Below are 57,671 nucleotides of genomic sequence, written 5' to 3'. Positions count from 1 at the left end.
GGCTTGCGCGGTGTATCAGATACGCCGCCATCGCTGGCAAGCCAGCTCCTACAGGTTCGGTGGTGTGTCAGGTGAATACAGATCCTTGTAGGAGCCGGCTTGCTGGCGATTCAGGCGACGTGGTGTGTCAGCTCAGCGGGTGTTACCACTGATACGTCGCGCTCGCCTGAACGGTGCGCTGTGCGCCATACCAGCACCACGAGTAGGAATAGCACGACGCCACGTACTCTTTGTTGGCCAGGTTGCTGGCGTTCACCGCCAGGCGCAGGTTGTCCTTGAGGCTGTTGATGTGCGGGATGTCGTAGTGCACCGCCGCATCCAGCAGCGTGTAACCCGGGACCTTCAGTGTGTTGGCAGTGTCGCCCCAGGAGGAACCGACGTAACGCGCCCCGCCGCCGACACCGAAGCCTTTGGCGACGCCGTCGTGGAAGGTGTAATCCGCCCAGACCGAGGCCGTATGACGCGGCACGCCATAGTTGGTGGTGCCTTTCGCCGACACTGCCGGGCCGACGGCGATGTCGGTCAGCGGCGCGTAGCTCACGGTGCTGTTGGACTTGGTGATGCGGTTGTCCAGATAAGCGTACGCGGCGGTGATGTCCAGGTTGTCATTCAGGCTGGCCTTGCCTTCGAGTTCGAAACCACGGGAACGCACTTCACCGCTCTGTTCCTGGCAACGCCCGGTGCCGCACAGGTGCGTCGGATCCGGATCAAGCGTCGGCACGTTGCTTTGGCGCAGGTCGAAGACCGACGCGGTGATAAAGCTGTTGCTGCCCGGTGGCTGGTACTTGATCCCCACTTCGTATTGCTGGCCCTCGGTCGGTTTGAACACCGAACCACCATAGCCGGTGCCCGACTGCGGTTCGAAGGATTCGGCGTAGCTGATGTACGGCGACAGGCCGTTATCGAACAGATAGACCAGCCCCACGCGACCGGTGAACGCCTCGCTGTCCAGAGAGGTTTTGGTCTTGACGTTGTTGCGCAAAGTCATCGAGCTGTTGTTGTTGGTCGCCCAGTCGTAGCGCCCCCCCATCAGCAACACCCACTTGTCCCATTTGATCTGGTCTTGCAGGTACAAGCCCTTCTGCTGGTTACGCTGCGTCGCGTCGGTGGTGAACGCCGGTGTGACGACCGGAACACCGTAGACCGGGTCAAAGATATCCAGCGTCGGCCCCGTGCCGAAACCGGACTTGGTATCCGTGCTGGTGTTCTGATAATCGCCACCCAACAGCACCGTGTGTTGCACCGGTCCGGTGTCGAATCTGGCCTGCACCTGGTTATCCAGGGTGTAGGCATCCAGGTCGACGTCTGTGGCAATGGTCGACCGGTTGGAGGTGCGGTAATCGGCGCGCAGGTTGCTGTTGTAGAGGCTGCGATAAACGCCTTCGCTGCGCAGGTAACGCGCGTTCTGACGTATGGTCCAGACGTCGTTGAGGTGATGTTCGAACAAATAACCGATGGAGAAATACTCGCGGTCACTCTTCTCGAAATCCTTGTCGCCGTCATAGAAATCGACATCGATGTCACGCCCGGTCGGGCTGTGCAACACCGAGCCCCACGCCGGCGTCGAGCCGTACGAAGCCGCCTTCGGGTCTTTCTGGAAATGCCCCAGCAACGTCAGCGACGTGTCATCGCTCGGGCTCCAGGTGAACGCCGACGAAATGGACTGACGCTGGGTTTCGGTGTGTTCCAGTTGACCATCGGCCTCGTCGTACAGACCGGCCAGGCGATAGGAGTAAACGCCCTGGTCGTCGAGCGGGCCGCTCAAATCGAAGGTCGTGCGTTTCTTGTCGAAGGTGCCGTACTCGACGCCGATTTCATGGAACGGCGTATCCAGCGGCCGCTTGCTGACCATGTTCACCACACCGCTGGGGCTGGCTTGCCCGTACAGCACCGACGACGGCCCGCGCAAAACGTCCACGCGCTCCAGATCAAACGAGTCTTTTTGCGGCGAGGCATCGCGACTGCCCGGCATGCGCAAGCCGTCCAGATACACGGCCGGGGAAAAACCACGGATGGTCATCTGATCCAGTCGCGAGGCGGTAGAGCCACGGGTTTCGGGAATCACACCGGCGGTGTAACGCAAGATCTGGTTGAGATTCTCCGCGCCCTGGGCCCGCATCTGGTCCTTGGTGACCACGGAAATCGACTGCGGTGTTTCGTTCAGCGCCGTATCGGTCTTGGTCGCCGACAGCGCGCGCGTCGCGACATAACCCGCCACCGGGCCGGTCGGACTTTCGCTCGCATACGCGCCGTTGATATTGGTGGCCTGCAACTCCAGAGAACCTTCGACCGCCTCGGGCGCAGGTTCGATGCGATAGCGCGTGGCCGACAGCGCGATGGCGTTGAGACCGCTGCCCTGAAGCAATTGGGCAAGTGCGTCGCCGGTGCTGAATGGTCCGCTCAGGCCATTGCTGCGTTTACCGCGCGTCAAGGCAGGGTCGAAGGCCAACACCAGATCCGCCTGCTCGGCCAGGCTGTTCAGCGCCTGACTCAAATCCCCGGCCGGGATCGAAAAACTGCGGACAGCACTGGTGTGTGAACCCGCGACCGGCAATTCGGCAGCCAGCAGCGGCGCCGCGACAAAAGCCATCGCCACTGAAAGCGCCAGTGGGTGCAACGGACGAGCAAAGCGAGACATGAGAAATCCTGCGAAATGGAAGGCGTTACTAACCATGACGGCCATGTCGGAAAAACAGACAATGAATGCGAGCGATTTGCATTAATATTTTTTAGAACCCCCGAAACCCTGTAGGAGCGAGCCTGCTCGCGATGGCGGTGGGTCAGGCAGACCGTGTCGTCTGATTCGCCAGCAAGCCGGCTCCTACAGGTTGGGGTGAAACGGTATTGATGCCTTCCTCAACCTTGCCAGCGATGGCGGTGGGTCAGGCAGACCGTGTTGCCGGGATCGCCAGCAAGCCGGCTCCTACAGGTTGGGGTGTCAGAGGGGTTTGATCACCACCAGCAGATTGGTGAAGTGCTCGACCTGGATCGGCAGGTTGTCCGCCAATGTCGCGAGTGCAGCATCGGTGTCGTCGAGGCGGAACACGCCGGAGACGCGCAGCCCTTGCAGCGCCCGTTCGTCGTAGCGCACCAGGCCCCGTCGGTAACCGGCGAGGGCCTGAAGCACTTCGCTCAAGGGGCGGTCATCGACTTTGAGCAAGCCCCGGGTCCACGCATCCGGGTGGGCGTTGCCGATGGGTTGCGGTGCTTGCTCCCGGCCCTCTCTGAGGGTGGTTTGCTCGCCCGCCGCGACGTTCACCGCCTCGGCGCCGTTGGCTTTGGCGGCAACGACAGACTCCAGCACACTGACCACGGTCGAACCATCGGCTGCGCGTTTCACCAGATAGCGCGTGCCCAGTGCCGTCGCCGTCCCCTGATCAGTGCGCACCACAAACGGACGCCGGGCGTCCTTGGCCACCTCGACCCACATCTCCCCTTCCAACAACTCGATGACGCGCTGCTGGCCGTCGAACTTCACGTCCAGCGCCGAATGACTGTTGAGCTGAATATGGCTGCCGTCCGAAAGCACCACCTCGCGCCGCTCGCCCACGCCGGTACGTTGATCGGCGAGCCATACCGGCATGTTGTCCAGGCCGATCCAGCCACAGACCAACACACCCAGCAGCGCAATCGCCTGGGCGCCACGGCCCAACACTCTCGGGCCCGGCCGGGCAAAGGCATGTTTGAGGGCAACGCGTGCGGGGGCGGCAGGCAGCTCGTCAAAACCGCCCCACAAAGCCCGCATGCGCTCCAGGGCGAGCGCGTGGCGCGGGTCGGCTTCGCACCAGACATCGAAAGCCACGCGTTCGGCGTCGGTAGCCAAATCGTCGTGCAACAACGTCAGCCAGTAAGCCGCCTCAAGGATCATCTGCTCGGAGGGTGGTTGGATGTTCGTCACGACGGCTGTTCCGCCCCGTACAAAGTGTTGTAGCAATGGACGAGCGCACCAGCGACGTAGTTCTTGACCGTGCTGGCGGACACTTTCAGTTCAATCGCGATCTCGCTGTAGGTAAGGCCGTCGAGCCGGCTGAGCAGGAACGCCTCACGGTTCTTGTCTGGCAACCCGGCGAGCATCACGGCGATTTTTTCCAGCGCTTCAAGCGCCACATGGATCGCTTCGGGGTCGGGCATGCCGGCGTCATGCGCCTGGATCGCCAGCGCCTCGAGGTACGCCTGCTCGATCCGCCGGCGTCGGGCGCCATCGATCAACAAGCGCCCCGCCATGGTCGCCAGAAACGCCCGCGGCTCTTTGATGGTGTGAGGCTCGGCGAGGGTGAGCACGCGAATGAACGCGTCATGGGCCAAATCGGCCGCACGTTGCGAACAGCCGAGTTTTTTCCGTAGCCAGCCATGCAACCAGGAATGGTGATCGCTATAGAGGTCGGTGAAGGTCCGCCGACGACGGGCAACGTCGTCATCAGCCACGGAAAAATCGCGCATACGCAAAAATTTCTCAAATAAGAAAGATTACCAGTAGCGCGAACGATGACAGTAAAACCATGGCAGAGCAAGCGACGAAAAGTCGCTGTGATTCAGAACACTGCGCAGCACGCTGAACAGCTATTGCTCCGGCGCAACCATCCGGAACCTGATGTTGATATCGTCGGAAACCACCGTATCCCCCCACTCGCCTTCACCGATTTTGAAGTCGCTGCGCTTGAGCGTCAGCTGGCCATCGAATATGCCGATGGCTTTCTGGGACTTCAGCAAGACCGGCACTTGCACCGTGCGCGTTATTTTCTTGAGGGTGAGATTGCCGGTGATCAAGTAACGGTTGTTGCTCAACGCTTTTACAGCAGTCGATTCAAATGTCGCCTTCGGATAAGTGGCCGTGTCGAACCACGCGGGCTTTTTCAGCTCTTCGTTGGCGTCACTGCTTCCGGCATCGATGCTGTCGAGTTCGATCGTGAGCACGGCGTGGGCTGCCGAGGGGTTCGCCGTGTCGAAATCCAGCGTGCCTTCGAACTTGCCGAACGTGCCGTAGACCCGTGAGCTGAACTGCTTGTAGGTGAAAGAGATCGTGCTGGCGGTCTCATTCACCTGCTTGTATTCGATGGCATTGGCGCACGGCAACACGCCGAGCGTGAGCGCGACAAGCACGGCGGCGGAACGCGGGAAACGAAGGTTCATGGGATTCTCCGGCAGGACGCCCTGGTGCAGTGAAGTGCTGCACACAGAGGCCAGCCACAGGTGGACTAAAGCAAAAAATCGCCGTTTGCGCCATGGGTGCACCGGCGGCCCGACCACCTGTCGCGCAACTTCGTTACCCGCCGGATGCCTGAGTCATGCAGGTGTTTAATGAGTGTTCCATTCACCGCAACGGGAGACGCGTCATGAAAATCGTCGTCATCGGAGGGACTGGACTGATCGGCAGTCAACTGTGCAAAAACCTGCGGGCACTGGGGCATGAAGCGCTGGCAGCGTCACCGAGTACCGGCGTCAACGTCATCAGTGGCGAAGGACTGAAGGAAGCCTTGAAAGGCGCAGACGTGGTGGTGGACGTGGCGAACTCGCCCTCATTCGAGGATCACGCGGCGTTGCACTTTTTCGAAACGGCCGGGAAAAACCTGTTCGCGGCGGAGAAAGCCGACGGCGTCAAACACCATGTTGCGCTGTCAGTGGTCGGCACTGAGCGCATGCTCGAAAGTGGTTACTTCCGGGCGAAAATGGCTCAGGAAAAACTCATCAAACACTCGGGCATTCCTTACACGATCCTGCGCGCCACGCAGTTCTTCGAGTTCATCGGTGCCATTGCCTACTCGGGTCGCGAAGACGGCAACACCATCCACCTGACCCCTGCCGCGCTGCAACCGATTGCCTCGCTCGATGTCGCCACGGCGCTGACCGATATCGCCTTGAAAGCGCCAGACAACCAGACCCTGGAAGTCGCCGGACCGGATCGCAGGCCAATCGTTGAATTCGTGAACCAATACCTGCGGCACATCAAAGATCCGCGCGAGGTCGTCGCGGATGACACGGTTCCTTACTTCGGTGCGCCCATCAACGATCAGTCACTGACGCCTGGGGCGAATCCGATCATGGGTGCGACACGTTTTGAACATTGGCTGAAGAGCAGATTGGCGCCCAATTGACGTTTATCGATGTTGCCCGGGCCGGCGGCCGGTTCGACTCGCCTGGCGAAGTCGAACCGGTCGTGCGGTGCATCACTCGGTGATGACGTTCAACGTCACGTCGATGTTGCCGCGGGTGGCTTTGGAGTACGGGCAGATCTCGTGGGCGCCATGCGCCAGTTTCGTTGCGACCTCGTTCGACAGGCCCGGTACGCGCAAGGTCAATCGCCCCTGGATGAAGTACGCCTGGCCGGTCTGGCCCAAATCAACTTCGATGTCTACCGCCGTGTCGGCCGGCAGTGTCACGTTCAGCTCCTTGGCCACCAGGCCGACGGCGGCGCTATAGCAGGCCGACCAGGCACCGGAGAACAATTGCTCGGCGGTCGGGTGCGGCAGAATGTTCGAAAACTGGTGCGCCGGTTTTGCGCTGCCGGGCGAGGACAGCACGATGTCGAGGTTGCCGTTGTGGCCGCGCGACGTGTTGCCGGCTGCGCTAGGGGTGGTGTGGGTTTTGCCGGTGGCCAGGACTTTTTCGATCTTGCTCATGATGAATGCTCTCAATTGGGGATTTGTTTTTCGCGTGCGCTTTTATCGCACGCGATGCTTTGACAATAATTAAACGGTGAGGACGTTCAGTGCCACATCAATATTGCCGCGTGTTGCTTTCGAGTATGGGCAGATCTGATCAGCGGTGTGCGCCAGCGTGGTGGCGATGTCGTGTGGCAGGCCAGGTACGCGCAGGGTCAAACGAGCCTGAAGGAAGTAGGCCGGGCCGGTTTGCCCCAGATCGACTTCGATGTCGACGGAGAAGTCCGCTGGCAGCACCACGTTCAAATCATTAGCCACCAGACCGACGGCAGCGGTGTAGCACGCCGACCATGCACCGGCGAACAGTTGCTCGGCAGCCGGGTGCGGCTGGGTGCCGGCAAACACATGAGCAGGTTTGGCGCTGCCGGGTGTCGACAGGGTGATGTCGAGGCTGCCGTTGTGGCCGCCGGATGTATTGCCGGCAGTGCTGGCGGTGGTGTGGGTTTTGCCGGTGGCCAGGACTTTTTCGATCTTGCTCATGGGGTGAATCCTCGATATTGCGATAGGTTTGATTTAGTGTCGCATTCGATTGTGTCGCATGCGATTAATGAATATTCACGCAGATGCCGGTGGGTGTCAATAGGTGGTTAGCGAGTTCTGCGACGAGCGGTGTAAACCGTGAGGCCGCCATCGCCAGCAAGCCGGCTCCTACAAGGATCGGGTTTACACGCGGACATTGTAGGAGCCGGCTTGCTGGCGATGGCGGCCTCAAGATCAACGCAACTTCCAGCCAAAAAAATTGGGCCACCCCGTAACGGATGACCCATCTCTCAAACCCCAAATGTTTACGTCGCCCCACTCCCCTACCGCTGCCACGCCCGCGCCAACAACCTGATGACCTCGGCATCCGCAGTCTGGGAAAAATCCACGTACCAATGCCCAATCGACATGAACCAATCAGCAGTGATCGGGCACACCAACTCGTCCACCTCACCGCGTAGCGCCTCCGCCGTTTCAACCGGCGCCACCGGCACCGCGACGACAATGCGCGCCGGCGCCTGTGCGCGCACCGCGTGAATCGCCGCCCTCATCGAAGCGCCCGTCGCCAGGCCATCGTCAATCAGAATCACCACCTGATCCTTGAGCTGCACCGGCGCACGCGTTCCGCGATACACCTGTTCACGCCGCAGCAGTTCGCGGGTTTCCCGTGCGACCACGGCCTCGAACGTTGCCTGATCAATCGGGTGTGCCCGCAGCGTATGCTCATTGAGGATTTGAATACCGCCGCTGGCAATCGCGCCCATCGCCAGCTCCTGATGGGTCGGAACGCCCAGTTTGCGCACCAGCATCAGGTCGAGGCGAACGTCCAGCGCGGTCGCCACTTCATACGCCACCGGCACACCGCCACGGGGCAAGGCGAGGACGATGACATCGGGACGATGCGCGTACTTGAGCAACGGCGCCACCAATCGCCGACCGGCATCGGCGCGGTCTTGCAGAATGGTTGTCGATGAAGGACTCATGTGGAAAACCTCCCCAGGCGACCACGCCTGTCGGTTTGCATCACCGTCACTCTGGATTGTCAGTCCGAAGGTGGACGACAGCAAGCCCGCCGGCCTACAACCACCACTCGACTTTCTGGAGCAACTTTTGACGCAAAAAAAAGAGCCACCCTGTTACGGGTGGCCCTCTTTTTAAAACCGGAGGTGTCCGGGAAGTTCAGCGAACGTTACAACTTAGCAAGCACTCGCAACAGCCCGCTGCGGCACCACATCGTCGTTCTGTTTTATCACTCGTTGAGTCAATGCCAGCATTGCCAGGAAACCCAGTGCAATCAACAGCGGATACGCCATCAACAGTTCAGAGAGTGAATACTTCCAGGCCAACGGGCGTCCGACGCCCAGCAGGGCCGCATACATCCAGGACACCGCCGACAGCGAGCCGCAGAACAGCGCCAGCATCCGAGCGCTAAACTCGAGCTTGAGCAGCGATCCGGCCTTTTGCATGGCTGGCAACACCAGGCGATGCAGCAAGATACCGTTGTACGTCAGCAACATGACAATGATCACTTTGGCTTGAAGTTTCGGGTTCATGAAGTACTCGACTCCCTTCTCCAGATAATCAATACCCACAATTGCAATACCGGTAACCCACAACGCAATCAATGCAACAACGACAGACGTCTGGAGACTTTCCAGATGCGCATTATCGTGTTCCGAAAACACCTTGCCCTTCAACAAGTTCTTAACCATGGCTATATCACTGGTCAACACCAAACCAATGGCAACACAACAGGCGACCAAGTGAGCATAAACAACACCCAACCGCACAAATTCCATACACTCTTTGTTTTCGACCAGACTCATAATTGTATTTATAGACACGGTACTTCTCCAACTGATTATACAGTGCGAATCATTAGTTCAGCGGGGCTCTAATCACGTGACAAGCCCTACGAGATCCGACTGATAAAAGACAAGCCAAATCAGTGATTTGGCGCGGCTGAACCGATTAATTTGCCCGGCAAATCAAGTTCGGTTATTTGTTGGCTCCTGAATTTCAGGTAAAAAAATCCTCATTTGCATTCAATGCATATGAGGTTCGGGATCCACTTCTCTTTCTGCAGCTGCAGGGGCGGGTCATGGCGACGCGCTGAAGTATCAGAGGGCATTAAAGCAAAAATGTTCATTTTTTGTGCAAACCACCGACAAACGGTTAGTTCAGAAGAAACAACTCACCTCGATGGATAATACCCAACTTCCCTGAAAGCCACGTGATAACTGGCCTGGTAAATTACTTGAAGCCTTAGATTCGTCTATTGGATCCATTAGTTGTTACCTCACTAACGATATCTGCAATAGAGACCAACTCGCATTCAGCACCACTCCAACTAAAACAGTCATACTTATTAGGGTCAAGATTGAAATAAAGGATCCAATCTACACCAGGCGTTCAATCTTCTGATGTTGCCACACTAGTTTGTAATACAGCGTTTGCAACATCAGCATCCCCAAATACGCCACCGGAAACGCCATCCACACACCCTGCAACCCGAACTGCCCGTCCAGCACATACGCCATCGGCAACTGCACGCCAAGCACGCACACAATCGAAATCGCCATCGGCACCAACACCGTGCCGCTGGCCCGCATGATCCCGCCGACAATCGCCTGAAAGCCAAACACCAACAGGCTCCAGAGCATGATGTGCAACAAGTGCTCGGCCTTCGCCCGAGTCAAATCGTCCGTCAGAAACAACCCCAGCAACCAGTGCGACAACAGGTAACCCAACACCACCAACCCACCGGTCAGGCACACATTGATCAACAACCCCGTGCGCAAAATCGGCCCCATCCGCTCGATGCGCCCTGCCCCAATCGCCTGCGCCCCAAGAATCGACGCCGTGATCGCAATCGACAACGCCGGAAACTGCACATAATTGACGATCTGCGTCACCGCCCCATACGCCGCCGTCGCCTGCGACCCGTGCTGATTCACCAACGCCAGAATCACCAACTCCGACACCGACAACACCACCATCTGCAACCCGGTCGGCAAACCGATGCGCAACACCTTGCCAAGAATCACCCGATCCAGGCGCATCGCCGCAAACATCTCCCGATCCGGCGCCAACGGATGCCCCCGCCGAATCAACCGCCACGCCAGCCACCCCATCGCCGACAAATTCCCCACCAACCCCGCATACGCCGCACTCTGAATCCCCAACATCGGCAACCCGAACCAACCGCGAATCAATGCGGGCGTCAGCGCCAGTCCGATACACGTCGACACCACCAATGCGATCAGCGGCGACACCGTATCGCTCACCCCGCGTAGCAGTTGGGTGAAGAGTACGTAGACCAACAGCGACGGCATGATCCACATCATCACGTGGGCGTAGGACACGGCGTCGTCCAATACGTCGGCTGGAGTGCCCAAGCCTTGCAAGGCTGGTCTTGCGAATACGCTGCCCAGCACCGCCGCTGTCAGGCCGATGATTGCGCCCAACAGCAACGTGGTAGCGGCGATGGTTTTCACCAGATGCGGTTCCCGTGCGCCCCAGGCTTGGCCGATCAGCACGCTCGCACCCGCACCGAGGCCAATGACCAGGGCGATGAAGAAGAAGACGATGGGGAACATGCCGGAGACGGCGGCCAGGGCTTGGGTGCCGAGCATTTGGCCGATGTAGATGCTGTTGACGGTGCCCGACATGGATTGGAGGAAGTTGGAGAGGACCATGGGGGTGAGGAAAAGGAGGTAGGTTTTCCAGAGGGGGTTTTGGGTGGTGGGGGTTTGCATTGGGTGGAGGTCCGTCTCGACTGCGGAGTTGGGATTCTAGAGGATAGCGTTAGCGGGGATGAACAATGTTGAATGAATGTTTTGGCGTTATTTTTTTTCGATCCATTCAGCAACGCTGATTATTGCGTCCTAGGACGGCATAAAAATTCCTACACAAACCTCGGAATGCGTCACCTTCCCCGCTGTTCTGATGAAGCATATAGTCGGTCCCGTCGCCAAAATGGCGACTCGGGTTTGGCGACCTGATCGATCGAGATTCTAAAGTGCTTTTGCTTTAACTTTGCCTTGATCGGAGTTTTACCTATGGAAAGATACATGCCCCTCACCGGAATCGACCTGGTCCCGGCTTCTCTACTCATCGATACCCAAGCCCCGCTCGACGTCCTGCAAGCAGCAGCTGACTACCGCATCCGCGCAGTTACTCAGGTGTTGGAAAACATCGCCTTTCGCGCCGAGATTGGTTGCGACACGGTGGTGTTGTCGGACTTCTCCAAACTGCTGGCCATCCCGTTGCGCGATGGCTGTGATTTGATGGATGTGATCGGTCGGCGATTGCGAGCGCAGACGAAGGCGTGAATGAAAACGGACGCTATCCGCGTCCGTTTTTTTCAGACTACAACCGTCCTTACTTAAATAAATAGCAGGTATCAAATCAAACTTTCTGAATACTCAAAGCACAACTTCCCTTATCATATTCCGCCTCCACAAAAGAAACCTTGACATTTAAATATTCTTTATCAAGCATCGAATTAGGCTGAAGCTCTTTGCGATGAAAAAATAAAGTTTTATTTTCCGAATTATAAATAAAACCATAAGAAACTCCCGATCCAGAATTTACAACCCTAACCACTGTCCCTTCAACACGTTCACCCGAAATTGTCTTTTTCGGAGGAGTGATACGCTGCAACAACTCATCAACCTTATATGCATTTTCAGTTTCGCAAACAGCCTTGTACTTCTCGAGACCAGCTTTTAATGTTTGTATTGACCTAGCTGCAAACTTGCTAAAATTCGAATCAATAGTACTAAGTATATTTATCGAAATACTCGCATCGCGAGTTTTTATGTAGTAAACCTCAGAATCCATTAACGCCAAACAAAGCTTATTAACGGTTCCGTAATCAAAGTCACTATCTTCAATTGCCCTAGTTAATATTTCAATCGTCCTACTCATGCTCACTTTAGCCGCATTAAAATCACCATCACGAAAGGACTGCGCTGTCATTCTCTTATAGCAGTTTGACGCCTGATCGTACGTACTAATCCTAAATTTTCTGTGTCTTGTACTTTGTTGAGGAATAAGCTCTTCATAAAGAATAGCTGCGCTTTTATAATCCCCATTCAGTGTCAAAATCCATGCCTTACATGTTTTAAGAGCGACATCATTTGGATCAATTGATAACGCACTATCAATTTGCGTTTCAGCCCGTTCAAAATCCTCCTCATGAATTAAAAACAACGCATATGCGTACCGAGCAATTGCTGAAGCGGGATCAAACTCGACCGCTTTCTCAAGCTCTGCCTCAGCCTTGAAAGGTGAGCTATCTTTTAATATATACCCATGAATTCGATAACATTCGGAGAATTCCGGCATTATACTTTTGGCAGTTTTTATGTGCGCTTCAGCGGTTGGATAGTTTCCGCTTTTTGCTTCTGCAAGAGCTTTTTTTAGATAAATAGCACAAATTTTCTAGTCTCTATTAGACCAAGAAACCGCATTTAAATCATAATTGTAATGATGCTGCATGACATTAGACTCATCCAGAATTCGCAACAGCTCCTTACGTTTTTTCTTTACGAGCTGATATATATCATCGGGAACGGGTCTCACGCTATTTATATACTCTTCCGCCACGCCAGTAAGGCAATAAAGCCTGCTTTCCTGGTCACTCGCATCTAAAGTCGACTCCAACATACTTGAATTGTATAGTTGGTTTAGCGCCTCCTCAATTGACACTTCAGAGGCGTCTTCCAGAAAAAACCTAAGTTCTACTGCAGAAACTGGTTTCCGCAAACATGCGATTATTGAAATAGCCCTAGCTTCTATTGGGCCTAACTTATCATAGAGATTCTCAAAACAGAATCGAAGTGCATCCTTGAAATTTACACTTTCTTTATTTATTAGATCTGCCGGGCTATTACCAGCAGCGACAGCAAGAACATACCATTTTATCAACAACGGATTATTATATAATCTGGTACACAACTGCTTGAGGGCTTCATTTTTCTTATTAGCAAGCATATCAAGATTCAACAGTCTTGACATGTTTCGCATTAACTCAATCGAAGGCTTATCGTCTAACTTGTCGAGTTTGTATCTATACTCGATTTCCCCCAACCCCATTCGTGTTGTGATCAGCACCCTAGAATTGTTGGGTATATTTGCTAGAAAATCTCTAACCTCAGACGAGGAAATTGTTTCAAGATTATCAATACAAAGCAAAGTCTTAAATTCGGACATATACTCCGAAATTTCACTCAACGATGATTCCAGACTTTCTGGAACACCCCCTAAAGCTTTTGAAATGTTCTGAAAAAGCCCTGAACTAGAACCAATAGCATTATGTATTTGTTCGACACCACTAGTCGTTAGTCTATTGGTTTTTAATGTCACCCAAACAATAATATCATACAATGGCTGACTTGAACTTTCATCCTCACACAACTCAAGAATATCATAAAGACAACGTTGCGCCAGGGCAGTCTTCCCTATACCGCCCTCACCGACAATAGAAATAACTTTTGTGTTTGACACCAAGAGCTTGTTTAGTGACTTCCTATCTTTATCCCGCCCCATGAACCCCGTCTCGTCAAATTCGGGCAAAGGCAAATTATTATAAATAGATTTTTTTGACGACTTCCAGAAATCCGGAATATTTAATGACAAAGCAAATGACGGATTATCGAGGTTTTTTCGTGCTTCATTTATGTTTTTCCAATCAAGCCGATCACCTTTACCTAACAACTCCTGCGTAAAATCTAAAAGATCGATAAAGTCATTTGGTTCTAATGGCCGAGAATGACAGACTCTATTTCTACACTTCGACAGTTTCTCAAGCTCACTAGTAATTAATTTCAAATCACTCTTTGAAAATGCTGTCTGAGAATCAGAAATCTTATTTAAAATTTTGCTCAGATCGTAAAAATCTATAAAATCAAGAAGTTCTGAAAGGTCTATATCCTTGGGAGTAATTTCTTTTTTGTGCTCCGAATATCTCGCACGAGCTGAAGCTTCAACATCTTCCGGAAGGACACCACTAAAATCCTTCGTGCTTTGGGAGGCTATAATATTTCGCAAATCAGTTTCAATAGAAGAAATTAATGAAAAGCAAGACATTCGTGTAGCGTAGTTCCGACTAGCCATCTCAACATTCCTGTTTCTATCCAACAGCTAGTAAATTGGACTGGACCACTCCAATTTCCCGTTTAATAAGCAAATACGCATGCTCTCTGGTTTAAACCAGCAAACTTTACAGTGGCACACTGAGCTCATATCGCCACCAGGGTGGCAATATGCCATAAAATCATACTGTGTGCTGATTGATCGGATACAAAAGTGCTGCGCTTCGTATGCGCGAAGCTGTCTTTGACAGATGTGCGAGGGACACCTTCGGGTCTGCCGGTGTTCTCTTTGAAGGTTCGCCAACCTGCCCACAGCTACCACCCAATCGTTTGACGACGACTGGCTGACGGCTTTTGAGCCAATCAAACAGAGATCTTCAAATGAATCGATACATGCCCCTCACCGGAATCGACCTGGTCCCGGCCTCCCTGCTCTTCGACACAGAAGCTCCCCTCGACGTATTGCAAGCCGCCGCTGACTACCGAATTCGCGCAGTTACTCAGGTGTTGGAGAACATCGCCTTTCGCGCCGAGATTGGTTGCGACACGGTGGTGTTGTCGGACTTCTCCAAACTGCTGGCCATTCCGTTGCGCGATGGTTGTGACTTGATGGATGTGATTGGCCGACGATTACGCGCCCAGGCAAAGGAGTAAACAAAAACGGGCGCCTTGTCGGCGCCCGTTCTTCTGCGAGGTGTAACGCGAGTCGGTCCCAACCTCAATGCGATTCGGCCGACTCAAAACTTGCGGTTAATTGATATTGAGTCCAAACCGCCGCGTCAGTAGCTTTTCCTTCCACTCCCCTTCTCTGGCGATGATCTCCGTCTCTCCCGCAGCGGATGAAGACACCTCAAGTATTGCGACTTGAAAATCGTGTTCTTCCAGCGCCTTCAGCCCAATATTTCCGCCATGGCCGGTCGCAAAATATTCCTGCCACCGCCCCCAGAAACCGTCCGCGCCGTAAGCAGAGCCCACATAAAGTCGGCCAGTTTTAAGACACGTCAACGCATACACACCCCGAACCACTGACAGCGCTGTGCGCCAAGAGGTTGGGATCGAACTCAGTTCTCGAACAGGCCACCGAAACGAGCCAAATCCGGGGAATTGCGGCTCGATCGCGACTCGGCGCATTTCCAACACTTTTTTATCCTGGTTATCAGCCCGCTGCACCCAACTGCGCAATCCAGGTCCCCATTCAATCACCAGTCGCCCTGTGTAGTCGCAAAGACTGTCATCGGGTTGCAGGTCATACAGGTGCAATCCGCTGACATCTTCGCCAGTCACTGGATCCTTCGTTCCCAAAGGGACGGTGGATTGACCGACAACCCGGTAAAGACCCACGAACAGCGTTTCGTTAAGCGTTGTAGCGACAAACGCTGCCACCCAGTCAGCATTGCTGAAGACGTCTCTTGCTTGGATGGATTGGTACTCGTCAAATCGCCCATCACCCGCAACCCAGAGATCGTAAGGTGTCTTTCCGCGCGATGCGCGCTGGTCCTGATGCCGTACAAGACGGCCCCTTGATAAATCCAAACCTACGCTGTTCAAAAAAAAGTTGAATGTGACCACGCTAGCTCTCTTTTTATGTGCGATTGGGGTCGATAGGTAATGTTGGCCAAACAGCGCTTTCAACTGTAAAGGAGACAGATTGATTTCTCATCAAAATCAAAATGTAGACGCACGAGCAATATCAGACATCCAAAAAGGTTCGGACCGCAAACGGTGAGCAAACTGCCGTTATTGCCGGTGCTTGTACGCCCGTCGCCCCCACAGAGCCTCCCATAGCATACCGAGCCCTACTACGACGGATAAAAAGAAAAACAAGGCTTTTTGCAGCAGATAGAAAACGAAGCGCTCTGGTTGTTCGTCGAATACAAGGTGTTCGTTAATCGTGTTTCGACGAGGCCCTGTCAATGCGTCTAGTTGCCAAGTGGTCAGAGCGTTATATAGATCCAGAGCCCACACAAAAGCAACGAACAGGAATAACAGTGCACCGATGAAACGGTAAATGCGGGTGCGATATCCCGGGATCACAGAAGCTCCATCTTTCTAATCAGCTGATAACGTGTCGGCGGTTCATAGTGGTACCTGAGGGCGGCCATACGACAGGCCAGATATTCCCAAGGACAAAAAACAATCAAGAAGTAGACGTGACGCTGCTCGCGAGACGCCAAAGAAGGCAGTCTATTCAACCGTGAACTGGTCCAGCAACAGCATAGTCCCCATGACTGGCACTACCCATCCCGCCGCACAGGTCGACTCAGCTGCCGGGGCTTGCTCGCGATGGTCTTGAACGTAGCCGCGGGGTTCCTGGAGTAACGCGGGGTTCTTTGGTCCGTCGCGAGCTAGCTCGCTCCTACAGTTTGTGCTCCCGCCTGATATGGCTGCGAATGCGCACCCGTTTTTCGGCAGTTGCAATCTACGCGTCAGCACGGCGAAGGATCCATTTGTGAGCCAGTCGGCCGAAGCGACCCCCACAAAAAATATGTGAAATAAAATGTGAAGATAATTTTCGCTAAAGCTCCAAGAAAACCTCTACAGCCCAATAAATTAGCGCTTGTTCATCAAGTCAGTATGTGAAATAAAATGTGAAGACTTTGATACGGTAAAAACCGCTATGTCCCTGATCACATCAAAAACCTGGCTCGACCCCATTCTCCCTGACACGTTGCCTCAGTCGATCATTGCGCTCGCGGATGCGCTGCCTAGAAAGACACAATTTCTAGCGGGCCGCTTGCCGTCCGAAACCGCTGCACGCCTCGGCCGTCTCCTGCAAATCACCAATACGTACTATTCGAACCTGATCGAAGGGCAATACACCGAGCCTGCCGAGATGCAGAGAGCGCAAGCGGCGCCGGTCAAAGACCGCAAGCAGCTCAAAAACCTCGCGGTTGAACAGATGGCGGTGCAAGCGTTGCTCGAACGGGCGTTGCGCCAGCGTGCACCGTTCGACTGGGGTGACATGTTTGCGCCCGAGCTTGTGAGCACGACACACAAACGGCTTTTTCGCGGCGCCAGTGACGCGGAGCGCACGTTGTCAGATGGCTCGGTCATGCAGCCCGGCATCCTGCGATCGATCACAGGTCAGAACGTTGTCGTTGGCAATCATGATGCTCCGGACGCTCGCGCTGTAGACGGAATGTTGCAGCACCTTCAGGCCGGATTCGGGCGGCAGACAGATTCCCGTCGCCAGCTGATTGCTGCGCTTGCCTACCACCATCGCCTTGCCTGGATTCATCCCTTCGCGGACGGGAATGGTCGCGTTGCCCGGTTGGTCACTCATCTTCAATTGGTGAGCCTGGGACTGAAACCAACTCTGTGGTCGCTGTCTCGGGGCCTTGCAAGGCAACACCAGAATTACTACGCAGCCCTGACCATGGCCGACCGCCCAAGAGAGGGTGATCTGGACGGACGCGGTCAGTTGTCTCAGCGACGCTATTTCGAATTCATCGAGTTCATGCTGCAGGTTTGTCACGATCAGGTCGATTACATGACCGCAGCGGTAGACCCGTCCAAAATTCGGGAGCGTGTCATACGCGCATTTCACAACAACGAGAAACTTCTACAACAAGGTATTCGCCCGGAAAGTGCGCCGGCGATGATTGCGCTGATCACTCAAGGAAGCCTGCCGCGCAACGAATTCAAGACATTCACCGGCCTTACCCCACGCCCGGCAATCGATGAGCTGTCGCGGCTGATCAAAGTTGGCTTGGTGGAAAGCCAAACGCCCAAATCCCGAATCGTCACACCCGGTCTGCCTGCCTGGTTTGCCCAGGACATTTTTCCGGATTTGCATCGGCGGTTTCAGTAGTTGTACAAGGGAAAAACGCTTTCCAGTTTTGGAGACTTGGAGCATGGGTCCAATGACCGAACAATTGATCGACGTTTTGGATCAACTCGCCACCGTGCTTGAAAGCGATGGTGATACCCACTGGAGCCAGTGGATTCGCAAGGCCAGAGCACACGTGATGAACTCTGATTACTACGGCATTGAATACTTACTGTCAGGTTACGGTGGAGCGGGTTCATTCAGTGACCTGATACTTGGTCAGAGCAGCATCAACGGCGCTTTTGCCTGGAAGCCCGGGCATGTTGAGTTGAACAATAAGTTTGATGCCTTACGCGATGAGGCCGCAGCGCTCGCGGGGACAATAAAGCGTTCACAGGGCTGATTAATCGACAACAATTCTGTCCTTGCCGTCAGGTAGAAATCGGCCAAAACGAGTCGGTGAGGCCGGGCCACAAATGCGAACGTATGGCGAACGCTTCCGCCCATCTCCTTTCCTTTTTACGTCTCGCCAGATCGGTTCTCACCGTCAAACCGCACCCGCGCAGCCCGAAAACCCTCCGCATTTTCCAACAACCAAGTCCACAACGGTACCATCCGAGCCAAAAAGCTACGCCCCAGCGGAGTCAGCTCATAATCCACCCTCGGCGGCACTTCGCCGTAATCAAAACGCACAATCAATCCATCACGTTCCAGCTGCCGCAGACTGCGAGTGAGCATGCGTTGCGTGACGCCCTGCAAACGCCGGCCGATTTCGGCGTGGCGCAATTTCCCCGCGCTCCCCAGGGTATGGACGATACCCAGCGACCAGCGATTGCCCGCATGGGTCAGGACTTCGCGCTTGAGTCCGTCGTCCTCGGCGCTGAGTGCATCGCACGCGGCTTGCGACTGGCGGATCACCTCTTCTTCACTCATTTCGTTATGCGGTATCACGCGTGTGCCTTCTTCTGAACGTTCGCCAAGGGTGACAGGATAGAAAAACAATCTTTGCTGATCATTCATTGGGAGTTGTCGATGCACCCGCTCAATCCTGCAAAAACCGAAAATATTCTGGTACTAGGTGCCGGTGAGCTTGGCATGGTCGTACTGCGCGAGCTGGCCGCCCGGCTGGAGGCCCGCGTCACGGTGATGCTGCGACCGTCGGCCATCGATACCATGTCCGCGCACAAACGCCAAACGCTCGAAGAACTGGACTCGCTGGGTATCGAGGTGCTGCCGGGCGATGTGGTGAACGATTCCATAGAGCAGCTTGCCACGCGGTTTAGTGGTTTCGATACGCTGATCAGTTGCCTCGGCTTTGTCGCCGGTAGCGGGACGCAAGTCAAACTCGCCCGCGCAGCGTTGCAGTCGAACGTGAAACGTTATGTGCCGTGGCAGTTCGGTGTGGATTACGACGTGATCGGTCGGGGCAGCCCGCAAGATCTGTTTGACGAGCAACTGGATGTACGCGAATTGCTGCGCGCTCAATCGCGACTGCAATGGCTGATCATTTCGACCGGCATGTTCACCAGTTTCCTGTTCGAGCCGGCGTTCGGCGTGGTCAATCTGGCACAGAACACCGTACGCGCCCTGGGCAGTTGGAACACTGCCGTGACGGTGACCACACCGGAGGACATCGGCCGGCTGACCGCCGTTATTCTGTTCGACCCGATGCTGGTGAATCAGGTTGTCTACGTGACCGGTGACACCCTCACCTACGGGCAATTGGCCGACACCGTCGACCGCTTGCTGAACCGCTCGGTCGAGCGTGTCGAATGGACAGTGCCCGCGCTCAAGGCCGATCTGGCCGCCGCACCCGATGATCCGACGCGCAAGTACCGAGCGGTGTTTGCCGAGGGCAAAGGTGTCGCCTGGGACAAAGCGCAGAGTTACAACGCCGAACGGCAAATCAAAACCACCACCGTTGCAGAGTGGATCTACCAGCACTTGCTTTGATCGCGCTGCTTTTCTGGATACAGCGAAGGAGTAAATAAATACGGATTCTTGATGTGCGCAGTGTTGATGCAGGAGCGAGCAAGCTCGCTCCTGCAGTTTGTTCATCTGTAATTGCGGTCTGTGACGTCGGTCGTTCCCGTCACTGACCAATAGGCTTCTGACTCCCAGCGAACGGCGATGGTGTGCCAGTGCTTGACGGATTTAAGTACGTTCGCAGCCTCAATATCGTTGGCGTCTAACGGTCGCCATCCGAGCCCTCGTCGAAATCCCCCCGCAAGCCGAACAGCTATTGGGTATTTGTTTAAGAGACTCGTCTGAGCGTCAGCGAGGGAAATAGAATTTGCGCCTCCCTCTGATGTTGGATTGGCTAACTGGACGGCGTCGTCTTCCCAGCCACAAAGGGGGCAGATATCGTACAAGCCGTACTCGCATTCCAAGGTTACGAAACCGCAGCAAGGGCATGGTAGATCACGCATACGACACCACCTCATTTAATGCTCTACCGGTACCGGTCAAGTGCCATTTTACTCAGGTCGGAGATTGTAAGAGCTACTTAGCGACGGTCAAGGTCCGCTCTGGGGCCTGTTTCTTCCAAACGCTCGATATCGTCCTCGCCTAAGTAGCTGCCGGACTGTAAATCGATGACTTCGAGCGGGATGTTGCCGGGGTTGGACAGACGATGCACTGGTTTGCGGAACGGAATTGCCCGCGCAGGTGTCGTTAGTATTAGACGCCTTTGTGTCGAAATCCCGTTCAGATAAAGAGGTAGTTTTCATGAACAACATCATTTACATCGTTGGGGCCGTGGTGATCGTCCTGGTTATCCTGTCGTTTGTCGGCCTGGTTTAGCCTGCAAACAGAAACCCAATCCGGGGCGACGGTATGGCTCGATCTGAACGCTATCCGCTCGAGCGTAACGCCAAAGCCTGTATGCCCCCAAAGCATCCAGGCTTTTCGGCAAGTGAAGTTACTTCGACGCCTTACGAGGATCATCCTGGCTATCAACATACTCAAGGCCTAGCGGACCCGTTCCGTAAACTTGTGAAATGTACTCTCCTGATTTAGCCCAGTGAAAGTGTGGCGTATTGGCCGGAAGTATCACTACGCTGCCTGGGCCATAAGCCACCAGCTTGGCAGGATCGAAAACAGTACCGAACCCGATATAGAAAACGCCGGACATGACGGTATAGATACGATCCTCAGGGTGTGTATGGGGCATTAATTTTGTGCCATTCGGCACTTTTACCCTTACAACGTAGGGTGCTGGCTTGCTCGGGTCGCCGGCCAACACAGCCAGTTTCACTTCTTTCGGGAAAGCCGGAAAGCTGCGCCACTCAACGTCTTCATTATGTAAAGCACCGACCTTATCAAGTGGCAATGGTTGTGCCTGGACGAGCGGCATTGTGGCGCTGGTGACAATAAGTGCAGCCAGACAAGCAGTTTTCATAATGTTTTTAATCATGAAAGGCACCTTGATTACGCAGTAAAAAAAATTGATGTCGTCACCTGCGCCACTAGTAAATTCGGAGGGCAATTCGAGGCGAGTCGCGTGCGGCTTACTGTATTTGTCACTGGCGGTGATGAGAATGGCGTTGCCGCGCATTACAGTTGATACGCAATGTAATCAATGCGCTGTCACGTTTCGTGCTGCCGGGGCTGTACCCATCATCACACTCACCAGAGGTAGGCCGCTCGCCCTATCAATGCCGTCAATGGTCACCATCACTTCAATGAAGTTCTCTTAAAAAATCCGCGGCGTAACATCTGCTCCATACCAACCAACAACACCCCGGAGCACACGATCATGAAACGCCAAACCATTCTCAGCATCGCTTTCTCGGTTTTTGCAGTTAACGCTTTCGCCGCTACCTCGACTCACCCGGTTGTCGCTGAAGGCGGCTCGGATCGTCTGATTGAAAGTCGCGTGGCTGAAGGTGGTTCGGATCGTTTGATCGAGAATCGTGTGGCCGAAGGTGGTTCGGATCGTTTGATCGAGAATCGTGTTGCTGAAGGTGGCTTCGACCGCCTGATCGAAAACCGCGTTGCTGAAGGTGGCTCGGATCGTTTGATCGAAAACCGCGTCGCTGAAGGTGGTTCCGACCGCTTGATCGAAAACCGCGTCGCTGAAGGTGGTTCCGACCGTTTGATCGAAAACCGCGTCGCTGAAGGTGGTTCCGATCGCTTGATCGAAAGTCGCGCTGCATAAACAAATCGCGTCACCGCAATACCCCAAAAGCCCGGCCTGATCAGCCGGGCTTTTTCGTGTTCGCGCTTACAAACTGCCTTCTTTGCTTTTCAACGTGTCGATCAATGCATTAAAGAGTCAAGGTGAATGCTCGTTACCTGCCTGCAGGTCGCCACGTCGAGGCCTGAAGGAATGGCGACTGCTTGAGCATTGCAGCGTGCACGGCTTCTGCCCCTTGCAATGTATCTGTGCAGTTGACCACCGAGGAAAAGCTTCGCATGGTCAGCAGGAAGCTTTCAGAACCCAGCGATTGGCATTGCTCGATGGTGCCGATAGGTTGGCAAAACATGGGTTGCATTTGCGCGTCGTATCCCTGAGACCGGGTGAATGCCTGGAACTCAGGCATCGCGAGCCGAGCTGGTGTACCGCTGAGGGGCGGACCTTGCCAAATGTGGGTAATGAACCCCCTCGGCGGATAATCGCTCAACCCGCTGACTTGACTGGCATGGAATTGGGCAAAACAGAACGAACTGCTTGTCGTGCTATTGCTGGCCGGGGTCACATCAGGAGCGATGACAGGTGTTGTTGGCGCCGGTGCGGCGGCAACTGGAAGATGAGCAGGTGCCCCTTGTGCCGCATCCGCTGAACTGCTGATTTCAACTAGCACGTCGATGTTGGCCCGGTAACGCCACACCTTTAACGGTGCAGTGAAGCCAGGGCGAATACGATTGGTAACGGCAACCAGCTCGGCCGGGCTGTTGACCGGCGTACCCGCAATTTGCAAAATAATATCGCCGGCTAACATACCGGCCGTTTCACCGCCGGTTCCAGGCTTTGGCCCCAAGACCAATACGCCGCTGACCGTGGGCAAACCGAATTGCTTGGCCACCGTCGGAGTAACAGCGGTGACGTGTAAACCCAGGCTTCCCGTCTGATTAGCCACGGGTGAAATCGGTGCCGCGACTGAAGCAGGCGTGCTGGTAACAGTGCAATCGCGTTGTCTCGCGACCTGCTGAATCACCAGGTTGGTGGGGTCGTTCGCCATGCTGGGATATTGCTCCCACCCTCTTTTGGTCGCCAGGAAGGTTTCACAATCCATCGCGAAGTAGGTCGCCGGGTCTTTTGACTTGCGCAGGTACTCCGCCGTTTCAGCGCGCTCCGCAGCGCTGTACATAGGATTGACGCACGACGCCAGCAACGGGAGCAGAACGAGTGTTAAGGCAGAGCGTTTAGTCGACATGGTCTTCCCTGAAGCCGGGCGTTGAGACAAGTCCGAGCAAGTTAGCGTTTGGTCATCATGCTGTCCAACGTCACGCTCAGATATCTCACGCCAAGTGCAATTAGACGAGTGGCATCGGGCCACCCCCTCGCTCGATGTACAACTTAACGGCACTTTGCCATGATGCGGCACGATCCGTTAAAACTCATTACAGGGAAGCGAAATGCTTGCACATGTCTTCAAGTCAGGCACTCGCTTTGCCTTTGCATTGTCTCTCACCGGCCTCGCGGGTTGCGCCGCTGATGGTGGACTGGGCGATGCGGCATTGTTCGGCGCGATGCTGCTGCCCATGCCGGCTGGAGTGGACACCGGCCTGATGACCACTGCGGTCGGCGTCGCGGCCGGTGCCTATGTCGTTTCCTCGGTGGCCAGTGCCGATTCCGCCAGCGTATCCCCTGCGACGTCCACGGTTAACGCGCCACAAGGCATGCCACCCATTGACCTGCAAAAACTGGTCACCCGGGAAACTCCGGATCGGTATCGCTCCAAGTCGTGCGAGTACATTGAGATGGCACTCAGCGAGGTGCCGATGTACCAGGCAAGCGCTGAGCCCGTGATGAAACAGGTTGGCGCTGCTCGTCAAGCAGCGGCCAGCCCGGTATGGCTTGAGAAGCACTGCCAGTCCGCCAACCTGCCTCGCGGCAGGGTCGGCATCAGCATGGACACCATCGATCCGCAGCGGGCGATGGCCTTGTCACAGCCCCCGGCTGGTGTGGTGGTGCTGGCGACCGTTGCGGGTAGCGGCGCTCAACAGGCAGGCATATTGCCTCAGGACGTGATCGTGGCCGTCGACAATAAGCCGATCGCTGATTCAATCGATTTCAGGGTCGAACTCGCTAAAGTCGCAATCGGCTCGCGGACTAATCTGAAGGTTTGGCGAGGCAATGCGTTTAGCATCGTGCCTGTTGTCGTGGGCCCAGGCGGGACCCAAGTAGCCGTCACGCCTGTTCCAGCAAACGGCGTAAAGGCTGCGCCGTCGGCAGACGCACTGTATTGCACCGCAGTCCTGTCCACTCAACATACTTACGGTGCCAGTGTCAGCCCGGTCAAGTTGATTGCCGGGGCAGCAAACGACCTACAACCCTCGCTCAAGGGTTACATCGCCAAGGTGAAGCGTGACCAGCCCGGCGTATGGGGCGATTTCAAACTCAACCCTGACGTTTGCGCGCCAGGTGCGGTGGTTTGCATGGCCGAGGCCAAAGGGCCATCGGGCAAAACCCAGAACGCCTTCCAATTTTGCCACCCAACACAAGCCAAGGCAGATGCTGAGCTGAGCCAGATGCGTCAAGGGGATCCGCAAGCGGTCGTCATTGACTGGCCTTGAACGTTTGAGGCTGATCGATGTTTGATGGATGTGATGGGTCGGCGATTGAGCGCGCAGGCAAGGGAATAAAAAAACGGGCGCCTCAATCGGCGCCCGTTTTTCTGCAATTGCGGTATGTGCATAAACGCGGCTGACCGGGCCAACGGGACGTGGGTGACGCGCCTCCAAATCGCTACGCAAAGGGCAACCCAAAAACCACCCCACAAAACTCATGGCGAAAAATAGCTTAGCTACTACCCTTAGCCTGAGGCATTGAGGCTACCTGCTTTCACCTTCCCGACATTGATCCAGTCGTTTCAAACCTGCCTGGCCACATGGAGGCCGCGCGATGAGCATTCCGTTGTTTTTCGCGATGTCAGCCGTACTGTTTCTGAGTAGCCCTGCCCTTCTTGCGCAGCCAGTGGAGGCGGCCGCAAGCGCTGCCGAGCCGGCGCCCGTCGCGGCGGCGGTCAAAGACGCGGTATTTACCGAAGAGCAGCTGGATCAAATGTTGGCGCCCATTGCGCTTTACCCGGACCCGTTGCTGGCTCAGGTGCTGATGGCCACCACTTACCCTGGGGAAGTCACCGAGGCGGTGACCTGGTCCAAGGCGCACCCCGATGCCAAGGGTGATGATGCGGTCAAACAGGTGGCTAGCCAGCCGTGGGATCCGAGCGTGCAGGCGTTGGTGGCCTTTCCGCAGGTCCTTGCAACGCTGGGACAGGATCCCGTCTGGGTACAGCGCCTGGGTGATGCATTCCTGGCGCAGCCCGACGATGTGATGGAGGGTGTGCAACGCTTGCGTCATCAGGCGCAAGCAGCCGGCAACCTGCAGAGCAACCAATATCAGAACGTGACGGTTCAGGCAGCGGCGCCACCCGCACCCGCACCAGCCCCCTCCGCGCCAGCGCCGGCTCAGCTCCCTGCCAACAACACCACCATTATCATTGAGCCCTCCGATCCGCAGGTGGTGTACGTCCCCACCTACAACCCGACAACAACCTATGGCACTTGGGCCTACCCGGCTTCACCGCCTGTTTACTACCCTCCGCCGCCCGCCTATTACCCCGGTTCGGCATTGATGGCCGGGCTGGCATTTGGGACCGGCGTCGCGATCGTCGCTTCCTTGTGGGGTGAATGTGACTGGGGCAATAACGATGTCGACATCGACATCGACCGCTACAACAACATCAACCGTAATAACCAGATCACCAATAACAATTGGCAGCACAACTCCATTCATCGCGATGGCGTGCCCTATCGCGACAACAGGAGCCGCCAACAGTACGGCCGCCAACTGGATGGTGCCAACCAGCGTGATGCCTATCGCGGGGACAATGCCCAGCGCGCCCAGGCCCGTGAAAAAGCCCGAAGCTCCATGGACAGGCACGGTATCGAGCGACCTGCGACCAGTAACCGCGAAGCCCGTGATCGAGCGAGTGCCGCCCAGACTGCGGGCCTCAATCGCAAGCAAGCCGGTACAGACAGACCGAAGGTGGCTGACAGGAGCCAAGGCGCAGACAGACCTAAGGCAGCTGACAGGGGCCAAGGCACAGCCCGAAATACTCGCGAGAGTCAGCAGCCCAGAAGACAGACCGCCGACGCCAATCAGCGTGCCCAGACGCGCCAAACGGCGCCACAACGGGCGCCACAACGACCCGCCGCCAGTCAGGGCGGCGCCCGCAACAACGCATTCGCCGGAGCGCGCGCACCGTCCCAAACCAGCGCGCAGGTCAATCGTGGACGGGCCAGCCAGGCATCCGCGCAACGTCCCAGTGCGGCGCGATCAGCTGGCCATCAGGTCAGTCGGCCATCCAGTCCACCTGCGCGTCAAAGAGGGGGGGGCCGTCGTTGAAACACTATCCTCGAATGAATACGCTCATGGGCCTGCCCGCTCAGGCCTTGGTGATCGCTGCCGGCTTGGCATGGTCGTGCGTTGTCACGGCACAGCAGGTATTTCCCACGCCAGAAAAAGCCGCTCAAGCGTTCGTCGACGCATTGGGTACGGAACACGCCGATCAGGCACGCCTGACAGAGTTGCTGGGCACTGAATGGCGCAGTTTCATCCCGCGCGAAGGCGTGGAACGCATTGATGTGGATGCGTTCATCAAGCAATACCACGAGCAACATGCCATAGAAAAAGCCAGCGACCGCAAGGCGATCCTGTCGGTGGGCAATGACCACTGGACATTGCCGATCCCCATGACAAAAGTGGAGAAAGGTTGGCGCTTTGACATTAAGGCCGGCAGCGAAGAAATCCGTGTCCGTCGTATTGGCCGCAACGAACTGGCTGCCTTGCAATCGGCGCTGACGTACCACGACGCCCAGATGGACTATGCGTCAGAGGACCGTGACGGTGACGGCGCCCTCGAGTATGCGCAGAAATTTTTCAGCACCGCCGGCAAACACGACGGGCTCTATTGGCAGGACGACGACAGCGGTCAGATCAGCCCGTTGGGCCCCTTGTTCGGCCAACGCATTGCCGACGAAGACTGGCACGGTTATCACTTTCGCATCCTTGAAGCCCAGGGCCCTTCGGCACCGGGTGGCGCCTACAGCTACCTTATCGGTGACAAGATGAGTCGCGGTTTTGCACTGATTGCCTGGCCGACGAAATATAAAGACACCGGGGTGATGAGTTTCATGATCAGTCATGAAGGCCAAGTGTTCGAGAAAGACTTGGGACCTGACGGTTACAAACTGGCGCAATCGATGAAACGGTTTGATCCAGACGACAGTTGGAAGGAAGTGGAAGATCAGAAGCCGTAGTATTTATCCGCCCCGCCGGCCCGTTACCGGGTAGTACGTTTTGGGGCGCCCATAGAAAAACGGGACAGACGACGATTATTTTTTAATCGCAGCCTGTCCCTTTTTTTTGCTAAACCGAGCGCGGTGCTTCAACGGGAGGGGTGCCGTCGTGAAACATCGTTTTCAGTTGAGCACGCAGTTCCGGTGAATCGGTGTGTTTGTGAACACTGACCGCATGCTGTGCGGCAGCCTCGAGCAGTTCGTTTTCAGAGTCTGCGCAGAGCGCGACCGAGCATTTGGTATCGCTTGGAAACTCGCGGCAGTCGATGTATTTACGCGCCATGATCCTCTCCTCTCGATGAAGGCAGGTCGTGACCTGCGTGAACGGTCACTCGACGTAGGTCACATCGAGTGTGCTGACGTTTGAAGTATAGGCCCGCCACAAGACGCAGTTTCCTATGAAGCACTTCGAGCCCGCTGCACCCGGCGCATTACAGCCCGATAAACTTGAATAACCACACCCCTCCCATCCCGACCGCCAGTGTCAGGACTGTATTGCGAGTCTGCCAGGCGACCCAGGCCGCGATAATGGCGGCGGGTATCTGCGGGTTGTTCAACACGAACTCACTCTGCCCGTTGGGGTACACCACCGCGGGCAGCACAAGGGCCGCCAGCACACTCGCCGGTACGTAAAGCAAGGCCCGACTCAGCAATGCCGGGATGCGCAGCCGGCCATACAGTTCGACAAAGGAAAGGCGCATGGCGAAGGTCCCCAGGCCGACCGCCAGGAACATCCCCCACAAGGCTAAATCATTCATGGTGTCTCCCTCTCGACGTCATGGACCCGCGCCTCGCTCAATGGGCGCTTGCGAACCGTCTCGATCAACAATCCCGCCATGACCCCGCCGATGGAAGCGGTGACCAGCCCGAGGTTGTAGGGCATGTTGATCGCCAACACCGCGAGCATCCCTCCGACCACGGCGGCACCCAGGCTCGCCGCGTTACGTATGCCGGGCACCAGAAGCGCCAGAAAGGAAAGCGGTATGGCAAAGCTCAACGACCAGGTCTCGGGGATGCTTGCGCCCAGGTAGACGCCCGCCAATACCGACAATTGCCAGGACAGCCACATGGCCACGGCGGTGCCTGCATAGTAGTGATGTGCGAATGCCCCCAGCTCGCCCGAAGACAGCTTGAGACTGCACAGCGCGTAGGACTGGTCAGAAAGCATGTAGGACAAAGGCCACGTCCAGCGCTTGGGCAAGTGATGCATGTAAGGCGCCAGTGACGCGCTGTACATGATGAAACGCAGGTTGATGACCAGCGCAGTGACGACAATCGCCAGCGGCACAACCCCCGTATGCAGCAGTTGCAGTGCAACCATCTGCGCGGAACCCGAGTAGAACAGCAGCGTCATGCCCATGGTCGTGCCGGGTGACATGCCCATGTTGATCGCCATGACTCCCGTCAGCAGGCCGAAAGGAACGACACCGGGACTCAATGGAATGAGCGCCCGGACACCTTGCATGAACGCTTCCGTTGCTGTTCGGTACGGCATTTCGACTCCTTGGTCTGGTGTTCGCGCTGGCAGTTCGATGGACCGTGACGCCGGCCATTCCGCTGCGCGATACAGGGTAAGCTGGGGCTATTGCGCCCCATCTGCTCAGATCTTTGCCTGGCCCATGGTCCGCAGCCCATCGTGCGGTAGAGTGTGGACCCGGAGCCCGATGGGCAGAACCGACTTTTTTTTCGAGAAAACAGGTAGTTTTTGTTATGGCTAAAAGCTCACAGCCTGATCAGGCCCTGCTCTCAATGCCGTCCTTCAAGGCCATGAGATCCTTCGTGGCCGCTGCCAAATATCGGAACTTCACCCGGGCCGCCGAGGCATTGTGTGTCACCCAGGCGGCGATCAGCCGTCAGATTCGCGAGCTGGAACTCTATTTGGGCACCGAGTTGTTCACGCGCACCGGGAGGGAAGTCAGGCTGACAGCCTCGGGCACGGCGCTCTTCGACGCTGCACAGCTGTCACTGCTCAACATCTTTCAAGCAACCGAAAGAATCCGTCGGGAAAAAAGCGACAAGCGCACCCTGACACTTTGCTGCTCGCCCGCCCTATCAGCGCTTTGGTTATCCCACAGGCTCAAAAACTTCTTCAGCGCCAATCCCGATGTCGACCTGAATGTCATCACCACCCAGCATTTTCTGGTGATGGAGCCTGGAATCATTCCGGACATTTTCATCACCCAGACCAGTGACCTGCGCCCCGGCTATCTGCGAATCCCCTTGTTTCACGAAGTCGTCTATCCAGTGTGCACGCCTGGTTATCTGGAAGCGCATCCGGAACTGAGCACTTTGGAGGGCATGCGCAACAGCGTCCTGTTGGACCTCAACCCTTATGGCCGTTCCCAGTTGACGGAACAGGTCGACTGGAATGTGTGGTTCGCTTTCCAGTCCCATGACCTGAAGATCCCGGCCTCGGAAAATCCGCACTACTTCAGCAGCAACGACTACAGCCTTCTGGTGCAAATGGCGCTGGACAATCAAGGTGTCGCCCTGGGCTGGGATCATCTGGTGAGGCATCTGGTACAGCAGGGGCGCCTGGTTCGGCCGGTGACGGAAGAGCTGACGCTCAGGGAGGCGGTTCAGTATTTGATGATTAATGAGAAGAAGGCGGATGATCCTGCGTGCGGGCGTTTGAAGGATTGGCTGGTTGCTCAGTTCAAGTGAGTGATTTGCGAAGATGGCAGCTAACTAGCCGCCCCTGAAAAACACCAGACGATGAAAAGCCCGCTGAACGCTTCAGCCACCAGCGTCCATGTGGGAGACGTTCGATGATTTCTTCTCGGGAACGGTAAAACTCACTGTCGTAGCGGTGAGGATCTTGTGCGTCGGGTCGGCCACTTCCAGAAGAACCTTGTGAGCACCGGGCGTCAGTCCAACCAGGATAATCGGGCCGTCACTGGTATGCGCCCACGTACCTTTCCAGTCATCGACCGTCACGTGGAGGTGGCTGAGACGAGGTGAAACTTCACCCGCTGCCTTGCCAAATACCGGCATGATCCTGGCGTGCTCTGTTCGATACTGGATGATGACAACGCCGCGGGCCAGCGGCTCGGCAAGCGGTGGATAGGCAATGAGTTTTGGCAGCGTCTCGGATTCCAGCGGGAGTATTGCTGGTGGGTGATCGGCATCTGCTTCTCCTTCACCGAACGCGGCCATGCAAAAAAAGCCCCCCAAGGCCAGGACACACAGATTTCTGAGCGCGACGGACATGGCGTTTTACTCCCGCATGATGTTACTCAAGGCTAGTCCATTGCAGAGAACGCATTGCAGGGCTGACGGGGCGTCTTTTGCCGCTCACTTCAGGAAGGCAAATACCGCGCAACCCTCTCATCCAATAGCCTGATCAGCGCCGGCTCCATGTACTGAAAAACATCCGGTATGTCCAAACAAACGACGCGTTTGTCCGCCAGTTCCGAACCAAATCGAGCCATCAGTTTGTTGCGATGAATGGGCTCCATGACAACGATCAGATCAGCCCACTGCAGCAGTTCCAGGCTGACCGGAACATACGCATCGTTGCTGATGCCCGCCGACGCGGTTTTCACGCCGGGCCAGTCAGCAAAATGTCGTTCGGCCGTGGGGCTGCGCAGGCGGTTTTGGCTGCAGATGAAAAGTACGTTCAACATCGTATGACTCCCGACAGTTAACGCGCCTGGGACTCAGGCGAATTACCGGGTCACGGCCGCACTCCGGGTGCCCGCGAACGCACTCGTGCCAAGCCAGCGCCACAGGCTTTTCGCGTCTTGTACGGCGCCATCCACACGCAGCTCTCGCGACTGAAGAACGTCCCCCGGCGTGCGGTCGCCCGTCCACACCTCGGTCAATGCGCGCACGCTGGAATCCACGACGAGGGTCAGTTCGCGGCCAGGGTCGTCGCGGCACAGGTCGGCTACACCCTCTTCAACCACGAGCCACCATGCTTGTTCGCCTGGCCGTGCGTCGCGGAACGTGAAGTGGATGACCACCGGTCGGGGCGGGAATGTTTCGATGCGCACAAACCGACGCACGTCCCACATCAGCAAGCCCGCGTCGAGTTCATCATCGCGCAGGCGGCTGCCGATCCAGCGTGCGCCCCAATGACCCAGCGCCATGATGATGGGGCGCAACTCCTTGCCCGCCTCGGTCAGGCTGTACTCCCAGACTTTGCCCGTGGCCGTGCGGTGCACGACGCCGATTTCTTCCAGATGGCGCAGCCGCTGTGTCAGCAGGTTGGTGGACATCCGGGGCACGCCGCGGTGCAGTTCGTTGAAGCGCTTGCTGCCGCACAACAGTTCGCGCACGACCAAAGGTGTCCAGCGCTCGCACAGTGCTTCGGCACCGCGTGCGACCGTGCAGAACTGACCGTAGCTTTCGTCCATTGCCTGGGCTCCGCAATTACAACGCTTCAGATTCTGAACTAGCCCCGCCGCTTCGCCACGCGCACGCTCAAGCCTTCGAAGCCAAGAACCAAAGGTGAACGCCATGACCAAGGTTGCCATTATTCAGCGCCCGCCCGTGCTGCTCGATCGCGGCGCAACGATCGCCCGGGCCGTGCAATCGGTCGCCGAAGCTGCGGCGGCGGGAGCTTCGCTGATCGTTTTGCCCGAGTCGTTCATTCCAGGTTACCCGTCGTGGATCTGGCGGTTGGCGGCGGGAAAGGACGGGGCTGTCATGGGCCAGTTGCACACGCAACTGCTGGCCAACGCCGTTGATATTACGAACGGTGACCTGAGCCCTTTGTGCGAGGCCGCGAGGGCTCACGCCGTGACGATCGTGTGCGGCATCAATGAATGCGACCGGTGCAATGGCGGCGGCACGCTCTATAACAGCGTAGTCGTTATCGGCGCGAACGGCGCAGTGCTCAACCGACACCGCAAGCTGATGCCAACGAATCCCGAGCGCATGGTGCATGGCTTCGGTGATGCCTGCGGCCTGCGTACGGTCGAGACACCGGTCGGTCGTGTGGGGGCGCTCATCTGCTGGGAAAACTACATGCCGCTGGCACGCTATTCACTCTATGCTCAAGGAGTGGAAATCTACGTCGCCCCCACGTACGACGCGGGCGATGGCTGGATCAGCACGATGCGTCACATTGCACTCGAAGGACGCTGTTGGGTGCTCGGCAGTGGCACCGCACTGCGCGGCAGCGACATCCCCGAAGACTTCCCTGCGCGTGCGCAACTGTTTCCCGATCCGCAGGAATGGATCAACGACGGCGACTCGGTGGTGGTCAATCCGCAAGGCCGGATCGTCGCCGGTCCATTGCACCGGGAGGCCGGCATTTTGTATGCGGACATCGACGTCGCACAGGTGGCGCCAGCGCGGCGAGCGCTCGACGTCACCGGGCATTACGCGCGCCCTGACATTTTCGAATTGCAGGTGCGGCGCACACCGGCGACTGCGGTGCGCTATATCGACGGGTGAAGGCAAACCATTGATGGGAGTTATGCAATGAACAATGAACGGTCTTACAAGGGCAGTTGTTTTTGCGGCGCAGTCGAGCTCACAGTCAGTGGCGAGCCGGTCGGGATGGGTTATTGCCATTGCGAGTCGTGTCGACATTGGTCAGCAGGACCGGTCAACGCCTTCACGCTGTGGAAACCCGAGGCGGTGCAGGTGACTCGCGGGGCTGACAACATCGGCACCTACAACAAGACACCGCAGAGTTACCGCAAGTGGTGCAAGACGTGTGGCGGGCATCTCTTCACTGAACACCCGGGCATGGGGCTCGTCGACGTGTATGCCGCGATCCTTCCGGATCTCGCGTACTCGCCAGGCGTTCACGTGCACTATCAGGAGAGCGTGCTGCGCATGAAGGATGGGTTGCCCAAGCTGAAGGATGTTCCCAACGAACTGGGAGGATCGGGTATCAGCGTGGACGAATAGCGCTGACACCGGAGTAAAAAAAACGGGCGCCTTTTCGGGCGCCCGTTTTGTTCAGGGTTGCATGCTGCGAGTGAAGCTGATCAGTGCGATTTCTTTGAAATCGACGTCCCGGCTTTGCTCAACCCTTTCGCGTTGTGATCCCCGGGTGTCGAGGCCGAGATTGCGGAGGCTTTGGCCACGCCGCGCGTGTCTTTGGAATGGGCGATGCCAGACGTCGTTGTGCCATGACCGCGCTCACCATTGCGCTCACTGCCGTAGTGGTTTCCGCTTTCGCCACGGTCGCGAACAGCCCTTCCGGCATGATCGCTGCTCAGCCCATTACCATGGCCGTTGCTGTTGGCGTTGCCGTGATCGGAACCGCTGTGACCGCCACCTGTACCGCCGCCGTGGCCACCGCCATTACCGCCGCCATTACCACCACCGTTTCCGCCGCCGTTACCACCGCCGTTACCACCACCACCGCCATTACCGCCTCCGTTGCCGTCCTTCGCATAGGCGGAGTTCATGACAGAGAGGTCAGCAGGGAGTAATGGGGCGGCTGCAAGCATGAGGGCGCATGACATGACAGCAACGAAACTCTTGTTTTTTAAAAGCATGATTGCTTCCGTAAGGTGGTTGATATCGCATGCATTAGGACGCAATTGCCCGGCGACAGTTCAACTCCTGCGACGGACGGAGTGCGGTGCGCTCACCACCTGGTAAAAGCACCGCAACCGCAGGGTTCAAGTATCAGTCAAAGGCCCCGTTGAGGACTTCATAGATGATCCCGGTTGCCAGTGCGACCAGTATCAAATCGGTGCCTGCTTGCTGCCATTCGTATCCATCATAATGCGGCAACCTGCCAATCAGGCGTCCATCCAGCTTTTTCGCAATGCCGGGAGGAAGCGGCTTTCCTCGAGCGAGGTTTTTCTGAATTCCGGGTGGCAACGCAGGGCCGGGACTCCAGTAGCCCCTGTATTCGCCAACGATCTCGAGAATGCTTCCCTGATTGATACTGGGGCCATGACTCCAATCGCCGCCTCCGGCGTTTTTGCCTTTGCCGCCTTGATTGCCATGGACTTGATTGTTTTGCGCTTTTCCCTGGCCCTTTCCATTACCAGGATCAGCCAATGCGGTCGCTGAGCCGCAAACCAGCGCAAGGCATGTAATCGCGGCAACCAATGAGCGTGATCTGTGCATGAGTCGTTCCCTCAGAGTGGCGGGTTGTCTCTCTGAAATTTAGACGCTATTGATGATGAGAGTTTCAGTTCCACTTATTTATGGCCAGGCCCCACGCCCGTTTTGTCTGCGCTTGCGTGCTGCGGATTTTGGTAACTCGTAGCACACTAGCCAAGTGTCAACGCAAAGCGCCAAGTGGCCAGGCGTTTTCAGGAGGTGAACAATGAGCAAACAACCTCAACCCCGCAGCCGCTCCAACCCTCAACCCAGATCCCGCCCGGTGGTGCCCAACCTGCCCAGCAAAACCGGCAACAAGTCCGGGGACTTGCGTGGCAACTACCCGTCGAAGAAGTCGTAGTGGAAAGCGATCAACAGCGAACGTAACCTCCCGACTGACGGCATCGGTTCGGCCACGGCAAATCGAGAGTCACTTCGTCTGATTCGACGGATACAGACCGGCAAGCCGCGCTATCACAACACCCACATAAAAGACGCCTGAAAATTCTTCGACCATCACAAGTGAGCGGGCATGGTTGGTCAACGGCAGAACATCACCGTAACCGGTGGTCGTCAGCGTCGTGAGGCTAAAATAGATCAGTTTGAAGAACGTGCCGGGCTGTCCAAAGTCGAGGTGGCTTGGGCCGAATGAGCCTGCGCTGGAGATCTCGAGCAAGGCATAGACGAAGGACCAGACGAAGGCCAGCAGGATGTAACCCGCAAGCGCGCCATGCAGCCTGTCGGCCGTAATCGGCCCGCGCTGGAGAATATAGCGAAGCACTCCGATGAACGAGACTGCAAGAGATGCCGCATAAGCTATCCCGGCAAGATTAAGAATCGCGATGCTGCCAACCCACAACGCCGTCCATTGCAGGCCAACCCCAAGCAACGCCAGGCCCAGTTTGAGGATGAACCCCCACCGAGTCTGCCGGGTGGCAAAAGCGCCCACGAGCAGCACGGCTGAAAACAGAATGCCGAGCAACGTGCGGGCAAATATGCCCTCCTCAAGAAAGGGAAACAGGAGGATCAATCCAAGTAAGAGCAGCAACAGATAGGTGCAGGGCCCTCGCCCTATGACCATCTGACCTAAATCTTCGTCAGATTCGGTTTTGTTTTTCGGATCTGTCATACCGGTTTCCCATAGACCGAAACAACGTTCGAGACCTGGCGCTACAGGTTTTAAAACTGGCCTGGTTTTAGAAGTGTCGACAGTGGAATTCTAGTCGCGAATACATGTGAGAGGATTCAGCCGGACAACTATGGGTCGATTGCTACCCTGATCGGCTGACGGCAATCGGCCAAAAGTTAGCGTTCAGTCTTCTGACTAAAGACCGAGAACAGCGTTAATGATGAAAGTCGTGCGCGACGGTTCGAATGTGGGCTTTAATGTCCGTGCTTATAGGCAACCCCATGAGCTTCGACTCCGTACGGAGATAGATGCGCCTGACGGCGGGTTCCGGTTGCCATGTACTTGTCCAATCAAGGAAGAAACGACATTGAAAATAGCTTTTAGCGCCCTGTTATTGACCTGCCTGACGACTATCGCGCTCGCTGGCGAGAACCCTGTCGGCTTCCGCTCTTCCACACTGGCGGACACGCACAATGACCGCACACTGGAAATGGTCGTCTGGTACCCCAGTGCAACTACCTCAGCCACGCAATTGATTGGCGATGATGTGGTGTTCGTCGGGGCTTCTGCCGTTCGTGACGCGCCGCCCGCTGCTGGCAAGCATCCATTATTGGTGCTCTCCCACGGGTACAGAGGAAACTGGAGCAACCAGATCTGGCTTGCCAGCGCTCTGGCTCACAGGGGTTACATCGTCGCCGCAATCAATCACCCTGGCAGCACCACTCATGACCGTAGCCCAAAAGCAGCAGCGCAGTTATGGCAGCGGCCCGTTGATGTAAGCCGAGCCATTGATGGGGTCGCGGCTCAACCGGAAAAATTCGGCCTGGTCGCCAATGACCGAATTGCAGTAGTGGGCCATTCACTCGGCGGCTGGACCGCCCTGGAGATCGCCGGCGCTCGTTTCGATCCAGACCGCTTCGCTCAAGACTGCAAAGCACACCCGCAGTTATCAAGTTGCGCCGTCTATGGAAAGATGAATCCCGCCAGCACCTCAGAATCAAAGACCGCGTTGGCCGCCGATTTGCGCGATGAACGCGTCACGGCTGTGGTTACATTGGACCTGGGCCTTTCACGGGGCATGACCGATGAAAGCCTGGCCGCGCTGCCGGTACCAACGCTGGTGATCGCTGCCGGCGTACCGTCGCACGATCTTCCCGCTGAGCTGGAGTCTGCCAACCTGGCCAAGCGCCTGCCTCCGGCGTCAAGCCGTTACGTCGAAATCAGCGACGCAAGCCATTTCAGCTTCTTGTCGGTGTGCAAACCAGGCGCAGAAGCGATGCTCGAAGAAGAAGTGCCAGGCGATGGCATCATTTGCCGGGATGGCGATGGTAATGGCGCTCGCTCGCGGGATTTGATCCAACAACAGGTTGCTTCGCTGATCGCCGAGTTTCTGCCGCAGTCACCTCGCAACGAATGAGGACGATGTTGTTAACTGCCAGGTCAAAAGGGGACGGATTTATTATTCAGAAATTAATCCGCCCCTTTCTCTTATCCAACCTTACCGTTACGGAGCATTAACGATATGTCCAACATCGTTGCATGGACCCTGTTCGCCTTGGGCGTCCTCCATATTCCGTTAGGTATTTTCAAGTTCAAAACAGCATTCGCCGCCGCTGTAGACGCGGGCTTCATTGACCAGTTCAGAGCGCACGAAGATCGGCGTACCGCCCTCTGGTTTACCCTGCTGGGTCCGCTTTTTATGCTCGCAGGGCACACAGCGATTCACGCCGTAGCCGTTGGGGATCTCGCGTTACTTAAAATGGTCGGCATCTATGTGCTGATGATCTCGATCATTTGCGTCATTGCTGTTCCGAAATCAGGGTTTTGGGCAACGCTGCTGGTCTCTCCGCTGCTCATCGCGGCAGGGTATGGCTTGTACGCCTGACTAAAGCTCCCCCGCAATATCCCCCCCACGATGAGAAAAATCCCCCATAAACGGGCTGTATTACCCGATTCCTGTGTCAACTTTCATTGGCCAGGGAATCAAGTTGCGCCGCCAGCCGGGAATGATTGGCTGTTCAATTTTCTGGCATAGAGAATGCTGTGCGTTCACTAGCGAATTAACTGAAAGTTTGAAGTTGTTATCACGGGATAACAGATTTCCACCTGTGCTGCACAACCCTTCTGAGGAGTTACCTTCATGCGAAGTGAGCCGCTAGTCCGCACGTTGGCACTCATGCTTCTCATCTTTGCCATAGGGGCATTCTGGAGCCTGTTCAGCTGGTTCAGCAGTTAAGCGTTGTTTGTGTTGCGGATCGGGTGAAGTCCCGGTTGAAGTCGGGAATACCCCCGATACCAGAAGCAGCAAGCGAAACCAACAGGCTGCTCACGTTGCAGCTGGCTGAAAGGTTCAAGCCTCGTTCCCCACTCCCCTTTCCCCATTCCCAGGTCATTTGTTGATCGAGTGTTTCCCACTGTCTGACAGACCGCCCTGCCAGGTTGGTTCACGCATTGCCAGTTGAACAAACGACCAGACGCTTCTCTTAAAAAAAGGGAGGGCATCGCTGCCCTCCCTTCCGCTTTCCACGCTTTTTTTCAAACGTGCTGATCAGTACCTCAAGTGGTGAGAATGAAGTCGGTGGCAGTGACGGTCGTCGCATCGGCCACACCGACCAGGCGGATGGAGTCAGCACCAGCGAAGCTGACCAGGGTATCCGCACCGACATCGGCGATGGTGACGCTGCCGGCAAAGGTCGCAGCCGTGATGTTCATCGCGGAGATATCGAGGCGGTCCTGCCCTCCTGCCGCGTTGGCATCGAAGCCAATGATCTGATCGACCCCGAAGCCCGCTGAGAACATGAAGATATCGTTGCCATTGCTGGCAACCATCATGTCGTTGCCGGCACCGCCCGTGACTGTATCGTTGCCTGTACCGCCATCGATAAAGTCGTTGCCGATACCACCCAGCAAGGTGTCGTTAGCGTCTCCACCGAGCAGCGTGTCGTTGCCATCGCCGCCCTGGAGCAGATCGCTGCCGGTACCACCATCCAGGCTGTCGTCACCCAGTCCACCGAGTAGCGTGTCGCTGCCTGCCCCGCCATTCAATGTATCCGCCCCGTCACCTCCGTCGAGACTGTCATCGCCATTGCCGCCGTTCAGGGTATCGGTGCCAATGCCACCCAACAGTTGGTCGTTACCGCCGTCGCCGTTGAGTGTGTCGTTGCCACTGTTGCCGGTGAGGATGTCGTTGCCGCCACCACCATTGAGGGTGTCGTTACCCGCCCCGGCGGTGATGACGTTGTTCAACCCGTTGCCGCTGCCGGTGAAGTTGCCGACTCCGGTGTAGGTCAGGTTCTCGACATTACCGCCCAGCGTGTAGCTGGCCAACGAAGTCTGCACGGTGTCCGTACCGCCCCCCGCCACCTCGACCACCACGTCTGTGGCTGCATCGACGATGTAGGTATCGTTGCCCGCGCCCCCCACCATCCGGTCAGTACCCGCACCGCCATCGAGGAGGTCGTTACCCACCCCGCCGGTGATGGTGTTGGCCAGCGCGTTACCGGTACCTGTGAAGTTACCGGCGCCGGTATAGGTCAGGTTCTCGACGTTGGCACCGAGCTGGTAGCTCGTGAAGGCGGTTTGCACCAGATCAGTACCGCCACCCACCGCCTCGGTGATAAGGTCACCGACGTTGTCGACCACATAGGTGTCGTTACCGGCACCGCCGTTCATAGCATCCGCGCCAAGCCCGCCGTTGAGGGTGTCGTTACCGTCCTCGCCATTGAGGATGTCGTTGTCGTCTCCGCCGTTGAGGGTGTCGTTACCAGTGCCGCCAAACAGCTGGTCGATACCGGCCAGGCCATTCAGCGTATCGTTCCCGCCCAGGCCAAGCAGCACATCGTTACCGGCGCCGCCGGTGAGGGTGTTCGCCTGTGCGTTACCCTGCAGCACTACGCCACTCAGCACCGCAACCGCCGCGGTTGCCGCGGAAGTCAACGTCTCCAGCGTGCCGAAGCCGTCGGTGTAGCGCACGATCACCCGTATTTGCAGGTTGCCCTGCGCCACACCCGGGGTGAAGGTCGAGGCCGTCGCGCCGTTGATGTTGGTGAAGGAAGCACCGATACCTTGCTGCCATTGGTAGCTGAAGGTGCCCAGCCCGTCCACATCGGCAATCCCGGCAGTCAGCGCCGTCAGCACTTGCCCTTGATCCGGTGTCGTATCGCTGATCAGCAACGCGCCTGTCGGTGCATCGTTGACGTTGTCCACCGGCCCCAGGATGTTGGACGCAACGCTTTCGGCCACACCGAAGTTATCGACGTAACCGATCATCACGCGCACTTCCTGGCCGACCTGAGCCTGGCCAAGCGAGAACGTGCTACCGGTAGCGCCGGCGATGTTGACGAAGCCAAGCCCGTCGTTCGCCTGCCACTGGTAGGTGAACTGCGGATTGCTCAGGCCATCGGCGTCGACGATGGTCGACGTGTCGGCGGTCAACAGCTGGTTCTGCACGGCAAGCCCGGTAACGGTTGCCCCTTCGGTCGGTTCACTGTTGCCGGACGATTCGACGATCTCCAGCGTACCCTTGGCATCCTGGTACACCGCCCGGACGCGGATGTTCAGACCCGCCTCATCGGGGCCCACCAGGAAGGTGGAGCCAGTCGCCCGCGTTGCCTCGCCAGCGGCGACAAAGGTGATGTCTTCATAGACGCCCGTACCGGGAATGGTTTCGACCTGCCAGTAGTAAGCCACCCCACCGGTTACCGCACCGGTCGGATTGGTCGCACTCTGGTTGTCCGCGTCGTGTACCGCCGAACCACTGACGCGCAACAACTGGCCGGCGACTGGCGTATCTTCACGCACACCGGTAGTCGCATCGAGGATTGCCAGATGACCCGATGGGTCGCTGTTTTGCACGGTGCCGACTCCGGACGGTATCGCAACGTCAGCGAACTGCAGACGCTCAATGCCCGTCAGACGATCGACGCCATCACGCCCAACCACCGAGTCGGTCACGATGACCGTGTCGCCATCGATCTCGATGCCGTATTCCCCCAAAGTACCGGAGAACAACGCCGTATCGAAGCTGTCAGTGCCGGTCAGAATCTCCCGCACGATGACCAGTTGGCCAGGGTTGTACGTGCCGTTCAGCATAAACGGCACCAGTGGCTCCATGCTGTCGAACGTGGCGATTTCATCGCCAGTGCCGTCAATGTTCGCCCGTACGCTGATGCGTACGTTCAGCCACTTGTCACCATCGATGATGTCGTCACCGCCGCGACCTTCGATCAGGTCGCTGCCGCTACCGCCGAGGATGATGTTGCCGCCATCGAAGAACGTCGCTCCAGCAGGCAGCAGATCCGCCAGGCCGTTGATCAGGTCGATGTTGGTCAGCACACTGCCGGTTGCACCCGCAGTAGGCAGCGATGTGGCGTCTTCGTTATCACCGCGCAGGAAGTCACCGTGCGCCGAACCCGACAGGCCTTCCATGATGTCGAAACGCACCAGCGCCGAAGCACCTGAACCCGGTACTGGCGGAACATCGAAGAAACGGTCCGTGTAATCGATGGTCACGCCCTGGGCGAGCCCCTTGAAGGTTGCCCAGTCAAAGCCGGAACCGCCGATATAGCGATCACCGAAGCCGAGACTGCCGACCATGATGTCATCGCCGCCTTCGCCGTTGAACTTATCGTTCTCGTTACCGCCAATGAACACATCGTGGCCGACGATAGGGTCATTGCCGAGCGGGTCGAAGTTGTCGCCAGGTGCACCGTCCGAAGTGCCCTTCTCGATCCAGTCGTCGCCTTCGTTACCCATGTCCTGTTCGTTGGCTTTGCTGCCCAGGATAAAGTCATTGCCATGACCACCAATGGCTTCGGAGGCGTCCTCACCGGTCACGATGAAGTCATTGCCGAACCCGCCGATGATCAGGTTGACGCCGTTGCCTCCGTGCAGCACGTCGTTGCCGTCGCCACCCTGGATGTTATCGTCGCCGCCCTTGTCGGTAATGATGTCGTCGCCGGAGCCACCGCGCAGCTGGTCGTTACCGTCACCGCCTTCGATGCGATCGTTGCCGCCGTCGCCCCAGATCGTGTCATCCCCCTCACTCGCGATGAGAATATCGGCGCTGTTGGTGCCGCCCATCACGATGTGCTCTGCACCGGTGTATTTGATGTAGTTGGCGTCCGGCCCTGCGGTCAGAGGGTTGTCGCGGAACACCACCTGCTCGCCGTTTTCGCCAAGCGGATCGGCATTGCCCAGGCCTTCGTTGAATTGCTTGCTCTGGTCCCTTTCCAGATAGAACGCAACGTCCGAGAACACCAGGCCCGGCAAGTGCGTGGCCGAGGTGTTGGCCATGATCAGCTTGGCGAACGAGTTGCTTTCAAGCTCGGCATTCATCGACAGGCCAGCGGTACGTTCCAGGTAGTAGAAGCGGTCGCCGTCCTGCAGTTTTTCCAGCTGGTTCTCGAACACGAAGTTGAAGGTCGAGCCGAGCATGCCGCCGAACGGCGTTTTCGCTTCGGCCAGGCCGCCGATCCACAGGTCGATGGCATCGACCCCCGTGATAGTCACGCCCTTCAGATCGTCGGCTGTTCCCAGCACGCCATCCTTGCCGGCCCGCGTTACGTTGGTCCAGTCACCGGTGCCGTTGAGGAAGTCCAGGCGGTCATCCGGCGCCCCCGTACCACCGAACACCAGTGCCATGGCGGCAGCGCGTTTGCCTTCCAGCGTGGTCGCCGTCGTGATCGTCTCATGGGTGCCATAGGCTGCAATGAAGTTGATCAACGACTCCGGATGTTTGAGGTGCTGCACCAGGTCGACCCAGCTGGTGTACGGCTTGAGCTGGGTGTCACCGGTTTGGCTGTAGATGTCGCGGCGAATCGCGTTGAGTGAAGGAATCCCCACGTCGCGGCCACGGGCGATGTTGATCGCCGGCAGGTCGAGCGGCAGCCCGAGCAGGTTGTTGCGCAGCGCCTCGGTGACGAACTCGTCGATTTCGTTACCGGCTTGCCGGGTGATCCCACGCACGATCGCACTGGTCGCATCCTCAGGCGTCACGCCACTGGCGGCATACGCCAACGGGTTGAGGAACGCCGCGATCAGGCCCAGTTGCTGATCGGGATCAGCACTGTTCGGATCGCCGATCACGTTGAAATCGACGTCGAAGCGATCGACGGTCTCGGTCAGCATCGAGTGGCCAAACCGGTACACGGTGTGGGCGAACTCGGCGACGATCGAGGCATCGAGGTCAACGTCATAGACCTGGGTCGGTGCGAAAAACAGATCGACGTTAGGCTGGATGGTCCGGGCAAATTCCTCGAACACCAGATGCTGATACTGCATCTCGGTGCCGAACTTGGCCGCCTGGAACAGGCGTTCGCCATTCCATACCAACGCATCGATCTCCGCCTGATTGACCGGCAACGCGCTCACTGGATTGAGCAGCCACTCGTTCAGGAAAGCCACGTCACCCGAGTCGAGCACGGTGTCTTTGGTTTGCGCGACCAGCCGATTGTGCTCGGAGTGGAAGATCGCATGCACCGCCGTCAGGCCGATGTTCTCGTTGACCCGGCCGTCGCCAGCGATGTAGTGCGCATCCAGCAACTCGTTGTCGTAGGCCAGGTTGGCCCCGGTTTGCGGATTGACCGGCACGTCGTTGCCAGTTTCAGTATCGCCATCAGGCGCGAGCACGCCACCGATGAACACCGGCGCGGCATTGTGGGCAATGTCGACGAGGAACTGGTGACCGGTGCGCACAGCATTGGTCAGGTCAATAGGGGCAAGCGGATTACCTTCGACAAGCACGTCATCCGCCGTACCGCCAAGACCGTCAACGCCTTTCATCACGACCATCGGGAAGCCGTTCGGCCCCTTGATGAAATTGCCATAGGCATCGGTCGCCAACAGCGGGGCGTTATCGACGTCGGCATCGGTCAGGTGGATACCCAGAATGTCGTTGGCTTGCGCCTTGACCACTTTCCAGGTGGCCATGCCACCGATTTCGCTGTCGTCTGAAGTACCAAACTTGCCATCCGCCCCCAGGTCACGGTTGGTGATCAGCCTGCCCGTCGCGATGGGTCCGTCATCGGTCAGCAGATACCCGCGCAGGAACACCTGATGCGATGGGTGCGAGCTGTAGGTCTGGTTTTGGTCCACGAACGGCGTGGTGGTGTTGGAGTGCTCATGGATGTCGTCGGCCGTGCCGAGAACACCATCCGCGCCTGGCTGGTTGGTCGCGCGGGTCAGCACCATGAAGTTAGCGTTGCCGCCTGGCACATACAGCGGATCATCCGGTTGCAGCGGAATGAAGATGGTGCCCGAACCGCCTTTGGTCACCAGGTCCAGACCGTGATCGAAGAACTGCCCGAAGAAGGTCATCCAGGCGTTGAACGGCGCGGACAACCCGGCATCCGGAGCGGTGTTCTCGAACATGTACACATCGTGATCGTCGGCAGTACCGAACTGACCATCCAGGCCGGGGCTGGCGACTATCCGTACGCCATCCTTGAGCACATCGTCGCTACCCGCCGCGCCGAAGTTGAGCACACCGTCCGCGCCCACGTCGTACGCCGTGGCATACGCCGCCGGGTTGTTCGACGTCTGGTCGACGATCAGATTACTGATCGTGCGCGGCTGCGAGTCAAACACATTGCCGCTGGTCTGCTGATACGACGATCCCGGAATGGCCGGCGAGCCAGGGCCGAAGAACCCGGCAGGTGCACCTTCCGCCGGATTGAAGACCGGATCGGTCAAACGCGGGAAGGTGTTATCCGCAGCACCAAACTCGGTGTTGTTGATGCCATTGAGGTTCATCAGGTTGTTGTTCGAGCCATCGACCGCACGCAGGCCCAGCGGCGCGCGGATGTTCGGGATCAGCGAGAGGATGTCCTGACCGTCCGCGTCAGCCTCGGCAATCTTGATCTGATCAAGGATGAAGTTGAGGTCGGAGCGGACCATGTTAAGGCCCGGGCCACCCTCAGTGGCATTGACTACCGGTGCCGGTGCAGTCGGCACGACCGGTGCGCCGGGAACCACGACGCCTGTCGGTTGCGAGAACACCACTTCAGTCGTGCCATGGCCATCCTGGTAGATTGCCTTGACCCGCAGTGACAACCCGGCAAGATCCGGCGAGACCTTGAACGCGGTGCCATCGGCACTCTGGAACGCCAGGTCACCCGCAGGCAACAGGATGATGTCTTCGAACACGCCACTGCCAGGATCGGCTTCGAACTGCCAGTAGTAAGACACTGACGAAGTGTTGTTGACGAACCCCTGCAGGTTACCCACCGTGACGTTGTTGGCATCGCGCACACCGGCCATGCTCACCGTCAGTATGTCGCCCACAGTAATGTCGCCGCCGTTGCCATCCGTGACAGTCGGCCTGCCCGTCGGTTGTGCGTTCTGCCCCGGCACCAGCACCCGCTGGGTGTCGGCGAATTGCAGGCGCTCGATATGCAGCAGGGTATCGGTGCCGTCGCGACCCGCAACGGTATCCGTAACCGTCCAGACATCGTCCGCCAGGCTGGCCGTGCCACGGGTGTCCTGGGTCACCGTGTACTCAGACTGAACTCCAGAGAAAATCGCGGTGTCGAACGCCGCCCCGCCCGTCGAGGTGCCGGGCAGTATTTCCCGCACAGCCTTGAGCTGCCCTGGGTTATACGTGCGGTCCAGCATGAACGGGATCATATCGACCATGCTGTCGAAGCTGGCGATCTCGGGGCCGGTATGGTTGACGTCACCGGGCGCATAAACTGCGATTCTGACGTTGATCCATTTGTCGCCATCGATCAGATCATCGCCACCGCGGCCCTCGATCAGATCACTGCCATTGCCACCGAGGATGATGTTGCCCGTGGCAAAACCGGTGGTCGGCAAGCCGGCATCGGACAGGAACTGCGCCAGTCCACGGATCAAGTCCACATTGGTCAGTGCACCGCCCGTGGCACCACCGTGGTTGAGGATAGTGACCGCATCAACGTCATCGCCTTTGAGGACGTCGCCGAACTTCGAACCGGACAAGCCTTCGACCTCGGCGAAACGGTCGAGAATCGAGGCCGGCGAAGCACCGACCGGATTGAACACCCCGGCGTTCTGGTTTGGCGCGTTGCCATGTGGCTGCGCCAGCGCGGCCAGGGACAAGTCGACGGTCACGCCGACCTGGTCATTTTTGTAGGTCACCCAGTCGAACCCGGACATGCCGTCCATCTTGTCCTGGGCATCGCTGCCGACAAAGATGTCATCGCCACCCTCGCCGATCATTTCGTCGAAGCCACCACCGCCGACAAAGATGTCGTTGCCGACCACATCGTCATTGAGCAATGGCGAGAAGTTATCGCCAGGCGCACCGTCCTGGGTGCCCTTCTCGATCCAGTCATCACCTTCGTTACCGGTCGGTGGCAGGTTGGTCTTGGCACCGAGGATGAAGTCGTCACCCTGACCGCCGAAGGTCGTGGTGATGTCTTCGGTGGTGATGATGAAGTCCTGTCCATCGCCGCCAAGGATCAGGTTGCCCGCAACCGCCATCCTGCCGGCCACGATCACATCGTTACCGGCATTGCCTTCCAGGCGGTTGTCGCCGAACGAGTCGGTGATGATGTCATCGCCCGCGCCGCCCAGAACCGCATCGTTCCCGGCGCCGCCTTCGAGGACATCGTTGCCGCCGTCGCCGTAAACGGTGTCATCACCTTCACCGGAGATGATGATGTCATTGCCGGCGGTGCCGCCGAGGACGACATGATCTTCGCCGGTGTAATGCAGAAAATTACTGTCCGTGCCCACGGTGTCGGGGTTGTCGCGGATCACCAGCGGCACGACTTCCACGCCGTTGATCATGATGCCGCCCGTCGGGTCGTCACGACCGCCGACGCCAAGGCCGGTGAACTGATTGGCCTGGGTCACTTCGAGAGTGAACGTCGGCGTCAGGAACACGGTGTTCGACAGGTGGGTGACATCGGTGTTGAGCATGATCAGCTTGGCGAAGGAGTTGTTCTCAAGCTCGGTGCCGAAGTTCAGGCCCGCCGTACGCGACAGGTAGTAGAAACGGTCGCCGTTCTGCAACGCCTCCATCTGGGTTTCAAACACGAAGTTGAACGTCGAGCCGAGCATACCGCCGAACGGCATCTTCTCTTCGGCGAGGCCGCCGACCCAGAAGTCGATGTCGTCGACGCCGGTGGTGGTGACGCCATTGATCATGGCGTAGGTGCCCGTACTGTTAAGGAATGCCAGGCGATCCTCTTCAGTGGCGGTAAAAGTACGCTCATCGGCAGTGCCGGCGTTGATCACCGCGCTGCCGCCAAACACCAGGGCAGCCGCGACCGCACGCATCTCGACCAGCGTATCCACATCGGCCGCAGTCAATGCACCGTGAGTACCGAAGGCCGCGATGAAGTTGACCAGGGATTCGGGGTGTTTGAGGTTTTCCGCCAAATCAGCCCAACTGATGTACGGCTTGAGCTGGCTGTCGCCGGTTGCCTGGTAAAACTCACGCCGCGCCTCATTCAACGTAGGGATGCCAGTGTCGCGACCACGCGCCAGGTTCAGGGCCGGCAAATCGAGGGGCAGACCCAGCAGATTGTTGCGCAACGCTTCGGTGACGAACTCGTCGATCTCGTTGCCGAGCTGACGGGTCACACCGCGAATGATCGCCCCTGCCGCTTCGTCAGCGGTAGCCCCGCTGCCGGCGAATGCCAGCGGATTGAGGAAGGCCGCGATCAGACCGAGTTGCGCGTCAGGGTTGTTCGGGTCAGAGAGGACCGGATTGAATTCGGGGTCGAAGCGATCGACAGTCTCGGTCAACATCGAGTGACCGAAGCGATACACCACGTGGGCGAACTCGGCGAGGATGGCCGGGTTGATCGAGGTGTCATAGCCATTGGGGGCAAGGAATTCGTCGACCTGCGGCTGAACGGTCCGCGCAAATTCCTCGAACACCAGGTGCTGATACTGCATCTCGGTGCCGAACTTGGCGGCCTGGAACAGCCGTTCGCCATCCCACACCAATCCTGCGATTTCGGCGGGAGTCGTCGGAATTGCCGCGACGTCGTCTGCCAGCCACTCATTGAGAAACGCCAGATCGCCAGAGGCCAGGATGGTTTCCTTGGACTGCTGGACCAGGCGGTTGTGTTCGGAGTGGAACACATGGTGCACAGTGGTCAGGCCGATGTTTTCATTCGCCCGGCCATCGCCGGCAATGTAGTGAGCGTCGAGCAGTTCGTTGTCGTAGGTCAGGTTGTTGCCGCCCGCGCCCACTGGCTGCGCATTGCCGATTTCGGTGTCACCATCCGCCTGCAGAACCCCGCCGACGAGCACCGGCGCGGCATTGTGCGCGATGTCGTCGAGGAAGCCATGCCCGGTGCTCACGGCGGTGGCCAGACTGATCGGAGCATCCCGGTTGCCTTCGACCAGTTGCGTGATGTCATCCGCCGTACCGGCGATACCGTCTGCGCCGTTGCTGATGCGCATCACCACCTGCGGCATACCGCCCGGGCCACGGATGAAGTTGCCATACGCGTCGGTCGCCAGCAGCGGCACGTTGTGCACATCGGCGTCGGTCAGGTTGATGCCGAGAATGTCACGGGCCTGGGCCTTGACCACTGCCCAGGTCGCCATGCCGCCATTTTCGGCGCCGCCATCATCGGCAGTGCCGAACTCGCCATCGGCGCCCAGATCGCGATTGGTAATCAAGCGCCCGGTTGCAACAGGGTCACCTGCCGCGTTGATGACGTACTCGCGCAGAAATACCTGATGCGAGGGGTGGGAGCTGTAAGTCTGGCTTTGGTCTACGAACGGCGAGGTGGTGTTGAGCTGCCCATCGTCCGTCGTGCCAACAATTCCGTCCGCGCCGGCCGTACGCACGGCCCGTGGCAGCACCATGAAGTTGGTCGGACTGCCCGGCACGAACAACGGATCGTCCGGCTGCAACGGAATAAACACAAAATCGGTAGCGCTCTTGCTGACCAGGTCGAGGCCGTGGTCGAAGAACTGGCCGAAGAAAGTCATCCACGAGTTGAAGCCCGCAGTCAGACCGGCGTCCGCCGATTGGTTGGGGATGAAGAACACTTGCTTGTCGTCATCGGTGCCGAAGACACCGTCGGGACCTGGGCTGATGACCGGGTCGGCACCGCCGTTCGCCGCAACCGCAGCCGGGTTGTTGGCGGTCTGATCAACGATCAGGTTACTGATAATCCGTGGTTGCGGGTCGATCACCGCCCCTGTCCCGGAGTATGACGCCAGAAACGAGGGGTCCAGCAGGCGCGGGAAAGCATTGTCCGCAGCACCAAACTCACTTTGCCCGGTCACCAGGTTGTTGTAGCTGCCATCGACGGTGCGCAGGCCGAAAGGCACCTGACTGTTGGGTAGCAAATCACTGAGGCTCGCGCCGTCGGCATGTGCTTCTGCGATGAAAATCTGTTTGAGGATGAACTCCAGGTCGGACTTGTTGAAATTGGCCATTTTGCTTGCCCTCGATTTCTTTAGTGAAGGGCACGGGACGAAAAGAATCCTCCCGCGCCCAGTCAGGTGCTGGCTTGCGCAGTGTGTAGGTTCATTTTTTTGGCGAGAGCTGACACGGGAAGGCAAAGCCGTTAGTACGGCCCCCGGTATGCGCGCCTGGAATTCGCGGAACTCGCGAAAGAATGGCTCGCTAAGCGATCAGGCAGAGCGAACCCGGGCCCTTGGCGGGCCATGGAAACTTGAGGTCAAGGCGAACTTGCTGAACAGCCCCTTCCCTCTGCAGTAGAACGAAGTGATCGACATGCTGTGCTCCTTCGGAGAACCACCGCGCTTTTCGCTGCCAAAGAGTTGACAGACTTCAGGCGGACGGTTGTCGTCAATGAGTAAGACTAAAGTTGGATAGCAAAAAATTGTCAATTTTACGACGGATAAACCGGACGACCGGTGCCAAGCCTCTCAACTCGCTGTTTTTAATGGACTTATAGGAAGTTTGACGCACCATTAGAGCGAAATGTTATTTCAGATTGTTTCGCCGCCACCTACGCTGCTTTCTACGGGAGCAACGCAGAAATCTGCATGAGATTCGCCCGAGAGCGAACCTGCGTATCGACGGCTACCCACGGGACTAAATCTGTTAGCTGCTGCTCCGCAAGGGCAAACGGCTTTTTGAAGAGGGGGTCAGCCAAATGCACAAGCAGTCGAACTCTCGATCCGAACTGGCCGACGCACTCTTCCGACTTCGTCGTAGTTTTTACTCCCTGGCGGGTTTCAGCGGCGTCATCAACGTCATGATGTTGACGCCAGCCGTTTACATGTTGCAGGTCTATGATCGAGCCTTGGTCAGTCGCAACGTCACAACGTTGACGATGCTGACCGTTCTGGTGATTGGCCTGTTCTTGCTGATGTCCACGCTTGAAATGTTCCGCACCCGCGTGCTGATCCGGGTCGGCAACTGCCTCGACATGGACCTCAATCGACGCATTTTCACCGCCGCATTCGAGCGCAACCTGAACCGCGCCGGAGGCAATCCGGCCCAGGCTCTGCAGGATCTCGCGCAGGTGCGTCAATTTCTCACCGGCAACAGCCTGTTCGCGTTCTTTGATGCGCCATGGACGCCGATCTACCTGCTGGTCGCCTACCTGATCCACCCGCTGCTCGGACTGGTCACGCTCATCGGCTCGCTGATTCTGATGGGCCTGGCTTATCTCACCGAGAAGGCGACGCAAAAGCCGCTGGCCGAAGCCAATCAGGCCGCCCTCTCCTCCGCCACCTACGCTAACAACAACCTGCGCAACGCCGAGGTCATCGAGGCCATGGGCATGTTGCCGTCGATCGGCAAGCGCTGGTACCAAAGCCATTTGCGCATTCTGGAAATGCAGACCCTGGCCTCAGACCGTGCCGCCCTGATCAGCAGCACCGGGCGCTTCGTGCGTATCACCTTGCAATCGCTGATCCTCGGCGCCGGTGCGCTGCTGGCGATCGAAGGCAAGATCACCCCCGGGATGATGATTGCCTGCTCGATCCTTACCGGCCGCGCGCTGGGCCCGGTGGAACAAGTCATCGCGTCGTGGAAGCAACTGCTTGGCTGCCGTTCGGCCTGGGGCCGGTTGAATGAAATGCTCAACGACTTTCCGCGCCGGCCACCGAGCATGTCGCTGCAACGGCCGCTGGGCATGCTGGCAGTGGAGAATGTGTACGCCGGCTCCCCCGGCACCAACAACACGATTCTGCGCGGGGTGAGCTTCAACCTTTCCCCCGGCGAAAGCCTTGGCATTATCGGCCCATCCGCCTCGGGCAAATCCACCCTCGCCCGCCTGCTGGTCGGCGTCTGGCCGGCACAGGCCGGCAAGGTGCGCCTCGACGGCGCGGACATATTCACCTGGAACAAAGGCGAACTTGGCCCCTGGCTCGGTTACCTGCCACAGGACGTGGAGCTGTTCGAAGGCACCATCGCCGACAACATTGCGCGCTTTGGCGAAGTGGACAGCGACGCGGTCATCCGCGCCGCCAGAACGACGGGCGTGCACGAGATGATCCTGCGTTTTGCGCAAGGTTATGAGACCCGCCTGGGCACCGATGGCAACCCGCTTTCCGGTGGCCAGAAGCAACGCATCGCCTTGGCCCGCGCGCTGTATGGAGACCCCAATCTGATTGTGCTCGATGAGCCGAACGCCAACCTCGACGACGTCGGTGAGAAGGCGTTGGTCGATGCACTGGCCCAACTCAAAGACCGTGGCGCCACCGTCATTCTGATTTCCCACCGCCCCAATGTGCTCTGCGCCGTCGACAAGGTGCTGATGCTGCGTGACGGCGGCGTGCAGATGCTCGGCACTCGCGACGAAGTATTCGCAGCGCTGCGCAAGGCGAGTGTGATGCCTGCAGGCGCGTCGACTCCGCTGGCCTCCGTCAAAACGCGGGAGTGACCGATCATGCAAATGAGCCAACACACCGAGATGATTCACGTCGACCCCAGGAACGATGTAGATCTGGACGTCGCCAAACCAGTGCGCAGGGGCCTGTGGCTGGTGCTCGCCGGCTTCGGCGGCTTCCTCCTGTGGTCGTGGCTGGCGCCGCTGGATGCCGGCGTGGTAGCGACAGGCACGGTAAAAGTCACCAGCAATCGCAAAGCCGTGCAGCATCTGAGCGGCGGCACCGTGGAGGCCATTCTTGTCCGCGAAGGCGATTCCGTGAAAAAAGGCCAGGAGGTGGTCCGCCTCGATTCACTGCGCGCCCTTGCCGAACAGGGTGCGGTCAGCGCCCAGTACATCGTCAGCAAGACCGTGGAAAACCGCCTGGAAGCGGAACGTGACAACCTCGACGTAGTGAACTTCGATCCCGACCTGTTCAAGCGCTTCGGGAATGACCACCGCCTGCTGGCTGCCATGGATCTGCAGCAACGCCTGCTGGACACCCGGCGCGCGGGCCTCGCTGGCGAAATCAGCATCCTGCAGGAAAACCTCGCGGCGTCGGCAGTGCAGCTCAAGGGCCTGCAACAGGTCTATGGCGCCCGCGCCTCGCAGATCAACTTCCTCAACCAGGAACTGAAAGGCACCCGTGTGCTGGCAGCCGAAGGCTATGTACCGCGCAACCGCCTGCTGGAGCTGGAACGCAGCAATGCCGACCTCTCCGCCGGCCAGGCCGAGAACCTCAACAACATCGCTCGCGTGCGTAGCCAGACCACCGAAATCAAGCTGCGCATCCTGCAGCGCCAGCACGATTACCTGAAGGAAGTCGAATCGCAGCTCACCGACACCGCCAAGGAAAACACCACCCTGGCCGACCGCTTGCGTGCGCTGGACTATGAAGTGACCCACACGGTGATCCGATCGCCCATCGATGGCATGGTCCAGTCCCTGAGCATTGCGACTGTCGGCGGGATCATCCAGCCCGGCTTCAAGATCATGGAAATCGTTCCGGACAACGAGCCGCTGCAGGTCGACGCGATGATTCCCGTGCAGGCCATCGACAAGATGGTCCCCGGCCTCGCCGTGGACATTGCCTTCCCGGCCTTCAACCATGCCCAGACGCCCAACATCCCCGGCCGCGTGAAGACCGTTTCCGCCGACCGCCTGATGGACGAGGAAAGCAAGCAACCGTTCTATCTGGCTCAGGTAGAGGTCACACCCGATGGCATGAACCTGCTTGGCAGCAATCACATTCGTCCCGGCATGCCCGCCAGCGTCACCATCAAAACTGGCGAGCGCAACATGATGAGCTATCTTCTGAAACCAATGCTCGACCGTGTTGACAGCTCTTTCAAGGAACAATGAAATGGACCGTCATTGCCTGTTCGCCTGCCTGATATCGCTGTCTCTGCCTGCCAGCGCCATTGACCTCAAACAAGCGTGGGATCTGTTGCAGTACCAAGGCCCCATCTATCGCGCCGCCGTGCATGAAAAGGAGGCCGGCCTGGAAAACCGCGCCATCGGCCAGGCCGGTCTGCTGCCGCAGATCAGTGCCTCGGCCTACGACAACAAGGTCAATGGCACCCAGCGCCAGAGCGGCATCGAGAGGGATCTCGACTACGACTCCAAGGGCGCCAACGTGCGCTTGCGCCAGCCGCTGTTCAACAAACAGAAAATGGCCGAGTACCGCCAGGGTAAACAGCGTGCCGACTACAGCGTCGCTGTGTTCGATGCCAAGAGTCAGGACGCCGCGGTGCGCCTCGCCGAAAGCTATTTCGACGTGCTGTTGGCCAGCGAAACCATCGTCCTCGCCAAGTCCAAGCTGAACGCCTTCGAGGAGCAGCTCGCTTCGGCGAAACGGCGCATGGAGCTGGGGGCCGGCACCGTCACCGACATCGACGAGTCGATCGCTCGCCGCGACCTCGCCGATGCCGAGCTGATCGAAGCGCAGGACAACCTGATCAATGCGCGCCGCAAGCTTGAGGAGTACATCGGAGAAACCCCCGAATCGTTGACCACCTTGCGTCCGACTTTCGATACGCCACCGCTGCTGCCGAGCAACCTGCAGGACTGGTTGGTCAAGGCTCAGACCGATAGCCCGCTGATCCATGCGCGCCGTCATAGCAGCGACCTTGCTGAAGAAGAAGTGAAACGCGTCAAGGCGGGCCACTGGCCGACACTGGATTTCGTTGCCGGCTACACCGCGGGCGAGAGCCAATCCATCTCCGAGCTGAATCAACGCAACCGCTACGGCTCAATCGGGCTGGAAGTCAATTTCCCGCTGTACAACGGTGGCGGCACCAGCGCGCTGGCACGCCAGGCCAGTTCCAATAGCTCCAAGGCCCTGGACGAACTCGACGCCACGCGACAGGAAGTCATCTCCGGCACCACACGCGAGTACGCCGGCGTACAGAGCGGCGCCAAACGTATTCACGCCCTGGAGCGGGCCGTAGAGTCCAACGAACGCTCACTGCTGTCCACACGCAAGGGTTTCAAGGAAGGAGGCACCAGCACCAACTCGGACGTCCTCAATGCCGAAGAACTGCTCTTCGTTGCGCGCCACGACCTGTTCGAGGCGAAGCTGCGTTACTTGATGTCGCGCCTGCGCCTGGCCTCTTCGGTGGGCAGCCTGGGCGACGACGACATCGACCACATCAACGACTACCTCGGCCCGGAACTGTTGGTCACCAATTGAATTGGCGTCCAGGTGAACAGGCGTCATGGCAACTGATTGGGTGATGACGCCGTCCCCGCCAGGAAAGTCTGAAGAACGAAAACTAACGCGGCCACTCGCGCGCCCTAAAGGTTTTGACGGTCAAGCCGATTCATATGGTCTTGATATGGGGCGCTAAGGAGCTGTTTGCCGTGAGTATTGTATTTCGCCTGACGGGCGCCGTTTTTGCTGTGTCCCTGACGGGATGTGCCCTGCAAGGCAACGGGATGGCCGATTACTATAAGCGGGTGTCTGCCGAGCGCCTCGTACAAAATCAAGCCATGGTGACCCGGATACAAGCCAGGCCCTTGCCATTGGATACCACGCTGAGACTCGACCAAACGGCCATGGTGATGGTTAATGTGCCGGCCGAAGGCGCCGCGCCGGCCACCCAGGCCCGGCTTTTCGCTGGCTGCAATTTGTCGACATTAGCCATGGATTATCGACGCGAAAAGGACTGGAGCAGTCCTTACGTCTTGCCAGCAGACCCAGCGCGCAACATCGCCCAGCAGATGTGCCAAGCAGTTCGGAACAGCGCCTGGAAGCAATTGCCCGGCGAAACCGAAGACGTCTTGTTACTAGACCCGGGCACACTGACCATAGACAACTCGCGGCGCTCGATATGGGCGGGCATCGACTATGGCCGCACCCGCCTGGATGAAAGCGAAGGCAAGCCCTATGGCCGCCAGCTCGAGCGTATCGAGGTCGACTGTGTTACCCGACAGGCCAGCACCCGCTTGGCTTATCGCCTGGGCGAGGACATTTTGCTGCCACCGCCCGTTCAGCCGCTTGATAGCGCCCTGGACAAAGAACAACGCGCCCGACTGATTGGCACCGTGTGCGCCGAACCCGCCAACCTGGCGCAACTCGCCACACCAGTCATCCGCAAAAAATTGCCGCCAAACATGCTGACGCCAGAGGCTTCGGCACCACTATTGGCACAGGTAAGCGCACTGCCGCAGGGGCAACCGACCCACACGCTCAGCCATTTGCAATTCACTTACAACGCCTCCTCCCCACTGGTGCCGCGCGCCGTGATCAACGACCATCCAATGGACTTGTATCTGCAACCGGGCCCGGCTCGCGGGATCTGGCGCGAGCAGGCAACGGGAGCGTTAGGCAGCGAGAGCGTGAGCCTGCGCTGGCGCGGGATGATCGAACTTGCAGCAACAAGCCGCTCTCAGAACGCGGGCAAAAGCGACCAGCGAAGCACCCTTGCAAACATCGACCTGGATGGCGATTGGCAAAACCTGAAACCCGGGAGCGATATCGCCTACAGCAAAAAATTTACTGACAGCACTGGCAAAACTTTCGTGCAGAAATTTGAGTGTTCGGTGGGTGAATCCTTTCCTGCGAAACGAACAGTTGCCTCGTTGCAGGGAATGGCGCGCAAGGTTACCTGCGTCACCGATAGCGCACTGAAGACAAGCAATGTGTACCTCTATCTGGAGGCCTATGACCTGTTCGTGGAAACCTCCGAGAGTTCAACGCTCCTGGTTCAGGTCAACACGCTCAAGGCAGCAGAGTAGCGTGCAACCCCAAGCGTAGAGTTTGTCGATTGGCGCGAAAGAACTCGGCACAAGACCACGTTGCCTTCCGACGCGCCAATGCCTTTACCTGAGCAGCCACTAATCGTAGAACGGCTCAACCAACGCCCGACTGCCGACAAAAAAGCTATCGGCGACCAGTCGCAGCGGCTGGAGATCCAGGTCACTGGCCTTGTCGCCAATCAGCTGTTGAAAATGTCGATACACCGCCGCGTACTCTCCCTCCTCCGATACGGCCTGGCGCACGCCGTCGATACTCAAGAGTGCGCCACCGTTGTCCAGTCGCAGGATGCCTTCGGCGCAGCTAATCTCGATGCTCCAGAGTTCGTCATGGCCATGGTCGAAATCGAACTCCGCGCGGACATCGAGGTGGCGCGCGTCGGACATTTTGATGGACGCGGCGATAGGCGACTGGCAGTTGTCCGGGACGCGCAGTTCGGCGGACTCGACAAACAGCGGCAGTGGCAGCAGATGAGTTGCAATCGACAAGGCATTGATGCCGGGATCGAAGACTCCCAGGCCGCCGGGCTGCCAGATCCATGCCTGGCCGGGGTGCCACTTGCGCACGTCTTCCTTCCAGTCGATCTGTACGCTTTGCAGGGTGCGGGTGGCCAGCCAGTCACGAGCGACTTCAATGCCGGGCGCGTAGCGTGAATGCCAGGCGAACAGACCGCTGACGCCTTGCTCTGAAACCTGATGCACCAACGCCATCGCTTCGCCCAACGTGGCGCACGGAGGTTTTTCGACCAGTACGTGTTTGCCTGCGGCCAGCGCTTGTTGCACCAGTGCGAATCGTCCTTGCGGCGGTGTGCAAAACGCAATCGCATCCACAGGCGGGCCGTTTTCGAGCAGCGCGCCCAGGGACTGAAAGTTCTCTACCCCGGCGCAGGGTTGCCCTTGCGTTGCGACAGCGACCAACTGGAACGCGGGGTTGGCGTTGATCGCTGGAACGTGTTGATCCTGGGCAATCTTGCCGTAGCCCACCAGACCGAGACGGATCGGTTGCATCAATGACTCCTGTTTTTTTTCTTGTCTTGGGAAGCGAATCGACAAGACTACGTTTGTATAGCAGGGAAGTCATTGATGACGTGCTGACGTTTCGTGAACGCTACCTTTCAGTCAGCCCCTCCCCGCACAAACCGCCTGACCTCGGCCTGTATGGCATAAGCCGGCGCTTCCACCGCATTGAAATCCTGTGTATACCGCTGGGCAAATCCATCGACTCCCCACTCCTGAAACTGCTGCACATGCTTGAGCTCGTGAGCCCAGAGCGCGACATCCTGTTCTGCGGTTTGAGCGTCCCGGAAGAGAATGATGTCGATCAGCGTCACGGCTCCAACATCGGGGTTTTGCAGCATGGCAGTGGCGGCACTGAACTGACCGTTGTCGCTGACTTTATAGCCCGCGGCATCGAGGACACCGGGGTCGTACCAGCGCAGCAGTTGCTCGCGGATGTGCGGTGGGATGGGTTGGATGCTGGTGTTGACTACTTCAGCGTGGGCTTGGGTCAGCCACAGCGCCAGGGCAGGTGCTGCGATCTGGTAGACACCATCAGGCACGGGGCCGAGCACCTGTCCCAGGTCTGGCAGGCAGATGCAGTCGTCCAGGCAAACTTGTTTCTCGCCAGCTGGGCAGGCGCTGGGCTGGGCTGGCACTTCAAGCGTCAGACAAAGAACAAACAGCGCCACCAGGCGCGTGATGATGGGCGGCATTGTGACCTCCAGGGACGGAAGCAGCGCGAACAGTGGGCCATAACTGATCGACAACCTGCAAAGCTTTAGCGTATCCCTAAATTTCTTTGCGCCACTTTCCTGCGGGCAAAACAAAACCCCAACTGCTTTCGCAATTGGGGTTTCGGAATTTAATCTTGACGATGACCTACTCTCACATGGGGAAACCCCACACTACCATCGGCGATGCATCGTTTCACTG

The 57,671-nt window shown here is 57.7% G+C and carries 48 protein-coding genes and 1 pseudogene; 20 read left to right on the top strand and 29 right to left on the bottom strand.

Going from position 1 to position 57,671, the window contains the following annotated elements:
- Positions 1 to 142: 142 nt before the first annotated feature.
- From IB254_RS12640 to IB254_RS12625, 4 genes are all read right to left on the bottom strand, one after another.
- Entirely contained in the window at positions 143 to 2,638 is a 2,496-nt protein-coding gene (locus IB254_RS12640) for a TonB-dependent siderophore receptor (RefSeq protein ID WP_192417498.1), read from the bottom strand.
- Positions 2,639 to 2,938: 300 nt separating this feature from the next.
- Positions 2,939 to 3,868: a FecR family protein gene (locus tag IB254_RS12635; RefSeq protein WP_192417698.1), complete on the bottom strand. Its 930-nt coding sequence runs from the start codon at positions 3,866 to 3,868 to the stop codon at positions 2,939 to 2,941.
- Between the two features lie 26 nt (positions 3,869 to 3,894).
- A complete protein-coding gene (locus tag IB254_RS12630) occupies positions 3,895 to 4,440 on the bottom strand; it encodes a sigma-70 family RNA polymerase sigma factor (protein WP_008030859.1) in 546 nt (181 codons plus the stop codon).
- Positions 4,441 to 4,560: 120 nt separating this feature from the next.
- A complete protein-coding gene (locus IB254_RS12625; protein WP_192417497.1) occupies positions 4,561 to 5,130 on the bottom strand; it encodes a YceI family protein in 570 nt (189 codons plus the stop codon).
- Between the two features lie 203 nt (positions 5,131 to 5,333).
- On the opposite strand from IB254_RS12625, the gene IB254_RS12620 reads away from it, so the two are divergent.
- Positions 5,334 to 6,092, top strand: a complete 759-nt coding sequence (locus IB254_RS12620) for an SDR family oxidoreductase (RefSeq protein ID WP_192417496.1) — start codon at positions 5,334 to 5,336, stop codon at positions 6,090 to 6,092.
- Positions 6,093 to 6,164: 72 nt separating this feature from the next.
- On the opposite strand, the gene IB254_RS12615 is transcribed toward IB254_RS12620, so the two are convergent.
- From IB254_RS12615 to IB254_RS12595, 5 genes are all read right to left on the bottom strand, one after another.
- The gene (locus tag IB254_RS12615) at positions 6,165 to 6,617 is read right to left on the bottom strand and encodes an Ohr family peroxiredoxin (protein WP_008040597.1); all 453 of its coding nucleotides are present in this window, start codon (positions 6,615 to 6,617) and stop codon (positions 6,165 to 6,167) included.
- A 69-nt stretch (positions 6,618 to 6,686) separates the two neighbouring features.
- On the bottom strand, positions 6,687 to 7,139 hold the full coding sequence (locus IB254_RS12610; protein ID WP_192417495.1) for an Ohr family peroxiredoxin: 453 nt from the start codon (positions 7,137 to 7,139) through the stop codon (positions 6,687 to 6,689).
- A gap of 323 nt (positions 7,140 to 7,462) precedes the next feature.
- Positions 7,463 to 8,122 (bottom strand): phosphoribosyltransferase, encoded by a 660-nt coding sequence (locus tag IB254_RS12605; protein ID WP_192417494.1) that lies wholly within the window; start codon positions 8,120 to 8,122, stop codon positions 7,463 to 7,465.
- 213 nt (positions 8,123 to 8,335) lie between these two features.
- Complete coding sequence (locus IB254_RS12600) at positions 8,336 to 8,983, bottom strand: hypothetical protein (RefSeq protein ID WP_008040595.1); 648 nt, start codon at positions 8,981 to 8,983, stop codon at positions 8,336 to 8,338.
- Positions 8,984 to 9,538: 555 nt separating this feature from the next.
- Positions 9,539 to 10,897, bottom strand: coding sequence for an MATE family efflux transporter (locus IB254_RS12595; RefSeq protein ID WP_192417493.1), 1,359 nt, complete (start codon positions 10,895 to 10,897; stop codon positions 9,539 to 9,541).
- A gap of 303 nt (positions 10,898 to 11,200) precedes the next feature.
- Here IB254_RS12595 and IB254_RS12590 point away from each other — a divergent pair, with 303 nt between their 5' ends.
- Positions 11,201 to 11,473, top strand: a complete 273-nt coding sequence (locus IB254_RS12590; protein WP_192417492.1) for a hypothetical protein — start codon at positions 11,201 to 11,203, stop codon at positions 11,471 to 11,473.
- A gap of 76 nt (positions 11,474 to 11,549) precedes the next feature.
- Here IB254_RS12590 and IB254_RS29505 read toward each other — a convergent pair whose 3' ends face one another.
- Both IB254_RS29505 and IB254_RS29500 read right to left on the bottom strand, forming a co-directional pair.
- Positions 11,550 to 12,491: a tetratricopeptide repeat protein gene (locus IB254_RS29505; RefSeq protein WP_225602340.1), complete on the bottom strand. Its 942-nt coding sequence runs from the start codon at positions 12,489 to 12,491 to the stop codon at positions 11,550 to 11,552.
- A gap of 96 nt (positions 12,492 to 12,587) precedes the next feature.
- Positions 12,588 to 14,261 carry an NB-ARC domain-containing protein gene (locus tag IB254_RS29500; RefSeq protein ID WP_225602339.1) on the bottom strand — a complete coding sequence of 558 codons (1,674 nt, stop codon included), beginning with the start codon at positions 14,259 to 14,261 and terminating at the stop codon, positions 12,588 to 12,590.
- Between the two features lie 359 nt (positions 14,262 to 14,620).
- On the opposite strand from IB254_RS29500, the gene IB254_RS12580 reads away from it, so the two are divergent.
- Entirely contained in the window at positions 14,621 to 14,893 is a 273-nt protein-coding gene (locus IB254_RS12580) for a hypothetical protein (protein WP_192417491.1), read from the top strand.
- A gap of 96 nt (positions 14,894 to 14,989) precedes the next feature.
- Here IB254_RS12580 and IB254_RS12575 read toward each other — a convergent pair whose 3' ends face one another.
- A complete protein-coding gene (locus IB254_RS12575) occupies positions 14,990 to 15,808 on the bottom strand; it encodes a GIY-YIG nuclease family protein (protein ID WP_192417490.1) in 819 nt (272 codons plus the stop codon).
- A 1,048-nt stretch (positions 15,809 to 16,856) separates the two neighbouring features.
- On the opposite strand from IB254_RS12575, the gene IB254_RS12570 reads away from it, so the two are divergent.
- On the top strand, positions 16,857 to 18,050 hold the full coding sequence (locus IB254_RS12570; RefSeq protein WP_192417489.1) for a Fic family protein: 1,194 nt from the start codon (positions 16,857 to 16,859) through the stop codon (positions 18,048 to 18,050).
- A 52-nt stretch (positions 18,051 to 18,102) separates the two neighbouring features.
- Positions 18,103 to 18,411 carry a DUF6966 domain-containing protein gene (locus IB254_RS12565; RefSeq protein WP_317848245.1) on the top strand — a complete coding sequence of 103 codons (309 nt, stop codon included), beginning with the start codon at positions 18,103 to 18,105 and terminating at the stop codon, positions 18,409 to 18,411.
- 116 nt (positions 18,412 to 18,527) lie between these two features.
- Here the strand turns inward: IB254_RS12565 and IB254_RS12560 are convergent, their stop codons facing one another.
- The gene (locus IB254_RS12560) at positions 18,528 to 18,941 is read right to left on the bottom strand and encodes a winged helix-turn-helix transcriptional regulator (protein WP_192417696.1); all 414 of its coding nucleotides are present in this window, start codon (positions 18,939 to 18,941) and stop codon (positions 18,528 to 18,530) included.
- A 99-nt stretch (positions 18,942 to 19,040) separates the two neighbouring features.
- On the opposite strand from IB254_RS12560, the gene IB254_RS12555 reads away from it, so the two are divergent.
- Positions 19,041 to 19,961 carry an aromatic alcohol reductase gene (locus IB254_RS12555; protein ID WP_192417487.1) on the top strand — a complete coding sequence of 307 codons (921 nt, stop codon included), beginning with the start codon at positions 19,041 to 19,043 and terminating at the stop codon, positions 19,959 to 19,961.
- 101 nt (positions 19,962 to 20,062) lie between these two features.
- On the opposite strand, the gene IB254_RS29745 is transcribed toward IB254_RS12555, so the two are convergent.
- The 3 genes and pseudogenes from IB254_RS29745 to IB254_RS12540 form a co-directional block, all read right to left on the bottom strand.
- Positions 20,063 to 20,437 (bottom strand): CPCC family cysteine-rich protein, encoded by a 375-nt coding sequence (locus IB254_RS29745; protein WP_192417486.1) that lies wholly within the window; start codon positions 20,435 to 20,437, stop codon positions 20,063 to 20,065.
- Between the two features lie 77 nt (positions 20,438 to 20,514).
- Positions 20,515 to 20,646 (bottom strand): annotated as a pseudogene (locus tag IB254_RS12545) (hypothetical protein); the annotation flags it as partial.
- A gap of 282 nt (positions 20,647 to 20,928) precedes the next feature.
- Complete coding sequence (locus IB254_RS12540; protein WP_225602338.1) at positions 20,929 to 21,564, bottom strand: cupin domain-containing protein; 636 nt, start codon at positions 21,562 to 21,564, stop codon at positions 20,929 to 20,931.
- 201 nt (positions 21,565 to 21,765) lie between these two features.
- Between IB254_RS12540 and IB254_RS12535 the strand changes: the two genes are divergently transcribed.
- Positions 21,766 to 22,167: a hypothetical protein gene (locus IB254_RS12535; protein WP_192417485.1), complete on the top strand. Its 402-nt coding sequence runs from the start codon at positions 21,766 to 21,768 to the stop codon at positions 22,165 to 22,167.
- Positions 22,168 to 22,300: 133 nt separating this feature from the next.
- Here IB254_RS12535 and IB254_RS12530 read toward each other — a convergent pair whose 3' ends face one another.
- Positions 22,301 to 23,386, bottom strand: coding sequence for a S1C family serine protease (locus tag IB254_RS12530; protein WP_192417484.1), 1,086 nt, complete (start codon positions 23,384 to 23,386; stop codon positions 22,301 to 22,303).
- A 202-nt stretch (positions 23,387 to 23,588) separates the two neighbouring features.
- On the opposite strand from IB254_RS12530, the gene IB254_RS12525 reads away from it, so the two are divergent.
- The 3 genes from IB254_RS12525 (at position 23,589) to IB254_RS12515 (ending at position 27,497) form a co-directional block, all read left to right on the top strand.
- The gene (locus IB254_RS12525) at positions 23,589 to 24,749 is read left to right on the top strand and encodes a PDZ domain-containing protein (protein ID WP_192417483.1); all 1,161 of its coding nucleotides are present in this window, start codon (positions 23,589 to 23,591) and stop codon (positions 24,747 to 24,749) included.
- 328 nt (positions 24,750 to 25,077) lie between these two features.
- On the top strand, positions 25,078 to 26,583 hold the full coding sequence (locus IB254_RS12520; RefSeq protein ID WP_192417482.1) for a DUF3300 domain-containing protein: 1,506 nt from the start codon (positions 25,078 to 25,080) through the stop codon (positions 26,581 to 26,583).
- A 26-nt stretch (positions 26,584 to 26,609) separates the two neighbouring features.
- Entirely contained in the window at positions 26,610 to 27,497 is an 888-nt protein-coding gene (locus IB254_RS12515; protein ID WP_192417481.1) for a DUF2950 domain-containing protein, read from the top strand.
- Positions 27,498 to 27,606: 109 nt separating this feature from the next.
- On the opposite strand, the gene IB254_RS12510 is transcribed toward IB254_RS12515, so the two are convergent.
- From IB254_RS12510 to IB254_RS12500, 3 genes are all read right to left on the bottom strand, one after another.
- Positions 27,607 to 27,819, bottom strand: coding sequence for a DUF1059 domain-containing protein (locus IB254_RS12510; protein WP_008030813.1), 213 nt, complete (start codon positions 27,817 to 27,819; stop codon positions 27,607 to 27,609).
- A 148-nt stretch (positions 27,820 to 27,967) separates the two neighbouring features.
- A complete protein-coding gene (locus IB254_RS12505) occupies positions 27,968 to 28,294 on the bottom strand; it encodes an AzlD domain-containing protein (RefSeq protein ID WP_008030811.1) in 327 nt (108 codons plus the stop codon).
- Positions 28,291 to 29,031 carry an AzlC family ABC transporter permease gene (locus IB254_RS12500; protein ID WP_192417480.1) on the bottom strand — a complete coding sequence of 247 codons (741 nt, stop codon included), beginning with the start codon at positions 29,029 to 29,031 and terminating at the stop codon, positions 28,291 to 28,293. Before IB254_RS12500 ends, IB254_RS12505 begins: the two co-directional genes overlap by 4 nt.
- Positions 29,032 to 29,246: 215 nt before the next feature.
- On the opposite strand from IB254_RS12500, the gene IB254_RS12495 reads away from it, so the two are divergent.
- Entirely contained in the window at positions 29,247 to 30,200 is a 954-nt protein-coding gene (locus IB254_RS12495) for a LysR family transcriptional regulator (protein WP_192417692.1), read from the top strand.
- A 72-nt stretch (positions 30,201 to 30,272) separates the two neighbouring features.
- Here the strand turns inward: IB254_RS12495 and IB254_RS12490 are convergent, their stop codons facing one another.
- The 3 genes from IB254_RS12490 to IB254_RS12480 all read right to left on the bottom strand — a co-directional run bounded on the left by IB254_RS12490 (position 30,273) and on the right by IB254_RS12480 (position 31,894).
- Positions 30,273 to 30,746, bottom strand: a complete 474-nt coding sequence (locus tag IB254_RS12490) for a DUF6130 family protein (protein ID WP_192417479.1) — start codon at positions 30,744 to 30,746, stop codon at positions 30,273 to 30,275.
- An 89-nt stretch (positions 30,747 to 30,835) separates the two neighbouring features.
- Entirely contained in the window at positions 30,836 to 31,162 is a 327-nt protein-coding gene (locus IB254_RS12485) for a low molecular weight protein tyrosine phosphatase family protein (RefSeq protein WP_192417478.1), read from the bottom strand.
- Between the two features lie 42 nt (positions 31,163 to 31,204).
- Positions 31,205 to 31,894, bottom strand: a complete 690-nt coding sequence (locus tag IB254_RS12480) for a winged helix-turn-helix transcriptional regulator (protein WP_008030799.1) — start codon at positions 31,892 to 31,894, stop codon at positions 31,205 to 31,207.
- A 103-nt stretch (positions 31,895 to 31,997) separates the two neighbouring features.
- On the opposite strand from IB254_RS12480, the gene IB254_RS12475 reads away from it, so the two are divergent.
- Positions 31,998 to 32,939: a carbon-nitrogen hydrolase family protein gene (locus IB254_RS12475; protein ID WP_192417477.1), complete on the top strand. Its 942-nt coding sequence runs from the start codon at positions 31,998 to 32,000 to the stop codon at positions 32,937 to 32,939.
- Between the two features lie 27 nt (positions 32,940 to 32,966).
- Positions 32,967 to 33,401, top strand: coding sequence for a GFA family protein (locus IB254_RS12470; RefSeq protein WP_192417476.1), 435 nt, complete (start codon positions 32,967 to 32,969; stop codon positions 33,399 to 33,401).
- 80 nt (positions 33,402 to 33,481) lie between these two features.
- Here the strand turns inward: IB254_RS12470 and IB254_RS12465 are convergent, their stop codons facing one another.
- Both IB254_RS12465 and IB254_RS12460 read right to left on the bottom strand, forming a co-directional pair.
- Entirely contained in the window at positions 33,482 to 33,997 is a 516-nt protein-coding gene (locus IB254_RS12465) for a hypothetical protein (protein WP_192417475.1), read from the bottom strand.
- Positions 33,998 to 34,130: 133 nt separating this feature from the next.
- Entirely contained in the window at positions 34,131 to 34,580 is a 450-nt protein-coding gene (locus IB254_RS12460; RefSeq protein ID WP_192417474.1) for an anti-virulence regulator CigR family protein, read from the bottom strand.
- A 202-nt stretch (positions 34,581 to 34,782) separates the two neighbouring features.
- On the opposite strand from IB254_RS12460, the gene IB254_RS29655 reads away from it, so the two are divergent.
- A complete protein-coding gene (locus IB254_RS29655) occupies positions 34,783 to 34,917 on the top strand; it encodes a hypothetical protein (RefSeq protein WP_263863980.1) in 135 nt (44 codons plus the stop codon).
- A gap of 69 nt (positions 34,918 to 34,986) precedes the next feature.
- Here IB254_RS29655 and IB254_RS12455 read toward each other — a convergent pair whose 3' ends face one another.
- Entirely contained in the window at positions 34,987 to 35,685 is a 699-nt protein-coding gene (locus IB254_RS12455; RefSeq protein WP_192417473.1) for a two pore domain potassium channel family protein, read from the bottom strand.
- 367 nt (positions 35,686 to 36,052) lie between these two features.
- Here IB254_RS12455 and IB254_RS12450 point away from each other — a divergent pair, with 367 nt between their 5' ends.
- Both IB254_RS12450 and IB254_RS12445 read left to right on the top strand, forming a co-directional pair.
- Entirely contained in the window at positions 36,053 to 37,102 is a 1,050-nt protein-coding gene (locus IB254_RS12450; RefSeq protein WP_192417690.1) for an alpha/beta hydrolase family protein, read from the top strand.
- Positions 37,103 to 37,207: 105 nt separating this feature from the next.
- Positions 37,208 to 37,570, top strand: coding sequence for a DUF6463 family protein (locus IB254_RS12445; protein WP_192417472.1), 363 nt, complete (start codon positions 37,208 to 37,210; stop codon positions 37,568 to 37,570).
- Between the two features lie 671 nt (positions 37,571 to 38,241).
- On the opposite strand, the gene IB254_RS12440 is transcribed toward IB254_RS12445, so the two are convergent.
- Positions 38,242 to 49,074, bottom strand: a complete 10,833-nt coding sequence (locus IB254_RS12440) for a peroxidase family protein (protein WP_192417471.1) — start codon at positions 49,072 to 49,074, stop codon at positions 38,242 to 38,244.
- Positions 49,075 to 49,760: 686 nt separating this feature from the next.
- Between IB254_RS12440 and IB254_RS12435 the strand changes: the two genes are divergently transcribed.
- From IB254_RS12435 to IB254_RS12420, 4 genes are all read left to right on the top strand, one after another.
- Positions 49,761 to 51,497, top strand: a complete 1,737-nt coding sequence (locus tag IB254_RS12435) for a type I secretion system permease/ATPase (protein WP_192417470.1) — start codon at positions 49,761 to 49,763, stop codon at positions 51,495 to 51,497.
- 6 nt (positions 51,498 to 51,503) lie between these two features.
- Positions 51,504 to 52,844, top strand: coding sequence for an HlyD family type I secretion periplasmic adaptor subunit (locus IB254_RS12430; RefSeq protein ID WP_192417469.1), 1,341 nt, complete (start codon positions 51,504 to 51,506; stop codon positions 52,842 to 52,844).
- 1 nt (position 52,845) lies between these two features.
- The gene (locus tag IB254_RS12425; protein ID WP_192417468.1) at positions 52,846 to 54,174 is read left to right on the top strand and encodes a TolC family outer membrane protein; all 1,329 of its coding nucleotides are present in this window, start codon (positions 52,846 to 52,848) and stop codon (positions 54,172 to 54,174) included.
- Positions 54,175 to 54,344: 170 nt separating this feature from the next.
- A complete protein-coding gene (locus tag IB254_RS12420) occupies positions 54,345 to 55,721 on the top strand; it encodes a hypothetical protein (RefSeq protein WP_318653014.1) in 1,377 nt (458 codons plus the stop codon).
- A gap of 99 nt (positions 55,722 to 55,820) precedes the next feature.
- On the opposite strand, the gene IB254_RS12415 is transcribed toward IB254_RS12420, so the two are convergent.
- Together IB254_RS12415 and IB254_RS12410 are read right to left on the bottom strand one after the other, a co-directional pair.
- A complete protein-coding gene (locus IB254_RS12415) occupies positions 55,821 to 56,747 on the bottom strand; it encodes a Gfo/Idh/MocA family protein (RefSeq protein ID WP_192417467.1) in 927 nt (308 codons plus the stop codon).
- Positions 56,748 to 56,854: 107 nt separating this feature from the next.
- Positions 56,855 to 57,451, bottom strand: a complete 597-nt coding sequence (locus tag IB254_RS12410) for a DUF4157 domain-containing protein (protein WP_192417466.1) — start codon at positions 57,449 to 57,451, stop codon at positions 56,855 to 56,857.
- Positions 57,452 to 57,671 lie beyond the last annotated feature (220 nt).

The organism is Pseudomonas sp. PDM03 (assembly GCF_014852385.1).
GTDB classification, from domain to species: domain Bacteria; phylum Pseudomonadota; class Gammaproteobacteria; order Pseudomonadales; family Pseudomonadaceae; genus Aquipseudomonas; species Aquipseudomonas migulae.
The sequence above is the reverse complement of the archived record's forward strand: the minus strand, read 5'-3'. Positions and strand labels throughout refer to the sequence as shown.

What these genes read in the sequence shown, in the direction of transcription:
- IB254_RS12480 (WP_008030799.1), bottom strand. Translation starts at nt 31,894, where the DNA reads ATGGACGAAAGCTACGGTCAGTTCTGCACGGTCGCACGCGGTGCCGAA.
- IB254_RS12515 (WP_192417481.1), top strand. Translation starts at nt 26,610, where the DNA reads ATGGGCCTGCCCGCTCAGGCCTTGGTGATCGCTGCCGGCTTGGCATGG.
- IB254_RS12535 (WP_192417485.1), top strand. Translation starts at nt 21,766, where the DNA reads ATGAAACGCCAAACCATTCTCAGCATCGCTTTCTCGGTTTTTGCAGTT.
- IB254_RS12495 (WP_192417692.1), top strand. Translation starts at nt 29,247, where the DNA reads ATGGCTAAAAGCTCACAGCCTGATCAGGCCCTGCTCTCAATGCCGTCC.
- IB254_RS12455 (WP_192417473.1), bottom strand. Translation starts at nt 35,685, where the DNA reads ATGACAGATCCGAAAAACAAAACCGAATCTGACGAAGATTTAGGTCAG.
- IB254_RS12630 (WP_008030859.1), bottom strand. Translation starts at nt 4,440, where the DNA reads ATGCGCGATTTTTCCGTGGCTGATGACGACGTTGCCCGTCGTCGGCGG.
- IB254_RS12540 (WP_225602338.1), bottom strand. Translation starts at nt 21,564, where the DNA reads ATGCGCGGCAACGCCATTCTCATCACCGCCAGTGACAAATACAGTAAG.
- IB254_RS12525 (WP_192417483.1), top strand. Translation starts at nt 23,589, where the DNA reads ATGCTTGCACATGTCTTCAAGTCAGGCACTCGCTTTGCCTTTGCATTG.
- IB254_RS12560 (WP_192417696.1), bottom strand. Translation starts at nt 18,941, where the DNA reads ATGAGTGAAGAAGAGGTGATCCGCCAGTCGCAAGCCGCGTGCGATGCA.
- IB254_RS12475 (WP_192417477.1), top strand. Translation starts at nt 31,998, where the DNA reads ATGACCAAGGTTGCCATTATTCAGCGCCCGCCCGTGCTGCTCGATCGC.
- IB254_RS12440 (WP_192417471.1), bottom strand. Translation starts at nt 49,074, where the DNA reads ATGGCCAATTTCAACAAGTCCGACCTGGAGTTCATCCTCAAACAGATT.
- IB254_RS12640 (WP_192417498.1), bottom strand. Translation starts at nt 2,638, where the DNA reads ATGTCTCGCTTTGCTCGTCCGTTGCACCCACTGGCGCTTTCAGTGGCG.
- IB254_RS12505 (WP_008030811.1), bottom strand. Translation starts at nt 28,294, where the DNA reads ATGAATGATTTAGCCTTGTGGGGGATGTTCCTGGCGGTCGGCCTGGGG.
- IB254_RS12460 (WP_192417474.1), bottom strand. Translation starts at nt 34,580, where the DNA reads ATGCACAGATCACGCTCATTGGTTGCCGCGATTACATGCCTTGCGCTG.
- IB254_RS12435 (WP_192417470.1), top strand. Translation starts at nt 49,761, where the DNA reads ATGCACAAGCAGTCGAACTCTCGATCCGAACTGGCCGACGCACTCTTC.
- IB254_RS12595 (WP_192417493.1), bottom strand. Translation starts at nt 10,897, where the DNA reads ATGCAAACCCCCACCACCCAAAACCCCCTCTGGAAAACCTACCTCCTT.
- IB254_RS12570 (WP_192417489.1), top strand. Translation starts at nt 16,857, where the DNA reads ATGTCCCTGATCACATCAAAAACCTGGCTCGACCCCATTCTCCCTGAC.
- IB254_RS12610 (WP_192417495.1), bottom strand. Translation starts at nt 7,139, where the DNA reads ATGAGCAAGATCGAAAAAGTCCTGGCCACCGGCAAAACCCACACCACC.
- IB254_RS12485 (WP_192417478.1), bottom strand. Translation starts at nt 31,162, where the DNA reads ATGTTGAACGTACTTTTCATCTGCAGCCAAAACCGCCTGCGCAGCCCC.
- IB254_RS12430 (WP_192417469.1), top strand. Translation starts at nt 51,504, where the DNA reads ATGCAAATGAGCCAACACACCGAGATGATTCACGTCGACCCCAGGAAC.
- IB254_RS12620 (WP_192417496.1), top strand. Translation starts at nt 5,334, where the DNA reads ATGAAAATCGTCGTCATCGGAGGGACTGGACTGATCGGCAGTCAACTG.
- IB254_RS12625 (WP_192417497.1), bottom strand. Translation starts at nt 5,130, where the DNA reads ATGAACCTTCGTTTCCCGCGTTCCGCCGCCGTGCTTGTCGCGCTCACG.
- IB254_RS12490 (WP_192417479.1), bottom strand. Translation starts at nt 30,746, where the DNA reads ATGTCCGTCGCGCTCAGAAATCTGTGTGTCCTGGCCTTGGGGGGCTTT.
- IB254_RS12425 (WP_192417468.1), top strand. Translation starts at nt 52,846, where the DNA reads ATGGACCGTCATTGCCTGTTCGCCTGCCTGATATCGCTGTCTCTGCCT.
- IB254_RS12510 (WP_008030813.1), bottom strand. Translation starts at nt 27,819, where the DNA reads ATGGCGCGTAAATACATCGACTGCCGCGAGTTTCCAAGCGATACCAAA.
- IB254_RS12410 (WP_192417466.1), bottom strand. Translation starts at nt 57,451, where the DNA reads ATGCCGCCCATCATCACGCGCCTGGTGGCGCTGTTTGTTCTTTGTCTG.
- IB254_RS12500 (WP_192417480.1), bottom strand. Translation starts at nt 29,031, where the DNA reads ATGCCGTACCGAACAGCAACGGAAGCGTTCATGCAAGGTGTCCGGGCG.
- IB254_RS29500 (WP_225602339.1), bottom strand. Translation starts at nt 14,261, where the DNA reads ATGGCTAGTCGGAACTACGCTACACGAATGTCTTGCTTTTCATTAATT.
- IB254_RS12465 (WP_192417475.1), bottom strand. Translation starts at nt 33,997, where the DNA reads ATGCTTTTAAAAAACAAGAGTTTCGTTGCTGTCATGTCATGCGCCCTC.
- IB254_RS12470 (WP_192417476.1), top strand. Translation starts at nt 32,967, where the DNA reads ATGAACAATGAACGGTCTTACAAGGGCAGTTGTTTTTGCGGCGCAGTC.
- IB254_RS12565 (WP_317848245.1), top strand. Translation starts at nt 18,103, where the DNA reads ATGACCGAACAATTGATCGACGTTTTGGATCAACTCGCCACCGTGCTT.
- IB254_RS12530 (WP_192417484.1), bottom strand. Translation starts at nt 23,386, where the DNA reads ATGTCGACTAAACGCTCTGCCTTAACACTCGTTCTGCTCCCGTTGCTG.
- IB254_RS12555 (WP_192417487.1), top strand. Translation starts at nt 19,041, where the DNA reads ATGCACCCGCTCAATCCTGCAAAAACCGAAAATATTCTGGTACTAGGT.
- IB254_RS12415 (WP_192417467.1), bottom strand. Translation starts at nt 56,747, where the DNA reads ATGCAACCGATCCGTCTCGGTCTGGTGGGCTACGGCAAGATTGCCCAG.
- IB254_RS12445 (WP_192417472.1), top strand. Translation starts at nt 37,208, where the DNA reads ATGTCCAACATCGTTGCATGGACCCTGTTCGCCTTGGGCGTCCTCCAT.
- IB254_RS12635 (WP_192417698.1), bottom strand. Translation starts at nt 3,868, where the DNA reads ATGATCCTTGAGGCGGCTTACTGGCTGACGTTGTTGCACGACGATTTG.
- IB254_RS12580 (WP_192417491.1), top strand. Translation starts at nt 14,621, where the DNA reads ATGAATCGATACATGCCCCTCACCGGAATCGACCTGGTCCCGGCCTCC.
- IB254_RS29745 (WP_192417486.1), bottom strand. Translation starts at nt 20,437, where the DNA reads ATGCGTGATCTACCATGCCCTTGCTGCGGTTTCGTAACCTTGGAATGC.
- IB254_RS12605 (WP_192417494.1), bottom strand. Translation starts at nt 8,122, where the DNA reads ATGAGTCCTTCATCGACAACCATTCTGCAAGACCGCGCCGATGCCGGT.
- IB254_RS12520 (WP_192417482.1), top strand. Translation starts at nt 25,078, where the DNA reads ATGAGCATTCCGTTGTTTTTCGCGATGTCAGCCGTACTGTTTCTGAGT.
- IB254_RS12590 (WP_192417492.1), top strand. Translation starts at nt 11,201, where the DNA reads ATGGAAAGATACATGCCCCTCACCGGAATCGACCTGGTCCCGGCTTCT.
- IB254_RS29505 (WP_225602340.1), bottom strand. Translation starts at nt 12,491, where the DNA reads ATGCCGGAATTCTCCGAATGTTATCGAATTCATGGGTATATATTAAAA.
- IB254_RS12615 (WP_008040597.1), bottom strand. Translation starts at nt 6,617, where the DNA reads ATGAGCAAGATCGAAAAAGTCCTGGCCACCGGCAAAACCCACACCACC.
- IB254_RS29655 (WP_263863980.1), top strand. Translation starts at nt 34,783, where the DNA reads ATGAGCAAACAACCTCAACCCCGCAGCCGCTCCAACCCTCAACCCAGA.